Here is a 57,671-nt window from a genome sequence, read left to right as displayed (position 1 = left end):
CTCCTTTCCTGATGAATCCGGGTCAATCGCGTTCGTCAGGGGAACTGACCTCGATGATGCAAGAGGAGACGGAACGACATCTCGAAAGCCTGAAAGCATCGGTTATGGCGCGTTCTCTGGAAAATGCCACGATTCTTGTTCAGGGGACCGAATCGATAGACAAAAGGGTTGAGAGATATCGGGATATGCTCGGCATCGTCAGATAAGCGTTTTTGCCCCGGTTTACGCAAGTAGTCGATATCGCTCGTTTAATGAAAAATAACACGATGGTATGAGTAATGTTATCTGCAGTTGTCTGCTCGGCGACAACGCAAAAGTCAGGTTGCGGTTATCGCAGATGCTGCACAGCGAGATGGAAGAGATATATGGCAAGGACGAGGAAGCGATTTCAGAAGAGATCCGGCATATCTGCGAAGTCGAGCTTCAGGGATGTCGCAGGGAGTTTTTTGACAATCCCCAGGAGTTTCCCCTGGCGGTCGGCCAGCAGGTGATTGTGGCAAGCGATGGGGGGTACGATTATGGCCTCGTTTATTCGACAGGTCTTATCGCAATGAAGAAACTGAAGCTGAAAGGTCTCGATAAACCGGGTGCCGAGCGTCTTGACATCATTCGGCAGGCGGATGAAGCTGACATGCAGGTTATTTCGGAGCTCAAAGGAAGAAAACAGGAAATTCGGGACATCTGTCTTGGAAAGGTCAAAAAACACAATCTCGACATGAAACTGGTGGATGTCGAGTTGCGAATGGATCAGCAGAAGCTTTCTGTTTATTATACTTCGGCCCATCGGGTTGATTTCCGTTCTCTTGTGCGCGATCTTGCCGGCGAGTTCAAAGCCCGAATCCAGATGGTGCAGATTACCACAAGGGAAGAGGCCCGTCGAGCGAACTCGTTCGGGCCCTGCGGTTGCCTGCTCTGCTGCTCCAGCTGGCTGCCTAAAATTCATGCCAACCCTTTTGCCGAAAAGTCGCAGTTTCCCGACAGCAACGGCAACGGCAACGACAGCCATGCCTTCAATATTACGGGAATCTGTAATCGGCCGAAATGCTGTCTTGGCTATTCGAAGCACGATAAGTCCCAGGGCTGCGGCTCTTCTCTTCCGGTTTCGGTTCCCAGGCCCGGCAGCCGGATTGCCACTCCCTCGGGCGAAGCTGTTGTTGAAAGCGTCGATATGCAGAAAAAACTCGTTTTCCTGCGTTATATCAGTACCGACCAGAAAAGGAGAGTTCCTTTCGATAAATTCCGCAACATGGAACCGAAAAAATAAGCCTTACAATCAGTAACCATCATGGCTGGAACCCGGATTCTCTCTGCTTGCAAGTGATTCTCCGGATAGCAGCTTTATGTCCATTGCTTCTTACTCATGACGCAGCATATTGCCAGAACTCTCGTCACTACAGCTCTTCCATACGCGAACGGACCCGTTCATCTCGGTCATCTTGCAGGAGTCTATCTGCCTGCGGACATCTATGTCAGGTACAAAAGGATGAAAGGAGAGGATATCATACACATCGGCGGTTCCGATGAACACGGGGTACCCATTACCATTACTGCCGAAAAGGAGGGGATTTCTCCCCAGGATGTTGTCGATCGCTATCACAGGATGAATAGGGATGCGTTCGAAAAGTGCGGCATTTCCTTCGATTACTATGGCAGAACCTCATCTTCGGCACATCATCAAACCGCCAGGGAGTTTTTCCTTGAAATCGAAAACAAGAAGATTTTCAACAGAAAGACCGAACAGCAGTTTTATGACGCAACTGCCGGCCGTTTTCTTTCAGACCGTTACGTAACCGGAACGTGTCCCATCTGCGGCAATCAGGAGGCGAACGGCGACCAGTGCGAACAGTGCGGTACGCATCTGAGCCCTACGGAGCTTCTGAACCCGAAAAGCAAGCTTTCGGACGCCACTCCCGAGCTGCGCGAAACCATGCACTGGTATTTTCCGCTCGGACGGTTCCAGAATGCCCTTGAAGCCTATGTTGATGCGCATGACCTGCAGAAATTCTCTCCCGGGGACTTCGAAAACAGGCAGTATGGTGTGTGGCGACCTAACGTTGTGAATTATACCCGCACATGGCTCAAACAGGGGCTGAACGACAGGGCCATCACCCGGGACCTAAGTTGGGGAATCGAACTGCCGATCATGGATCCTGAAGCGGAGGGGAAGGTGCTTTACGTCTGGTTCGACGCGGTGCTCGGCTATATCTCCTTTACCCGCGAGTGGGCAGCCATGCGTGGCGACGAGGATCTCTGGCGGTCGTACTGGCAGGATCCGGAATCCAGAGTCGTGCATTTCATCGGCAAGGATAACGTCGTGTTTCATACGCTCATGTTTCCTGCCATTCTCATGGCGTGGAACGAGGGTCGCCAGGAAGGCATATACAATCTGGCCGATAACGTTCCGGCATCGGAGTTCATGAACTTCGAGGGTCGGAAATTCTCGAAATCGCGGAACTATGCGGTCTATCTCGGGGAGTTCCTTGAAAAATTTCCTGCAGATGCCCTGCGTTACAGCATTGCCATGAACTATCCCGAAAACAAGGATACCGATTTCAGCTGGACGGATTTTCAGAACCGGACGAACGGCGAACTTGCCGATACGCTCGGCAATTTCGTCAAGCGTTCGATAGATTTCACGCTCGCACGGTTCGATGGCGTTGTGCCCTGGGATTATAGCAAGGAGTCGCTCAATACTGTTTTCCTCGACGATCAGATTGATGATATCGCGCTGAATTATGAACAGTTCCATTTTCGCGAAGCTGTATCCTGCACAATGGATATTGCCCGTGCCGCCAATCGATTTCTTACACAGAACGAACCATGGAAGGTAATCAAATCCGATCGGGATGCGGCGGCCCGTATTATGTCCACCGCTCTTAATCTCTGCCGTTCTCTTTCGATTCTGTTCTATCCGATTATTCCGGATACCTGTAATCGAATTCATTCAATGCTCGGTTTTGAAGGCCGGATCGGCGATCTCATCAAGCAAGGCGATTCCATCTGGGATCAGGCAAAGATGCCGGGTCTTATCAAAGGCCACAAGCTGAAAGGCAGCTCGGAGATTCTTTTCACAAAAATCGAAGAGGCCGATATCGAGCCGGAACTGAAAAAAATCGAAAAACTGCTTGCCGAAGCCGAAAAACGGGAAGCCGGTGCGGCTGTGGAGCGAACCGTTTTCAAGCCGGTCATCAGTTTCGACGATTTTCAGAAGGTGGATCTTCGTTCGGCTACCGTAATCAGTGCCGAGAAGGTGAAAAAGGCGGCAAAACTGCTGAAGCTGCAGCTAAAGGTCGGTTCGGAGACACGGCAGGTGCTGGCCGGTATCGCAGAGCATTACTCGCCGGAAGAGCTGACCGGCAGGCAGGTCGTCCTTGTCGCCAATCTTGCGGAACGCACCCTGCGCGGAGAGGTTTCGCAGGGAATGATTCTTGCAGTGGAAGGCGCTGAAGGCCGACTGTTCGTGCTTGAGCCGTCTATGGAGGCGATAAATGGAAGTCAGATACAATAAGTGAAAAATATATTTGCAGAAACCGATTTTATCCGTACATTAAGAGCACAAACATCGTGGGGTGGAGCAATTGGTAGCTCGTCGGGCTCATAACCCGAAGGTTGCAGGTTCAAGTCCTGTCCCCACCACAAAAAAAAGCCGCATCAACAGGATGCGGCTTTTTGCGTTGGATGAAAAGATCGAGCAGGGGAGTCGGACAGGTCTTGACAATAAATAAGCCCCGAAATTTCCGGGGCTTTAAAACTCTCCGGATTCTTCCGTTCAGGACATCACACGAAGCCGGTCACAAAGCACCTGTTCGGCAAGCCTGTACAGCGTTCTGTCACTGACGAACACGGACATTCAGGTACCTGAAGTGAAAATATCATCCCCACTCTCCTGACTCCTGCCTCCGGTCTCCCCCAAAGTACGCTACTTGAGCAAGAAAACAACGTCCCCTACTTTCCCCCTTTCCCCGACTCCTAACTCCTGACAATCGGGCTCAGCGGGAGCGCTACGTGTTCCCTGATCATCTCGTCGATGTTGTTCGCCGGAATGAAAAACCTGTTGAGCGGGGTGTTTTCCGTGGCGTTGTGTAGAATGCCCCTTGCCGTGCTTGCCGTCAGAGTCGCAAGATGTCCTGCGAAGTTTTTCGGGAGGATGAAGATGCCTTTTTCCTCATTGGTGAACAGTTTCCATGATTCGGGATCGATGGCATAGATGCAGCCGGTTTCAATAGTGATGAACGGCGTTTCTTCCTGAAGAAAAACGTTTTTGAAAAGCACCTTCAGAAGCTTTTTGTCGTTGTCTATACCGAAGTTCAGTCCCGCATTGATTTTAACCGGTTTGTTATCTTCGACGTTTTCCGGTGAGAGCGAGATCTGTTCGGTGCTGATTCTGACGAGTGCGAAGTTGACTCTGCGGCTGTTATTGTCAGACATGGAGTTTTATATGAAAAAGTTGAAAAAACCTTATTGATCCCCATCCCGCAGTGTTGCCGCAGGAGGCTCACAAGATAGAGAAAAAATAAGAAAAAAACATCGGCGAGCCCTTACGTTCCGATAACGGCTGATTTTCTCGCATCGTCGCATTCAAGTTGCGGAATCTGCGTATAGCGAGCCGATTTCAGTGATTCCCTGATGTTCCCGAGCAGTTGCTGCCGTGTGAGTCTGTTGGCGGAGGATCGGATTATCCGGCAGAGATAGTAGGTGAACGCTCCGTGCCAGCCATTTTCTATAAAAGCGTCTGCGCTTGTCTGATCGTCCCTGCACCCTGCCCAGAGAACATGACGGAGCGTCGCTTTTTTCAGTTGCAGATTGGCGAGGCTTCTGGGTTTGAGCGGCTCGATCTGCAGGAATGCTTCGAGCGAGGGAGGAGGCAGATAACGCGGTTTCCGGTCGATCAGGAGATCGATTGCCCTGATGCCGGTACCGCTGTGGCAGGTGTCGAGAAAGACTTCAAGGGTAACGTGTTCGGGTACCGAAGAAAAAAGAGCATTCAGTTCATCGTCGGTAATGATGTGGTCAGGATGCCATTTGCCGCCATCCTGAGCAAGATCGTAGGGGCAGAACGCCTCGTCGGCCATATCCGGTTCATCTCCTCCGGTATCGGGCACCTGAGTGCCATGGCTTGAAAAGCTGAAAACAAGATAGTCGTATTTTCCGGCAACGGCCCCATCGACCATTGCCTGAAGCCTTGCCATGATTTTCGCTTTTGTTGCTTTTGAGTCAGTCAGCGTAGCCACGCTGTTTCTGCTGAAACCGAAATGGCCCGTCAGGAGGCTTTTCATCTCTTTGGCATCGTTGACGCATCCCTGCAGCGCTGCAGAAGGGTAGTGCCTGAAACGGTTGATGCCGACGCATAAGGCTTTTTTTGCCATGGCTGAAGATGGTTATGGTTTGCGGTAAACCTGTCGGGATGAAGCGTTACGGAGAGCTTCGACAAGTATAAGTAATGTACAAAACAATAGGGATAAGTGAATGGAACCCGTGAGGGCAATGCCGTTGGCGAATGGAGAGGTCCGGTTGCTAAACATGCCGGGTATCGTTATGTTAGGGACAGTGGAGTTGCCATGAACCAATAAGTATGATCATGATGCCGGCCTTGTCGCTTTCCTGTCCATTCGAGACAGATGTTTCTCTCCGTGAGAAAAGTTACTACCGGATCGGAGGCCGCGCGGCCTTTTTCGCGACGCCTGAAACTGTCCGTCAAACGGGAGATCTCCTGTTGTGGAATCATGAACAACGGCTGCCTCTTGCCGTCATGGGCAGCGGCAGCAACATGCTGTTTTCCGATGAACCGTTTCCGGGTATCGTACTGTCTACAGAACGAATGAACAGGATGTTCTGGATTTCTCACGGCGAGCTTTTCTGTGAAGCCGGCGTTGAAAATACTGAAATCGCCCTGGAACTGCTTCGCAGATCCCGGGCAGGAGGGGAGTGGCTCTACAGGCTTCCCGGCAGGATAGGCGGTACGGTTCGTATGAACGCCCGTTGTTTCGGCGGCGAAATATCCATGGTGGTTTCCTCGGTGGTTGTCATGGATGCTGACGGCAGCATCTCGTGGCTTCCGGCAAGTGAGGTGTTTATCGGATACAAAAGCACATCGTTGATGAGGCGGAAAAGTATAGTGCTCGCAACGGTGCTCCGTTTTCCTGAAGAGAAAGCTCCGGAGTCCATAAGGGCGGAGATGGAACACTACGAATCGGAACGCAGGAAACTGCACCATTTCGATTTTCCGAGCTGCGGCTCCACTTTCAGGAATAATTACGATGCCGGTCGGCCAAGCGGACGTATTTTCGAAGAGCTGGGATTCAAAGGGACGAAAAGCGGAGACGCGGAGGTCAGCACCTATCATGCGAATTTCATTTTCAACACCGGGAACGCCTCTTCGTCGGACATTCTTCTCCTTGCCGGCAGGATGCGCCGGGAAGCCTCTCTTTCCGCCGGCGTCGATCTTGAGCTCGAAGTCGAGTGTACCGGACTGTTCGGAGCCTCGGAACTTGCGGAATGCGGCGTCAGCTCCGTTCCGGCGGAACAGGATTGCGGCAAAGCCTGGGCAGGCATGCTTCTGCTTCCGGGGGAGGACGGTTTTGACGCTTCACGGGATGCGCCGCTTCCGAGAACGCTCATACAGGGGCATCTCAGCGGATACAGGGGGGAGGATTTCGCATATTCCGATTGTATTGCCGTATCGGTTGAACAGCTTCAGTCTGTCGATCATGCGGCCCGAAATCCGATGAAGCCGTTTCTTCGCTGGACCACTCTTGCGAAATCCGGCGAACTGCGGCATACGGAATCCCGGATGGCTTCAGGAGAATTTGTCGATGAACTATGGACGCGTCCGGTATCGGAGCTTTTCATTGGTCACGGAGGCGACGGAACCGGGTATCTTGAGTTCGAAATGGATCCCTCCGGCGACTGGGTGGCGATCGAATTCAGCCGGAAAAGAGAGCGTGTTTGTGGTGAAGCAGCACTATCGCCCGATCCCTGGAAAGATCACCTTGAACGCTTCAGCGGCGGGGACGGTTTCGGCATGACTGTTTCTTACCGGCTCGTCGAGCCGTTTCTCCATCGGAATGTGCTTTCGCTGCAGTGTTGTGCGAGTACCGGCAACGGCCGCCTTGGATTGTTTCCATGGTGGCATGCATCTGCAGAAAAGCCGGATTTTCATCAACCTGACCGTTTCTTTCGTATCAGGCTTCTCTGAATATCGGGTACGGTAAGGCGCGGTTAACCCTGATATTTCGTACATTGACAGGGGTATGCGTCGTCTTGGGGAACATCACTATACTCATGCTCATGCACAGGCGAATTTCTCTGCTGTTTTCAACCCTTTTTTTTCTGCTGCTTTTCGGCGGTTGCGATTTGTTTGTCGGAAAAACCGTTGAAGGGAGCCTGGATATGGAAGTGTCGTTTCAAGGTTTTTCGCTGGAGCGGGGACTCGATTTCGATAACCGGAATTTCATCGTTCAGGACAGTATCGCCTATGAACTTGTTTTTCTTCCGGATACCAGACTCAGGAACTTTGCGGCTTCCCGAAACGGAATCAGCATACCTGCGCCCGCCGAACTCGGTACGGTGCGCCTGGAACCAGGCGCCAGATACCGGATACAGGGAAAACTCGTCCCGACAGGGGAGCGTTACAGGAAGATGCCCGTCGAAATGATACATTTACGCTCGATCGAGTACCTTGCGCCGAAACCTTCAGGGGGTGGCCTGCACATCCGTTTGTGAAAAAGCAGCCGTACAGCGAAATCATGAAACGCCTGCCTCCTACAGATCGCTCTGGGGCATTTTCGATACTTCAGCTGCTGTGAAGACCGGGCCTTCCTTGCAGATGTAGACCGATCCCACATTGCACCGTCCGCATTTGCCAACGCCGCATTTCATGCGATTTTCGAGGGTAGTATAAACGTTTTCTTCCCTGAATCCGAGTTTCTGCAGCGAGATCAGCGTGAACTTGATCATGATCGGAGGTCCGCACAGTACGGCGACACAGTTGTGCGGAGATGGAGCGGCTTCTTCGAGCACGGTTGGCACGAACCCGACATGGTGCTGCCAGTCCGGAGATTCGCCGCCCGGATCGACGGTCAGCACAAGATCGATGTCGCTGCGGTTCTGCCATTCTTCAAGTTCATGCTTGTATACCAGATCGGCAACGGTTCTGGCTCCGTAAACGATGGTCACCTTTCCGAATTTCTCCCGCTGGTCGAGGCATGACCAGATCACGCTTCGGGTCGGAGGCAGAGCGATGCCTCCGGCAATGAAAAGCAGATTTTTTCCGTAAAACTCCTCGATGGGAAACCGGTTTCCATAGGGGCCGCGGTAGGTTACAAGGTCCCCTATTTCCGAATTGGCCAGCGACGATGTCACTCTTCCTGACTGCCGGAAGGTACATTCGATGTACTCCTTGCGCGTTTCGGGGCTGGCCACGCAGAACGTGCTCTCGCCCTCTCCGAAAATGCCGTAAAGGCCGAACATGCCGGTACGGTAATGCTGTTTGAACATCTCGTGATCGAGGGGATCGAGGAATTCGAGCCGCAAGGTTTTCACACCGGGAGCCTCGTCGCGCTTGTCGACGATTTTCATGATTGCCGGTTTGTAGATGTTCTGCCTGCCGTTGTTTGATTTTTCTGTCACTTCGCTACTTTTGTTATCTCTTGCAAGGTTTCTGTAATACCCATGTCAACCGGACACTGTCGGCTGCATCTTCCGCATCCGCTGCAGCTGTTCATGCTGAACTTGCCGGGGAAATAGTTGAATTTGTGCATGATGCGCTGACGCCAACGCGACGATTGGGTCGAGCGGGGATTATGCCCCGATGTGTGCATGGTAAAGAGGGCAAACGAGCAGCTGTCCCAGTTTTTCCGTCTGATTCCGCTGTAGGTATCGCCTTCGTCCTGAAAGTCGAAACAGTGACAGGTAGGGCAGAGGAATGTGCAGGTTCCGCAACCGATGCATCGTATCGAAATTTCCTTCCAGAAATGGCTTTCAAAGTTTTCCGGGTCTGCAAGCCACTCGCGGCAGACGTCGAGATCGAACCTTTTCGGGACGTTGGCAATCGGTTCCTTCTCTGCGGCAGAATCGTCGAGCAGGGCCTCGATGCGATCGAATGCTTCACGTCCCCTTTCGCTGAGCAGCTCCACATGCCATCCTTTTCCCCCCGCTACGGGCCGGAGCATGATGTCCGAACCAAGCGTGCTGTCGGGTGCGAGCTTGAGGGAAGTGCACATGCAGAAATCGTCAGATGCCGTACATGCAATCGTCACCATGACGGTTTCATTGCGGCGCTGGAACCAGTAGGCATCTTTATAATCCCAGCCGAAGAGGGGGTCGTCGATTGCCATAGCGGAGGCGTCGCATGGCCTCGAACCGAAAATGATCCTTTTTCGACCGGGAGGGAGATACTCTTCGGTATCGATTGTCTGTTTACCGATACGGTAGCGGAACATCGGTTCGGTCTGGGGAAAAAACAGCTCCTTGACTGTCCTGTCCGGGAGGATGATCTCAAGATCGAGTTCAGATGCTTTTTCGACCGGTGCGAAACGGGTAACGTTGTTGTTTTTCTGAGGGCCGATAACGTCATACCCTGCGGCATGCCACCTGGTAATGCAGTCATCGAGTTTATCGCGTAAAAGAATTTGTATCATACGATGTACTTAGAGGATGAAAGTCTCGGGATCGTCCTTCTTGAAACTTGCCAGCACGGTTTCCTGGTCAGGGCTCATGCCCGAAAAATGGTCATAGGCGTCAAGCACCTCCATGGCCATTCTGCGGTTGATAAGTCGCAGCGGAATATTGACGGGACATGCCCGGTCACATCCTCCGCATTCGACGCAACGACCGGACAGATGAAATGCCCTGACAAGATTCCATTCGAAATTGCCGAGAGTATGGGACGATGTCTGAACCCATTGCGGCTGGTTGTTGTCGACGATGCAGCGCCTGCAGTAGCACATCGGGCAGACCTGACGGCAGGCGTAGCACTTGATGCACTTTTCGAATTCCGCCTGCCAGAAAGTGAACCGTTCCTCCGGAGTCATGTTTTCGATCCTTTCGACGAGCGCCTGCTCCCCGGTTCCCGGCGCCTGTTCTTTCAACGCCGCAAGCATAGCCGGAAAGTCCCTTACGTTGCTGCCTTCCAGGGCACTGACCGATTCCGCCTCCCGATTGAACCCCATAATGACAATCTGGTCGGGATCGAGCTGCGATTCGGACGCAAGAATGTTCACGCTCCTTATTCCTTCGGGGCCAAGGAAGATCCCCACTTTCTTCTTGTCGGCAAGGAGTCCCTCGGAGACCAGATACCCCGAGAGATTGGCTTCGCATGCCGCATCGAGATGCAGCTTCGATGTCTCGTCGGCAGAACGGACGAACAGGGGCCTTCGTCTGTCAGGAGTGGTTCCTGCGCCGTAGCCGATCACCAGTTTCACCTCTCCCGACGACAGCAGTTCCGCGGCTTTTTTTCTGTACTGTTCCTGTATGCTCATTGGTTCCGGTAAAAATTTAAAGTGAAACCGGGGTTTCGGTTTCATGGATCATGGCCTTGTACTGTTCGAAGGGGCCGAGTTTACGAATATCGTCGGTAAGGCTGCTGATAAGTTCGGCGAACTTGACTCCTTCGGCCGCACTGATCCAGGAAAACCGGATCCGGTCGAGCGGTATTCCGGTAAAATTCAGAAGCGCACGGAACACTGTCCAGCGGCGTCGGGCATGGAAGTTTCCGCTGGTGAAATGGCAGTCTCCAGGGTGGCAGCCGCTGACAAGCACGCCGTCGGCGCCTTTCTGCAATGCTTTGAGGATGAACATCGGGCTGATCCTTCCCGTACAGGGAAGCCTCACGATACGTACGTTCGGGGGATATTTCAGCCGACTCGTGCCGGCCAGATCGGCACCGGCATATGTGCAGTAGGTACAGACAAACGCAACGATTTTCGGTTCGAATTGCTCGTTCATGTTTTCGGTTTAATGGTTCGTATGCTGTCAGGGACCCTCAGAGTCCCATAACCTCGGCGAAAATCTGCTTTTCGGTGAATCCCGCAAGGTCGATGCTGTTCGAGCGGCAGAAGGTCACGCAGGTTCCGCATCCCTGGCAAAGCCCGGGATTGACGAACGCTACCCGCTTTATAAGCTCGCCCGACCGGTTGAGAATATCTTTTTTCTCGATAGCCCCGTAAGGGCATGCCACAACGCATCCCCAGCAGCCGGAACAGATCGCCTCATTGTTCATGGCGATAACCGGTTCGCGCTCGAGCCGGTCGCGGCTGAAGAGCCCTATAACCTTGCTGGCGCAGGCCGATGCCTGGGAAACGGAGTCGGGAATGTCTTTCGGAGACTGACAGGCACCGGCAAGATAGATGCCTGCAGTCGCGGTTTCGACAGGCCTCAGTTTGAGGTGAGCTTCGTTGTAGAATCCGTATTCGTCGCATCCGATGCCGATAACCTTGGCGAACTCCTTCGCATCGGGCTGCGGAGTGATTGCCGTGGCAAGCACCACCATATCTGCTGCGATTTCCACAGGTTTGCCGAGCAGGGTATCAACGCCGCGCACCATGAGCTTTCCGTTTTCCTGCCATACCTTGCTGACCCGGCCGCGCAGGTAGGAGGCTTCGTCTTCCTCGATGGCCCGTCGGGTGAATTCGTCGTAACCCTTGCCTGCAGCCCGGATATCCATATAGAAGATGTGGGCTTTGCCTCCATGAACCTTGTGCGCGTAAAGCATGGCATGCTTGGCAGTGTACATGCAGCATATTTTTGAACAGTACCTGACGCCTTTCGACGGGTCCCTCGATCCCGCGCACTGGATGAAGACAACGGTTTCGGGTTCCTTGCCGTCCGATGGCCGCATGATTTTTCCTGCGGTCGGCCCGCTTGCCGAGGCAAGCCGTTCGAACTGCAGTCCGGTGATCACATCCGGATACTTCCCGTATCCATACTCGCCGTACATGGCCGTGTTCTGGATCTGGAATCCGGTTGCCACCACAATTGCGCCGACTTCGATATCGACGAATTCATCCTGCATCTCGAAGTTGATGCAGTCTATCGGACAGGCTTTAGCACAGACCTTGCACTTGCCGTTTTTGAAATATGTACAGTTTTCCTTGTCAATAACCGGAATATTCGGTACTGCCTGGGCAAACGGCGTGTAAATTGCCGGTCGTTTGCCAAGATTGCAGTCGAATTCGTCGCTGATTTTCTTCTGGGGACATTTCTGAATGCAATCGCCGCAGCCCGTACAGGTTTTCATGTCCACGTAACGGGCTTTTTTGCGGATTTTTACTGTAAAATTTCCTATGAACCCGTCAACCTGTTCGATTTCGGAGTAGGTGAGCAGTTCTATTTTAGGATGCTGTGCGGCTTCGACCATCCTTGGCGTCATGATGCACTGGGAACAGTCGAGCGTCGGAAAGGTCTCCGAAAGCTGCGCCATGTGGCCGCCCAGCGAGGGTTCCCGTTCGACAAGTACGACCTCCTGTCCTGCATTTGCAATATCGAGGGCCGCCTGTATGCCGGCAATGCCTCCTCCGATAACGAGAGCTTTTCTGGTAACAGGCACCTCGATCGGCTGAAGTTCGTTGTTGCGCTTCACTTTTTCGATAAGCGAGCGGGTTATGTCGATGGCTTTTTCCGTTGCTTTTTCCTTGTCGCTGTGTACCCAGGAACATTGTTCACGGATGTTGGCGATTTCACACAGGTATGGGTTCAGGCCTGCCTCTGCGCACGCTTTGCGAAAGGTGGCTTCATGCATCCTCGGGGAGCAGGCAGCAACGACGATGCCGGTCAGATTGTTTTCCCTGATGGCTTTCTTGACGTTCTCCTGGCCAGGGTCGGAACAGAAATATTTGTAATCGAGCGAAACCGATACTCCGGGGTGGTCGTCCATAGCCGACAACAGCCGGGCGCAATCGATTCTGGCAGCGATGTTTTCGCCGCAGTGACAGATAAAAACGCCTATTTTTGCCATGCTTGCATTGATTTGATAAGTCGCCGTGCGTTACCGTCGAACTGCCTGGTTGTTCGGACAAGGCAGGATTTCTGTTTTTTCATACACTCAAGAGCGTGTTCGGGTCGAACGGAAGGGCGGAACCCTTCCGTCGTGCTGAAGACTCAGGCATCGGATTCTCCGGCTACAGATTGCTGAGCAGTTCGAGAGCTGGAACGAAGTGCTTGCCTACGGCGACATCGACAGGGTCGGCGCCGCATGCCACGGAAACAAGTTCGGAGATATAGTAGACCGGCATGGGTCTGATATTTTCGTAGCGTTTCCTCATGCCCTCCTGGCGCATATCGAGGTTGGCGTGACAGAGCGGACAGGCCACAACGAATGCCTGGGCGCCGTTAGCCTGAGCGTTCCTTGCGATTTTATGCGCGAGATCCTCTACCATCTCCTGCTGGGCAAGAGTAAGGCCGGCGCCGCAGCATTCTATCTTGAACGCCCACTCTACAGGTTCGCCGCCGAGCGTTTCAACTATGGCCTCCATCTTGAGCGGGTTTTCGGAGTCGTCGAAGCACATGGCCTCCGTGGGGCGGACCAGAAGGCATCCGTAGTAACATGCCAGGTTAAGATCCTTAAGCGGCCTTTTGATGCGTCTTGCGAGCTCTTCGCTGCCGTAGCCTTCGAGAAGCTGCGTTATCCCTATGAATACCGCATTTCCGGTCGGTTCGATGCCTGTGGCGGTTTTTACCTCCTCACGAAACTCACTGGATTCGAGAATCGTTCTGCGGGTCATCACCTGCCGGTTCTGGCACGCCGCGCAGGGAGCAAGCACGAAATCCATTCCCGCAGCGTCTGCAAGAGCCTGGTTGCGCGCAGGAAGCAACTGAGCGAGACGGTGGCTCGTGGCATGCGCCGAGGTTGCTCCGCAACAGTTCCAGTCGGGAACCTCTTCGAGTCGGATATCAAGCAGCTCGCACATTTTCCGTACCGAAATATCGTACTCCATTGCCGTACCGCCGAGCGAACATCCCGGATAATAACCGATGGTCATCCCGGGCCTGATGGTCGGGGCATTTTCAGGTGCGTAGTTCTTTTTTATCGGCTTTCTTTCGGCAACCGGAGCGTGAAGCTCCTTTTCGGCGAGAGCAAAGAGCTTTTCGATCTGATCCTTTCCGACAACCCCTTCCTTGCCGCTGAGCGAAGCGATCGGGTTGATTTTGCCTTCACGGATCATTTTGATGCCTGAAGAGGCATCCTGCAGAAAGGTGCGCGTCCGCAGCTTGTAGCTGTTCACAAGCGAGAGCTCCTGCAGGCGCCCATGCTTGCGGATGTTGTTCAGGAGCGATGTATGGAATGCCGTAACGAGTTTTTTCGAGCGATCTTCCGAGACGATTCCGGTCTTGATGGCAAGCTCCCGTAGCGCGTCCATGGTTGCCGAGATATCCATGTTCTGCGGACATCTCGCCGTGCAGGTATGGCAACCGATGCAGTACCACAGAGCATTGCTTCGCATGGCTTCTTCAAGATAGCCCGCCTGGACCAGACGCATTATTTTCGTTGGCGTGTTGTCCATGAACCCGCCGGCGGGACATCCGGCGGTGCATTTGCCGCACTGGTAACAGCAGTTGTAGTCGTTGCCCGTGATGCGTACCAGCTGCTGCTTGTATGCATCACTCGAGGAGAGGTTGTGTTTTGACACCGGGTTACTAATTAAAGCGAGTTAAGGAGCGGAGATTCAAAACGACACAAACATGTAATGATACGGGATATAATTCTTTTATCCAAATAACCTGTTGAATATTTCCTTTTACGAAACTGTTCACATACTGGCGGTCAGCAGCGGTTGCTGCAGTCTCGGAAACCTGCTATCTTGCACATTGAACAACGCAACCGCCGCTTTTATCGTTTATTTCATTATGGTCATCTTATGTCTGTTCCTCACGGCGCCTTTTATTGTCTCCACTCTGCATCTCAGCTTGAAAAATAAAGAGAGAACGGCATGGATATAAGCCTCTTTTTGTTTATGATAATGCAGAACGCCCTGTTTTCAGGGCGTTAATCATATTACGAATCCGATTATGTTTGATGAAATTCAGTTTGACAAGATCAAGAGGCTTCCCAAATACGTTTTTGCTGCCGTCAACGAATTGAAAATGGCCGAACGGAGAGCCGGGGAGGACGTTATCGATTTTTCCATGGGCAATCCGGATGGCCCAACTCCACAGCATATCGTCGACAAGCTGGTCGAAAGCATCAACAAGCCCAGGACGCATGGATATTCCGTATCGAAAGGCATATACAAACTCCGCGGCGCGGTAGGAAGCTGGTACCGAAGCAAGTACAATGTCGATCTCGACCTCGATCGCGAGGTGGTGGCTACCATGGGATCGAAGGAGGGGTATGTCCATCTGGTACAGGCCATCACAAATCCCGGCGATCTGGCCATGGTGCCCGACCCATGTTACCCGATTCATTCACAGGCATTCATTCTTGCCGGCGGCAACGTGCATCGTCTTAAACTGGAAATGCATGACGATTACCGTCTTGACGAAGAGGCGTTTTTCAACAACATCGAAACGGCCCTCAGGGAATCTTCGCCGAAACCGAAATACCTTGTGGTGAATTTTCCCAACAACCCTACCACTGCAACGGTCGATCTGCCTTTCTACGAACGGCTCGTGGAACTTGCACGCAAAGAGCGGTTTTATATCATCAGCGACATAGCCTATGCGGAAATCACGTTCGACGGCTATGTAACGCCATCGATACTCCAGGTGCCCGGAGCCAAAGATGTCGCGGTTGAAAGCTATACGCTTTCGAAAACCTACAACATGGCAGGCTGGAGGGTGGGTTTCATGGTAGGTAACGCAAAACTGATAGGTGCTCTTGAAAAAATCAAGAGCTGGCTCGATTACGGTACCTTTACGCCTATTCAGGTTGCATCGACCATAGCTCTTACCGAAGATCAGAGTTGCGTGCGGGAGATCACCGAGGTTTATCGACGCCGTCGCGACGTCATGATCCGCAGTTTCGAAAACGCCGGATGGCCGATTCTGCCGCCACGGGCCAGTATGTTCGTATGGGGTCATATACCCGAACATCTCCGGCACCTCGGCAGTCTCGAGTTCAGCAAGAAACTGCTGACAGAAGGGAAGGTGGCCGTAAGTCCGGGAATCGGGTTCGGCGCCTACGGAGACGAATATGTGCGAATCGCCATGATCGAAAACGAGGAACGAATCCGGCAGGCAGCCCGCAACATCAGAAAGTTCCTGAAGACCAACGAACCCTGAACGCCCCTCACCCTGTTATTCCGGTTTCAATTTAGAAAGTAGTAGAAAGTAGGGGACGTTCTTTTCCAGCTCAACTTGCGTGCTTTGGGCAGGAAGGAGAAGGGGATTGAAGAGGAAGAGTTGCCCACGGATTTGCACGGATTGACACGGATGATTGGGTTAAGCGCTATGGGTTGTGCTTACTTGCTATCGAGCTATCTCGCCATGAAGAGAAAGAGCGCGGTTCCCGCTGATTGGGAGCGGATTTTCACGGACGGGAGAGAGGAGGCGGAAGGGGAAAGGGGGGACGTTCTTTTCCAGCTCAACTTGCGTGCTTTGGGCAGGAAGGAGACGGGGATTGAAGAGGAAGAGTTGCCCACGGATTTGCACGGATGGCGCCTGCGTTGCTCAGCTTGTGCTGATCAAATCAGACGCTGTTTTTTTGAGAGGGTAGTGCGGTTCCCGCAGATTGAGGATTGGAAGCCTCAACTCACTCTTCGCGTTCGAAAATCTCGTGTATGGCCTTCGGTATGGCATCGAGAATGCCGCTGGCGGATACAAGGCTCGATACATCGTCGGCAAGATCGCCTGCCCGTCCGTGAAACCATGAGGCCGCTGCCGCGGCATCGAAAATCGCTGCACCTTTTGCAGCCAGTGCAGCAATCATTCCGGCAAGAATATCTCCGGATCCCGCGGTCGAAAGCGCTTCGGTGCCTGAATCGTTAAGCAGCAGGTGCCCTTCATGATCGGCAAGCACGGTTGGATTGCCTTTAAGCAGTATGTTCACACCGTATTGAGCAGCGAAATCTCTCGCCATATTGATGGGATCTTCAGCGATCGTTTCCGCCGGGATTCCTGTAAGACGGCTCAATTCGCCGTAATGCGGAGTCAGAACGGCATTGGAAAGTGTCCGGTTTTCCAGGAGCATACCGGTTTTGGCAATTGCATAAAGGGCATCGGCATCGATTATGATTTTTTTTGCGCTCATTTCGGGTTTGCCGAGAAGTTCCCGAATGAATTCACTCGTGCCGCTCTCTCTTCCGAGACCGCACCCTATGAGCACAGCGTCCGCCCAGCGGATTTTTTCAAGCACGCTGTCCATATCCTGATTCACGACAATCGCTTCGGGAACGGCAGTGTGCATAACGCTCATCGAGGCCTCAGGAAGGCATGCGCAGACATAGCCTGCGCCGGTATGCACGGCGGCCTTTGTCGAGAGCAGGGCGGCGCCGATCATGGACGAACGCGGGGATCGGGAACCTGCAATCACAAGAACCTTTCCGTTCGTGTGTTTTGCCCCTGAGATTTCCCTGAGGCAATAGTGTTCTGCGGCATACTCCCGGTCGATAAGACGGCAGACAGGCTCATCGAGCAGGAATTCCGGTATCGATATCTCGACGGTTCTGACATCGCCGGAGAGGCGGGGGCCGTCGTTAAGGAAAAAACCGGTCTTCATGAATGCCATCGTTACGGTCAAGTCGGCGGTTACCGCGGGATTGGCCGCAATGCCGGAGGTCGCATCGAGACCGGAAGGAACGTCCACGGCTGCAATGGGTGCTCCGCTTTGCTCCCGGAGGGCGTTCAGCAATGCTATACCATCCCTGACAGGATCTGCAAGAGTTGTATGCCGGCCGTCTGTTTTCAGGCCGGTACCGAGTATCGCGTCTATCAGTGCGTCGTAGCGCGACTCCATGACGAACGGGAGAGCTTCAGCAACGCTGCGGTAAATTCTCAGGGTATCGGTATGCTCCAGGTACGCTTCAAGAATAGAGAGCGCTCCGCTGTTGGTCGAGGAAAGCGCAGATGACGGGTAAAGCAATACAAGATCGACTGATGCACCGCGATTGAGCAGATGACGGGCAGCGACGAATCCGTCTCCGCCGTTGTTTCCTTTACCGCATACAACAAGGTAGCAGTTATCTTTATCGAAGCCGATCCCTGGCAGATCGTTTGTTATACAATCCGCGACCCTCATTCCGGCAAGCTCCATAAGGCGGCTCTCGCCGATGGAGAGACCGGTGACAGCCGCTTTGTCGGCATTCGACATTTCCGCTGCCGTAACTACTGGAAGCATTTATTCCTCTTTTGTCATTGATGGGATGGCTTGATAGCTTGATAACATTATCTGATCCCCCTCAGTACTCAGCACTGAGTACTCATCCCTTCATCAAGATGCAGGGCATGTTCGAGGGCATGATAATAGGCGTCGGCCAGTTCCTCCGTTGTGAACGAGACTGCGGTTCTGCCGTTGATTGCAATGGTTGCCCGTCTGTCAACTACCTTGCCGATAACTCGTACGGGCACATTTAACCCGACCGCTTCGGCTATGACCTCCCGGGCGGAATCCGGAGCGATACTCACAAGCACGCGACCCTGCGCTTCCGAAAAGAGCTGTTGCTGGATATGGAATGGGTTGCTGGCAGTATCTTCGATGTCGATATCGAAGCCGAGCAAGTTTCCTTTCTCCATCACGGATTTTTCGACGATCGCCGTAAAAAGCCCGCCATCGGAGATATCATGAGCCGATTGCAGCAATTTTTTCGATGCCAGCCCGACAAGCAGTTCATGAAGGTTTTTTTCGTGAACGAGGTCAATGTCAGGGGCATCCTGTCCGGGAGTGCCGTACTGCATGACCAGGTATTCCGATCCATCAAGGGAGAGTTCCGGATCGCCAAGCAGGAGAATGGCGTCGCCGGAATTGCGGAAAGTCGATCCGACGCGATAGTCTATATCGTCAAGCAGGCCGATCATGCCTATAGTCGGAGTCGGGTAAATCGCCGTGCGTTCCCCGCCAAGGAACGTTTCATTGTAAAAGCTGACATTTCCTCCGGTAACAGGGGTGTTGAATACCCTGCAGGCTTCGCCCATACCCTCTACCGATGTTTTGAACTGAAAGTAAACTTCCGGTTTGTATGGATTGCCGAAATTCAGGCAGTTCGTTATAGCCAGCGGGCGGGCTCCGGAACAGGCGATGTTTCGGGCGCATTCGGCAACGGCGATTTTTCCGCCCTTGAGAGGGTTCAGGTAGACATAGCGGGAGTTGCAGTCGGTTTTCATGGCTATGCCTTTTTTCGATCCCTTGATGCGGATGACCGCCGCATCGCACGAGCCGACATCCGTGACGGTATTGGTCTGCACCATCGAGTCGTACTGCCGGTAGACCCATTGCTTGCTGGCGATGCTTGGCCGGGAAAGCAGGGCGATGCCGAGAGCTGAAAGATCGAGATTGTCATCAGCAACGAGCGATGCTGCAGGATTGGCAGGTTTCTTTTCGACAGCTTCGCGCGTATAGACCGGTGCTCCTCCGCCGAGCACAAGTGATTCGGCAGGTATTTCCGCGACAACGCTTCCGTGATGTCTGACTCTGAGCATGTTGTCGGAAGTGACTTTTCCGATCACGACCGCCTGAACATCCCATTTACGGTAGACATCGATAATCCGGTCCTCGAATCCGTTTTCGGCGACCACAAGCATGCGTTCCTGGGATTCGGAGAGCATGATTTCATAAGCGCTCATGCCGCTTTCACGTATGGGCACCAGATCGAGGTCGATTTCTATGCCTCCGGAACCGGTTTTTTCAATGCCTCTTGCACTCATTTCAGAGGTCGAACTGGTAAGGCCGGCGGCCCCCATGTCCTGCAGGCCAACCACATATCCGGTTGCAATCGCTTCAAGAGTGGCTTCGAGCAGAAGCTTTTCGGCGAAGGGATCGCCGACCTGCACGCTCGGGCGCTTGTCTTCAGAGGCTTCGCTGAGGTCCTCCGAAGCGAAGGTCGCGCCATGAATGCCGTCCCGTCCGGTAGCGGAGCCTGCGATCAGCACGGGGTTTCCTTCGCCTTTTGCTGTAGCGCTTACGGTTTTGTCGTGTTCGACGAGGCCAACCGACATGGCGTTAATCAGAGGATTTCCGGTGTAGCAATCCTCAAAATAAATCTCGCCGCCAACGGTGGGAACGCCGAACGAATTGCCGTAGTCGCCGATTCCCCTTACCACGCCGTCAACAAGATAGCGAACCCTTGGATCTTTCGGGGAGCCGAACCGCAGAGAATTCAGTGAAGCTATCGGGCGGGCTCCCATGGTGAAAATATCGCGATGAATGCCTCCTACGCCGGTTGCGGCACCCTGATAAGGTTCGACAGCCGACGGGTGGTTATGCGATTCTATCTTGAATGCTATGGCAAGATTGTCACCGATATCGACAAGTCCGGCATTTTCCTCGCCTGCGCCGGTAAGCAGCGCCTCACCTTCTCTCGGAAGGGTTTTCAGGACGGCGATCGAGTTCTTGTAACTGCAATGCTCCGACCACATGACCGAAAAAATGCCGAGCTCCGTAAACGTCGGGGTTCTTCCGAGAATGGAAAGAATTTTCCCGTACTCTTCGGCATTGAGGCCATGTTCTTCGGCCATGAGCAGCGTCACTTCTGGTTCGGTTTGTTTCATAACGAACGGTAAACGTTTCGATGGCGTCAGGGCTGCTGCCCGTGACAGTTTTTGTATTTTTTTCCGCTGCCGCAGGGGCAGAGGTCGTTGCGGCCGGTTTTCGGCTCCGCCTTTACCGGCTGCTGCTGTGTTTCCCCCTGTTCGGCATCGCTTTCGCCGGCATGTTTGTAGACGCTTTCGGCTTCCTGGTGGCGGGCTACGAGTTTTTCCTGCCGCAGAGCCTCCTTTTTCTGCCGGGCTTCAATCTCCCTGGCCTCATCGGGATTCACCGGAAACAGCTTGAATGCAAGCGAAAGGGTTTCAAGTTCGATTTCTTGCAGCAATCCGACAAAAAGACGGTACGCCTCCTGTTTGTATTCCAGAAGAGGATCCTTCTGGCCGTAAGCCCGAAGATTGATGCCCTCCCTGAGAGAGTCGATCTCCCTGAGATGTTCGCGCCATTTTTTATCGATAACGCTCAGCACGGCATATTTTTCGATTTGCGCCATGATCTCTTCCGGAATATCCTCTTCCTTGCGCCGGTAAAAGCCCAGAGCGGTCTCATAGAGCCTGTCGGCTATTCCTTTGGCTCCTTCACGGTCGAACAGGTCGCTTTCCGGACGGAACTCGACCGACAGTTCCCGGAGCAACCGTTCTTCAAGTTCTTCAGCATCGAATGCTTTATCGTATTTGCGTACCACCATGTCACAGTAATCCCGAAGCAGATCGAAGATGTCGCTCGAAAGGCGATCTTTCTGCAGGCCGTTTTTCCTTCTTGTATAGATGACGTCGCGCTGCTGGTTCAGCACATCATCGTATTCGAGCAGCCGTTTCCGGATAGCGAAGTTCTGTTCCTCAACCTTTTTCTGTGCGCGTTCGATGGATTTGGTGATCATGGAGTGCTCGATCACGTCGCCCTCCTCATGACCGAGTCGGTCCATTACCGAAATCACCCGGTTGGAGCCGAACAGGCGCATGAGCTCATCTTCGAGCGAAACGAAAAATACCGATTCGCCCGGATCGCCCTGGCGACCGGCACGTCCTCGCAGCTGACGGTCGATTCGGCGTGATTCGTGCCGTTCGGAACCGAGAATGAAGAGCCCTCCAAGTTCCCGCACTCCATGCCCGAGCTTGATGTCTGTACCGCGTCCGGCCATGTTCGTCGCAATGGTAACCGCGCTTTTCTGGCCCGCAGCTGCCACGATTTCGGCTTCACGGGCATTCTGTTTTGCGTTAAGCACGCTGTGCGCGATGCGTTTGGCGCGAAGCATTCTCGACAGTGTTTCCGAAACCTCCACGCTGGCCGTACCGACGAGCACGGGTTGGCCCTTTTTCTGCAGCTCCTCGACTTTTGAGACTATGGCGTTGTATTTTTCCCTGCGGGTCTTGTAGACAAGATCGTCCATATCCCTGCGTACCACCGGTTTATTGGTGGGGATAACCACAACATCGAGTTTGTATATTTCGTAGAACTCGGATGCCTCGGTTTCGGCCGTACCGGTCATGCCGGCCAGCTTTTTGTAAAGGCGGAAGAAGTTCTGGATGGTGATGGTGGCCATGGTCTGCGTTTCGCCTTCGATCTTGACGTTTTCCTTGGCCTCTATCGCCTGATGCAGTCCGTCGCTGTAACGACGGCCCGGCAGGATTCGTCCGGTGAACTCATCGACAATCATCACTTTGCCTTCCTGCACCACATATTCGTCGTCTCGTTCGAAAAGCGAATAAGCTTTAAGAAGCTGACTGATATTATGCAGACGCTCCGAACGGTCGGCGAAAAGCCGGTAGACGGCATCCTTCTGCTTGACTTTATCGGCAGGGGAGAGCGAAGTATCGCTCTCGATGGACGCGATTTCAGAACCGACGTCAGGAAGAAGGAAAAGATCCCGGTCCTGATGGCTCAGCTTGCTCAGAAAATCCCGTCCTTTGTCGGTGAGGTCGATAGTGCCGGCTTTTTCGTCAACGGCGAAGTACAATTCGTCGTCAACTTCATGCATGCGGCTTGCATTATCCTTCAGAAACTCGTTTTCCGTACTCTGCACCAGTTTAGCCATTCCCTGCTGAGAGAGCATCTTGATGAACCGGCTGTTTTTAGGCTGGCCGCGCTTGACGCGCAGCAGGGCCAGGCCGGCGTCGAAATCACCCGGTTTTGTCCTGAGAGCGGATTCCGCCTGCGAAAGGCAGGAGGCGACAAGCTGCTGCTGCGTCCGCACAAGATGTTCGATCCATGGTTTGATTTCCTGGAACTTGCTGTTGTCGGCGTTGGGCACCGGTCCGGAAATGATAAGCGGCGTTCTTGCCTCGTCGATGAGTACGCTGTCAACTTCATCGACGATTGCGAAATAAAAATCGCGATGCACCATTTCATCCATGGTGCCGGCCATATTGTCGCGAAGGTAGTCGAATCCGAATTCGTTATTCGTGCCGTAAGTGATATCGCAAAGGTACTGCTGCTTTCTTTCGAAAGGATGCATGGAATTGAGGATGACGCCGACGCTCAGGCCGTGAAATTCGAAAACCGGCGACATCCACTCCTTGTCGCGCTGTGCCAGGTAGTCGTTCACCGTTACCACATGAACACCGCGTCCTGTAAGTGCATTCAGGAAAACGGGCAGAGTCGATACAAGGGTTTTTCCTTCGCCGGTCGCCATTTCGGATATTTTGCCCGAATGCAGCACCATGCCGCCGATCAATTGCACGTCGTAGGGCACCATGTCCCAGATCATTTCGTGACCCATGACGATATACGTATAGCCTTTAAGGCGTCGGCAGGTATCTTTGACCAGCGCGAACGTTTCCGGAAGAATCTCGTCGAGCACCGAAGCCGTCGTCTTTTCATACTCCTGTGAGAGGCTTTCGAGCTCGTCGTTGATACTGTCGGCCTTATCGAGATCGATATCGGGATCTCCGAGAGCGGAGTATAATTCTCTTTTCTTTTCCTCGAACGGCTGGAGCGCGCCGCGAACCTTGTTGCGGATTTCCACACCCTTCGCTTTCAGCTGATCATCCGACAGGGACTCGAAAGAGCGCTGCAGTTCATTGATGCTCTGGACGATCGGCTGGAGTTTTTTAATATCTTTATCGTGTTTTGAACCGAATATTTTTTCAAAAATTTTCAGCATTCTTTTCTTGGCTTTCCGCTTGTGTTCCGGACAGGTTATAAAACGTGTTAGATAATTGTTTTCTAAGGTATTGAATTACCTTCTGAGAAAAAAGTTGTCGCATAAGAAAAATAGGTTGCCGGTCTTGCTCCTGTTACGTGTGAAGCTGTCTCACTGACCGGACCCCGACATGCCGGCTCCTATGCCGTATTGAGTCCCTTCACCCTCCTTCTCCAGCAGTGGAAGAGCAGATGTCCGGCGTATCCAGCCAGTTCGGGGTTGATGACAGAGCGGATTTCCCGCTGCAGTTCCATATAATTTTTTACGGTCAACGGCATCGCAGCCCTTTTGAGGCCGAACCAATCGTGCAGGTACTGACGGACATGCGTGTCGATTGGAAACGCATCGAACCGGCCAAGCCCGAAAAGGGCAATGCAGTCGGCGATTTTAGGGCCGATTCCGTCATATCGGCATAATTCATCCCGAATGCTGTCCAGAGACCGATCCGGAGAAGCGAGTTTCCGGAAATCCAGTTCGCCGGAAGCTACTGCCCCCGCCATCTTTCGGATGTTAACGGCTCTCCTGCAGTTGTTGTTCGTGCATATCCGGAGATCTTCGGAATGAGCGGAAGCAATCCTTTCAGGCGAAGGAAAAGCATAGTTCGTGTGCCGGATTCCTTCGAAGGTAAACGAAACAGGATCGCCGAAAACCCTGCAGATCTCCCCGATCTGACGCCGGATAATCGGCATGCCGATTCCCTGTGCGCACATAAATGTTACTGCTGTTTCAAAAGGGTCCTGACGGAGGACTTTCAGTCCGTAGAAATCCTGTATTGAAAGCGCTATATCCCTGTGCAGAAAACGGAATACAGGCTCCATAACAACCTGTTCATTTATATCAAGACTCAGGTAATATTCTGCCCATTTGCCCAGCTCTAATCCCCCTAATTCATATGTATCGGAATAGACAGATACGCACAACGTATTCATTGGTTTTATGATTACCGGAGATCCGTGTATTACCGATATATAATAAGGATCACGACCACGATACATGACCCATCTGAATGTTTGTCCGCTGAATAAAGTATCATGCACTGATACCGGTTTATCAGTTATTATAGTGGCGATATAACGATCTCCATCCTTCTTGTTATGCATATAGTGTAATTTGATCCAGGAGCCATAGAAAAAGTTGAGATAATGGTGTATATGTAATTTTAATAAAATAAAATAAGTGTTTTACTTAAAAAGCTTGAAGTCTTTTTTATGGGGTGATAAAGATAAAATCTATTATGCTGAATGTGAGTATTGATTATATGGAAATATAAAAATAATAAGCAGTAAAAAAATTATTAAAGATAAGATTTTGGTGTGTTTATGGTGTTTATAACATAAAATTAATCCTGTAATATCTGGCTTTATATGTGTGAATATCTTCTTTGTGGTTTATGTTGTAATGGATTTCATTCTCCGTGAAAAAAAACGATTCCGGTGCTTGTTCTGCTTGATAAAATGCGGTATGAATAAGAGTGTGAAAGCGGATTATGTGCCGATTTTACGCCAAGGAATTGTATGGTTATGGCGTATTTATCGGGCGGAAGGATATCGATAACGTTAAGGCATAGATAACGAACGTCAAGGGTATATCCCTGGCGGATTCGCTGAAAAAAGATTGCCTGGCAATTGGTTTACATCCGGATCTGCTTCATGTTTCGCTTTGCTGAAAGCGTACCCTGGCACCGGTTTATGTTCGTCTGGTTATCTCCGGGAAAGAGATGGTCGGATGTGCGTTATAAAAGCAGATCGAAATAATGATCAAGTGAGTCCTGTGGAGCTTCATCCTGCCGGATAAGTTCGAATGTGCGGTTTCTTGCAGCAGGAACAATAAGCGCGAGAACCGCAATCTCCGCAACGTCGCTTCTGTCTATCAAACCGGTTATCCGGTCGCCGGTATCGAGCAGCAGCCTGTGTTGCATGGGCGGTCCGTCAAGCAGTCCGCCCGGCCTTATGATGGTATAAGTATGACCTTCGTCCTTAAACAGTTTTCGGATGCCGTTTTCGCCTTCGAGTTTCATATCGAGTACCCGACCGTATTTGTTCAGGGGATGGTCAGGTTTGGTGACGGCAAGCGAACTGATAAGGATAAACTGTTTTGCTCCGCTCTGCTTCGCCATAGAGGCAAGCCTGATTATCGCGTCGCGATCAATAGCCGATGGAGGCGGCGCTTCAGGATCGGTAACCGCGCCTCCTATGGCGCAGATGACGGCATCAATACCTTCAACGGCACGGCGGATATCGTCGGGGTTTTCAGCTGAACCGGCAACAATTCGTCCTTCCACGTCATTACCGAACAGGCTGCGGGCCTTTTCGGCAGAACGTACGAACAGCCGGTATGATATGCCGCGCCGCTGGAGGTTTATGACGATCTGCTGACCGGTGCGTCCGGTCGCACCGGCCACAAGCACAGTCCCGGAATACTTCGGTATCATGGCTGATTTCAGGTTCGGAAATTCATGCAAAAAGCGAAAACTTCACGTTAAGAATCATGGTAAGGTCGACGAGGGCATGCAGCGCGAAAACTGAAGGCAGGTCGCGATACCAGAAAAAGCTCAGGGCCCAGCTGCCGGCAATCAGGAGTTGTGTCGGCATGAAAAGCGGCTTGAACGGGCTGGCCTGGTTGACGTGTTCAGGCAGCATGTCGAGCCAGAAAAGCGCATGGATGAACCCGCTGTAAACCATGAAAAACAGCATACCCGAAGCAAAGAGCAGCCAGGGGTTTCTGGTGACCATCGCGGCGAGTTTTTCACCCATCACAAAGAAAAAGTAAAACATGAAGGTCTCGGCGATGCCGTTGCCGAAGGTAAAGACCAGTACCGAGGCGATATCGAGTTGTCTGCCCCCGTCGTAGGTTGAATTGGTATAGATATAGGCGTTGAGCATGACGATCACCAGGGATGCGGCAAGCAGTATCTTGCGCCGCAGATCGAAATTCATGTTGTAACTGAAGGTCTCCTTTCTGAAGAAGAGAAGCCCGATGACGACTGCGATGAACCAGTAGGTGAAGATTTTGGCGGGTACTGTCAATTCCATAATAAACAATCGGTTTTAAGGTGTTATTGGTTGAAGGCGAAAGGAATCGACGGAAATCCTGTCGGCATCGGCCACTTCGCCGGCGTGATAGGAACTTCGGACAAAAGGCCCCGAGAGCACATGCCTGAACCCGAGTGAGACCGCCTCGCTCCGGTATGCCTCGAACTCATCCGGCACCACATAACGCGCGACCGGCAGATAGGCTTCGCCCGGCTGCAGGTACTGGCCGATCGTAACGATATCGCAGCCGGTATCAGCAAGATCGGCAAGCGAATGGCGGACCTCTTCGAAGGTCTCTCCCATGCCGACCATCATGCCCGATTTGGTGCAGAGCCGGAAATCGCGTTTAGCCCGCTCAAGCAATCCGAGAGAACGTCGGTAATCGGCCTGCGGGCGGACTTTTGCATAGAGCGACGGCACGGTTTCGATATTATGGTTCAGCACTTCGGGACGTTCCGTGAATACTCTGTCGGCATGTTCTTCAACGCCGTCGAAATCGGGAATGAGGCACTCGATGCTGACGCCGGGATTGGCGTTCCTGATGGCCGAAATGACGGCTACCCAGTGCGCGGATCCTCCATCGGGCAGGTCGTCGCGGTTGACGCTTGTCAGAACCGCATGTCGGAGCCGCATTGTTTTTACTGCAAGCGCAATAGAATCGGGTTCATGCGGATCCGGCATCAGAGGCCCTTCGGTTTTGTTGACCGCGCAGAATCGGCAGTTTCTCGTGCAGACGCTGCCGAGCAGCATGAACGTAGCCGTACCTTTCGACCAGCACTCCTGCAGGTTCGGGCACTTTGCCGAACGGCAGACCGTATTGAGCCTGAGGTCGTCAAGAAGCTTGCGGGTTCCGGCAAACTGTTCGCCGGCCAGAAGTCGCTGTTTAAGCCATTCCGGTTTTCTCTGTTGGATCGGGCGCTTCATGATCTGGCGTCAAAGGTATACAGGTAATCAGCAAATATAGGAAAATGCTTTTGCAAATATGCGATACGCATGCAAGGGTATGCGATTGTATTTTATATTTTCCTTCTCTCCGCATCTCTCCGATCGAGAGATGCGACAATCCGGGTTTTTCTTTTTATTAACCAGTTTCACACATGCATGCAATCCCAGAACAGCCCTGACAAACTGGGGCCAATCGAACTCGCCCCCTCAATAAAGCCCTCAAACGTCTATGCGTTTTTCTTCGCCGCGTTTTTCTCCATCGGCATGATCACCTTTCTTTCGATCGGACAGACCTACATTCTCAACGTCCATCTTGGCATACCCGTCTCCGAACAGGGGGCCATCAGCGGAGACCTGGTATTATGGACGGAAATCATAACGCTGCTGCTCTTTATCCCCGCAGGCATCCTCATGGACCGTATCGGGCGAAAGCCGGTCTATATTGCCGGGTTTGTGCTCATTGCCCTGACCTATGTGCTCTATCCGTTCTCCCGTTCGGTCAACGACATGATGCTCATCAGGATCGTCTATGCCCTTGCAATCGTCACTATTGCCGGAGCGCTCTCGACGGTGCTGGTCGATTATCCGGCAGAAAGATCCCGGGGCAAGATGGTCGCAGTAATCGGCCTGCTCAACGGTCTTGGTATCGTTATCACCAACCAGTTTTTCGGCTCCATGCCCGAACAGCTCGTCATGAAGGGTTTCGCCAAGGTCGACGCGGGGTTTATTACCCATTTCGTGATTGCGGCAGTCGCTCTGGTTTCTGCCGGCGTCTGCGCATTCGGGCTCAAGAGCGGACTGCCTGTGCGCTATGAGGAACGTCCGTCGCTCCGCGAGCTGTTCACCAGCGGTTTTACGGCGGCCAGGAACCCCAGGATCCTGCTTTCATACTCTGCAGCCTTCATCGCGCGCGGAGACCAGTCAATAAACGGCACATTTCTCAGCCTGTGGGGCATCATGGCCGGTTTGGCGGTCGGGATGGATTCGGGCGAAGCGTTCAGGAAGGGCACGCTGATTTTCATCATTACCCAGGTTGCAGCCCTGCTCTGGGCGCCGGTGATCGGCTCCGTCATGGACCGCATGAACCGGGTCACGGCGCTCGCGTTATGCATGGCCCTGGCCATGATCGGCAACCTTTCGGTTATTGTGCTGGACAGCCCGTTTTCCGCAGAGGGCACTATTCCCGCTCTCACCTATGTGGTACTTATCCTGCTCGGAATAGGCCAGATCAGCGTTTTTCTCAGCGCCCAGTCGCTTATCGGGCAGGAAGCGCCCCGTGCGACGCGTGGCTCGGTGATCGGGGCCTTCAATATCAGCGGCGCCATCGGTATTCTGATCATCGCGGCCGTGTCCGGACGCATGTTCGATTCCATCAGCCCCAAGGCCCCGTTTGTGATTGTCGGCAGCATAAATGCATTGCTTACGATATACAGTATTCTGGTTCGACTTCATCTTTCGAAAGGCAAAGACAAGTCTGCCGGAGGGCATGCGCACGTGAACGGGTGAGGCGAGCTGCATAAAGACCATGAAGATCCTTTCATTACGCTTTAAGAACCTCAACTCGCTTACCGGCGAATGGCGTGTGGATTTTACCGCTCCCGAGTATGTCTCCGACGGCATTTTCGCCATTACCGGTCCGACCGGTTCCGGCAAGACAACCCTGCTCGACGCGGTTTCCCTGGCCCTGTACGGGCAGACGCCAAGGCTCGGCAGGATAACGAAAAGCGCGAACGAAATCATGTCGCGTCAGAGCGGCGAATGTTTTTCGGAGGTGGTATTTGAGACCGGAGCCGGCCGATACCGCTGCCACTGGTCGCAGCACAGGGCTCACAGGAGTCCCTCCGGAGAGCTGCAGAACCAGAAACACGAAATTTCAGAAGCCGAAACCGGCAGAATCATCGAATCGAAGCTGCAGGATACCCTTGCCGCGGTCGAAAAGCTGACGGGGATGGATTTCGGGCAGTTCACGCGCTCTATGCTGCTGGCGCAGGGAAGCTTTGCGGCTTTTCTGCAGGCTCCGCCCGACGAACGTGCTCCCGTGCTCGAGCAGATTACCGGCACGGCGATTTATTCGGAAATATCCATAAAAGCGCATGAACGCAATCGCCTTGAGCAGGAGAAGCTTGAAGCTCTGCGGTCTGCATGCGCAGGCATTCGTTTGCCGGGAGAGGATGAGCTTGCGCGCCTTCATGAGGAGCTGCGTCAGAAAGAGATGGAAGAGAGCGCTATATTCCGACGGCAGAGCGACGCCGAAAACGCCCTTCGCTGGAAAGAACAGATTGCCGCCATGCAGATCGAACTGGCGGGCATGGAAGAGGATTTCGGAGATCTCGCAAGCCGCGAGAACCATTTTCGACCCGATCGGGATCGGCTGGAGCTTGCCCGCCGCGCAGCGTTGTTCGAGCCGGCATATGCGGCGCTTCTGCAGCTGCAGGAACTGCAGGAGCGGGAACTCGCCGAAAAAACCCTCTGCCGTGCAGCTCTGGAGCAGGCAAAAACCATGCTCGAGGAGAGCTCGCGGCAATTTTTTCATGCGGAGCAGCATCTGCTGACGACGAGAAGCGAGGAAAAAGCGCTCGCCGGGATCGTTTGCAAGGTGAGGGATATCGATCGCGAATTGACGGCAAAGCGCGATTATTGTCATGAACTTGGCGCTGCCATACAGGATCTCCGCGACAGGCTCAAGGAACTTGACGCCGCAATTGCCCGTCATGAGAAAGCCTCGGAGCAGGAGCGTGAGGCCCGGGAGAGCTCAGAAGTATATCTTGCCGCCAATGCGCCAGACGGCGACCTGACAGCTTCGCTCAGCGGCATCGGGGCGGGCATACGGCAGCTCGACGAACAGCTTGCGGTCGAACGCAATGCTCGGCAGCAGCTCGAAGAAGCCAAAAAAAAACTCGGAGAGGCCGAAACCTCGTTTCGGAACCTGCAGCCGGAAACCGAACGGCTGATCGCCGCTCTCGATGTTGTCCGTTGCGAGCGACGCAAGCTTGCCGATGATCTCGATGCCATCGGCGGAGGAACCGATATTCCGCTTCTGCGTCGGGACGTCGAGGGACTGCAGGAAAGGATACGGGATATTGAAACGCTTTCGGAGCGGCTTGCGGCAATCGAACATACCTCGCAGCAACGCGCCTCGATCCAGGAGCAGGCAAGTGATGCTGCCGCTGCGAACTCGTATGCCCGCGAAGAGCTCGATAAGCTCCTACTGGTTCAACGCAATGAGGAGCGGATTATCGAAGGTCTCGAACGGGAAGCCGAACTGCAGCTGAAAATCCGTTCGCTCGAAGAGGAGCGCTCTATGCTGCAGGACGGAAACCCCTGCCCGCTCTGCGGATCTTCTCACCACCCTTTTGCTTCCGGAGTGCCGCCGGATGCCGGCGATGCAGACAGGCTCCGCAATGCGAGAACGACGCTTCAGCAAACCCTTAAGCAGATCAATGCGCTGCATGTCGAGATAGCAGGCAGGGAACGCGACCTGGCACACCACGAACAGGATATCCGAAATCTGCAGACCGCTCTCGATGAAGCATGGCTGGCATGCCGCAAAATCGCTCCGGGACTCGGAATCGAGGGAGAACCGGTTCAGGAAGAGGTTGCCGGTCTGCTTTCCTCGGCGCGAACCGCATTCCAGAAGCGCCGCGACACCCTTGCCGGGGCCGAGCGGCTGCATGAGCAGAAGGGCATTGCCGAAGAGCAGGAACGCCGGTTGCAGCTGCAGCTCAACGAGGCCGCCCGCAGGCTGGATGCGGCCGATTATGCCCTGAAAAACGAGAGGAGCGCGCTCGCACATGCGGAGCAATCCGTTCTTATCGCATCGGAGAAAACGACCGCCCTGACGACGTCGCTGCAGCAGCAGGTTTCGGTCTACGGTTTCAAGCCGGGATCGATAATTTCTTATAGCGAAATGCTGCGGCAGCTCAATACCCGTCGGGATATGTGGCGGCAGACCGAAGAGCGTAAGCTCGCCGCATCGCGCGCTCTCGAGGTGCTGGCCGGTACGATACGGGTTCAGCGGGAGCAGCGGAACGCCATAACCGCCGAGCTTGCCGATCGTGAGCGTCAGTACGCGACTGGTAAGGAGACATACCTCGCCCTCCGGGTCCTGAGACGGGAGCTCTTCGGAGAAAAGAAGCCGGACGACGAGGAACGGCGCTGTTCAGCCGCATGCATGCAGGCCGAAGCGCTTCTCGAAGAGGCTCGTTCCCTGAAGGATGCTACCCTGCATGAGACAAGCGATCTCTCTGCCCGCCTTGCCATGCTTGCCGACTCTTCGGATCGACGGATGCTGGAGATCGAAACCTTACTCGAGCATCTGCTTCGGGAGCTGGCTTCGAAAGGGTTTTCGCGATTTGACCGGTTCGTTGCCGCCAGGCTCGGCAGGGAAGAACTGCAAACGCTTGAGAAGCAGGCCGATGCGCTCGCCGCACGCCGTATCGAGCTTGAGACCCTGCAGACCGAACGCCGAGGCAAACTGCAGCGGGAAGAGGCGCGCGCGCTTACCCTGCAATCGCAGGAGTCGCTGCACGATGATCTCGACAGGCTTTCCGCCGGGATCGCCGCCCTGCGTCCGGCAATCGCTTCGCTGAAATTGCGCCTGCAGGAGCATGACCGGGCGGCTGAGCTGTTCCGCGAAAAAACGGAAGAGCTTGTCTCCCGCCAGGCCGAATACGCGCGATGGTCGGCACTCGATTCACTTATCGGGTCGGCAGACGGCAGGAAATTCCGCAACTTTGCCCAGGGACTCACCTTCGAAATCATGATCGGCCACGCCAACCGCCAGCTTGCCGCCATGACCGACCGCTACCTGCTCGTACGGTCGCGGGAGCACCCTCTCGGCCTGAACGTCATCGATACCTGGCAGGCAGGAGAAGTGCGTTCCACAAAAAACCTTTCCGGCGGAGAAAGCTTTATCGTGAGCCTTGCGCTTGCGCTCGGCCTGTCGCAGATGTCGAGCCGCAACGTCAGGATCGATTCGCTCTTTCTCGACGAAGGATTCGGCACGCTCGACGAAGAAGCGCTCGATACCGCCCTGCAGACACTCTCCGCCTTGCAGCAGAAGGGTAAAATCATCGGCATCATCTCGCATGTTCCGGCTATCCGCGAGCGCATAGCCGCCCGCATTCGCGTTCACCCGGTATCCGACGGCCGAAGCCGCCTTTCCGGACCGGGCGTCTATGAGGGCAAACCGCCGGAGTGAAATTTGTTGACAAATTCCGTTGTTTGTTTATGTGACGATCGCAGCAGAAGCAAATAGCTCAACATGCTATAGCAGGCAATACGGCTGATTCAGGAAAACAAACCGCAAGTAATGTTTATAATCGGCGTCTGTAATAACAGGGGGGAAAGGATGCGTCACAATCAATTATATCAGGAGATCGATGATGAAAAATGTTTTGTACCTGTCAATGCTGTTCGGCATCGCTTCCGGTCTTGCGTCTTCGGATGCAACGGCAAAAATCCCTGACGGCAGGGAGGTATTCGATCGCAACTGCAGCGTCTGCCACTCCATCAATCCTCCTCCGAAATCGGCTCCTCCGGTTATTCCTCTTGCCAACAGGTACCGCCAGAAATTCCAGACAAAAGCCGAAGGCGTAGCTTACATGGCCGCCTTTCTGAAGAAACCCGACAAAGACAAAGCCATCGATGCGAATGCCGTATCGCGTTTCGGGCTCATGCCGGCCATTCCGCTCACGGATGCCGAACTCAAGGCCGTAGCCTCCTGGTTCTGGGATCAGTATAACCCTTCGATCGGCGGCGGCAGGGGACTTGGCGGCGGGAAAAGAGGGATCATGAACCAGTAAACCGGAGATCGTTATGAAAATCAGGTTCAGTTGGCGCATATTCATCAGTTTCGGGCTTCTTCTTTCGTTTCTGATGCTGCTGGTTTCAGGGGTGATTCTCTATATCTCCCCGCCGGGACGGGTAGCGAACTGGACCGACTGGCGCATGCTCGGCCTTACAAAAACAGGTTGGAACAATCAGCATGTTATTTTCGGCTTCGCTTTTGCCGTTCTTTCGATATTCCACCTCTTTTTCATTAACTGGAAAGCGTTTCTGTCCTACCTGAAAACGAAAACCGCCCAGGGGCTCAAAAGTCCCGCGGAACTGTTCTCAAGCCTGCTGCTTGCGCTGTTGTTCGGGTTCGGCACCTTTTATGCAATCCAGCCCTTCCAGGCGATTATCGATTTCGGCAACGACGTCTCGGCATCTTGGGAACAGAGGGAATCGCAGCCTCCGGTACCCCATGCCGAAACCATGTCGCTCGTCGAACTTGCCCGACAGCCTGGTCTCGGAGGAGATGCCGACACCCTGAAAGCCAGACTTGAAAAAGCCGGATTCACCGTCGGTTCGATTGAGGAGACCCTTGGAGATATCGCCGTCGCAAACGGGACGACAGCCGAAAAACTCTACCAGCATATCGCTCCGGCACAGCAGGGGAAAACCCGGCTGCCCGCCGAGGGGTTCGGGCGTAAAACCCTGCAGGAAATAGCCGACAGCGCATCGGTATCGCCGACCTCGCTGCAGCTTGCCCTCCGCCAGAAAGGAGTCGAAGCCGAAGCCTCCATGACCATGAAGACCATTGCCGAAAAGAATGGTATCGAGATGAAACAGTTGCGCGAAATGCTCGAAACCATGATCGGCAGATGACGCATGAGGCGTCATGCAGGCCGTCCCGCGCTTCTCGACGAATCAGGCGGGGGACGGCCGGGCAATAACCTGTTTTTTGAATTGCGCTGTTGTCATTGACGAAACATCCCCGTACCTTGTCATAAGCATTTTCAGAACCCTCATTATAAAACGTTTATGACCGATCACTCAGTTGCCCTGCAGGTCTCCATCCGGATATGCAGGGCGAAGCGCATGCCGCTTTTCGTTGCCATGCTGCTGTTGTTATTGAGCCCTTGCGAGCGGCTGCAAGCCGAAGAGTATCAGAACGTCACGGTACGAAAGGTGCTCGTTACCGGAAAAACAAGCGATGGAAAAAAAGTGCGTTATCTGCGGACGGACGATGCGGAAGTCACCGTGCTTGTAGTCGATGTACCCCCCGGCGGATCGACCGGTTGGCACAGCCACCCGGTGCCGGTTTACGCATACATGCTCGAAGGGGAGCTTGCCGTGGAGATGGAAGACGGAAAAACCAATCTGTTCCGTAAAGGCGACGCCATCGTCGAAATGGTAGACAGAGCGCACAACGGCTACAATCCCGGCCAGGAAACCGCAAAACTCGTAGTATTCTATACCGGTGCGGTCGGAGTGCCAAACGTCATAAAAGAACCGGAAACCCAGGTAAACCGAAACTAACGGAGGGCGGACATTCCTGTTCGCCTTTCATGCCGGTACGTCGTTCACCCCCGTAAAACAGCGGCGGTGCGCCTCAGCAAACCCAATGGCGGGTAAGAAAACCCGCCCCCCTTTGAAGAATAAAACCTTCGGGGTTATGTATTAATACGCAGAAGTTTAAATAAATAGCTCGATAAAGAGATACAACCGCATGATGCAACCAATACGCCCGATCCTCATTGCCGCCGCTTTGGCCATAACGACGCCTGCTCTGCCCGCGCATGATGCCGAAGCCGCAAAACCCGTTCAGAACACAGCCATAAAAGCCCCGCTTGCGCCGGAATTTTCGGCAAAAAGCGTTCAGGGTTCTTCAATATCGAGCCGGACGCTTGCCGGCAAAGGCTATATCGTCAACTTTTTCGGCTCATGGTGTCCCTACTGCCGCAAAGAGATTCCCGACATGGTTGCCCTGCAGCAGAAGTATGAAAAACAGGGATTTACCTTCGTCGGCATGGCCTTTCAGGATAACGAAAAAACCATGCCGGATTTCATATGGCAGAACAATATCAACTTTCCCGTCGTCATGGCTGATGCGGTCATCCGCAACAGCTTCGGTCAAAAAGTCCCGGGAGGCGTGAGATCCGTCCCCACCCTCTTCGCCATAAACCGCGACGGCCGCCTCATCGAAGTTATCACCGGAGCCCGGACGAAAGAGGAGTTCGAAAGCATCATCCTTGAAACCCTGAAAAAACCAGCCCGGTAGCGTATGCCTGTCGGCAACATTAACTCTGTCAGTATAGCAACACTATGTTACATCGTACGTTATCGATAACCGGACTGCTGCTTCTGAGCCTGATCTCTTTTACCTCCAACGCAGTTGCCACGACATTTTCCGATCCTGCCCGGGCATTCAGGCTGAAAGCCGAACTGACCCCGTCGCGTTCCGTCGTGCTCGACTGGGAGATAGCCGAAGGATATAAACTCTATCGCGACTATCTGAAGGTAACTCTCCGGAACGGAGAGGCCGAACTGCGCATACCCGAGCTGCCGGCAGGGGAGCCGGTTACCGATCCATCGACAAAAGAACGGATGGAGGTCTACCACGATAAGCTGCGCATCGAGGTGCCTGTCGTCAAGGCAGCCGGCGCATTCACCATGCAGGTCGTCTATCAGGGATGCTCCGACGACGGACTTTGTTACCCCCCGTTTACCCGTACCCTCACCATCGACCCCTCAAAACCCGGAATGCTCGATGTCGTCGAGGACCCTCAAACAAGCGGTTTCGGCGGTTTTTCCGTAACGGAGGAACCTGCAAAGGAGGCCGTTCCGGCGGTCCAGGAAAAAAAAGCCGTCAATGACCTCTCCCTTTCGCAATCCCTGCTCGAAAGCCGAAGCCTCCTGAAAATCAGCTTCGTCTTTCTCCTTTTCGGCCTGCTTCTCGCCTTTACTCCCTGCATTTTGCCGATGATTCCCATTCTCTCGTCGATCATCGTGGGCGACGGCTGTTACGGACGGGGACGCAGCTTCATGCTTTCCGTAGCCTACAGCCTCGGTATGGCGCTGGTCTACACCCTGCTTGGCATTGCCGCCGGACTTGCCGGCGAAGGGCTTGCCGGAGCGTTGCAGCAGCCATGGGTGCTCGTACTTTTTTCGATTCTGCTTGTGGTGCTCGCACTTTCGATGTTCGACGTCTATCAGCTGCAGATACCCGGTTTCATGCAGAGCGGGATAGCCAAAACCTGCGGCAGGCTCAAAGGCGGGCAGATTGCCGGCGTCTTTCTTATGGGAGCACTCTCCGCGCTCATCGTCGGCCCATGCGTGGCCGCTCCGCTTGCCGGCACCCTGGTCTATATCAGCCAGACCCGCGACGTCGTCATCGGCGGGCTCGCGCTCTTCTCCATGGCCATGGGCATGAGCGTTCCGCTTCTCCTCGTCGGACTGTCCGCCGGCACACTGCTGCCGAAAGCCGGAGCCTGGATGAACGGCGTGAAATACCTCTTCGGGCTCATGCTCATTGCCGTCGCCGTCTGGATGGTATCTCCGGTGCTGCCCGGCCCGATGGTATTGCTTCTCTGGGGCGCGTTCGCCATACTCTGCGGGGTGTTTCTGCGCGTGTTCGACTCACTTCCCGAAAAACCCTCCATCGCCATGAAGTTCGGCAAGGCGCTCGGCCTCACCATGCTCATCATCGGCATCCTCCAGCTTGCCGGAGCCGCCGCCGGAGGCACCAATCCGCTTGAACCGCTCTCTCCGTTCCGCGCCCGTTCAGCCGCCTCGCAATCCGGCGAAACAGAACCGGCAAAGTTCGCCATAATTCATACGGAAGCCGAACTCGACGCCGCGCTCGCATCGGCAGATAAGCCTGTCATGCTCGACTTCTACGCCGACTGGTGCGTCTCCTGCAAGGAACTTGAACACTTCACCTTCAGCGATCCCGCAGTGCGGAAGCAGCTCGACCGCATGACGCTGCTCAAAGTCGACGTAACAGCCAACACCCCCGACGACAAAGCCCTCATGAAGCGGTTCAGCATCTTCGGTCCACCAGCCCTCATCTTCTTCGATCAATCCGGCAGCGAGATTCCCGGCAGCAGGGTAGTCGGGTTCGTCGAAGCTGACTCCTTTTACGACCATCTTGAGCGTTTTATTGTGCCGTAAATTCCGGAAATTGATTTTTATAATTGAATAAGTTGCATCCGGATCGATACACTCAAAATTTCAATAATATTCCCTTATGCATAGCACCCAGCCCCTCACTGGAAAATCCGGCGAAACCCTTTCGCTGAGCGTTGATGACATCGTAATGAGCTGTCGCTTTTTCGGGGAAGGTTATCCGCTTGTTTTGATCATGGGGTACGGCAGTACCATGAACCTCTGGGAACCCGGCCTTCTCGAGCTTTTCGCTTCGCGTTTCAGGGTGATTGTTTTCGATAATCGAGGCATGGGCGATACCGGAGCAGGAACGGAGAGCTATTCGATAGCCCGGATGGCTGACGATACGGCCGGCCTCATGCGCGCCCTGAACATCCGGCAGGCACATGTGCTTGGCTGGTCGATGGGTTCGCTTATCGCGCAGGAGCTGGTTTTTCGTCACCCCTCCCTGGTCGGCAAGCTCGTGCTCTATGCCGCCCATTGCGATGCGGAGATGTTTCCACCCTCTCCAGAAGTGCTCGCGATGCTTACCGACGCTTCAGGTACGCCCGAAGAGCGCGGTATGCGTTATATCGGCGTGCTCTTTCCCGAGCGCTGGATGCAAAACAACGGTCAGCGTCTGAAGGAGATCTTTTATCGGCCAATGGGCCGCGTTCCTGAAGAGATTACCGCAAGACAGTCGGAGGCGATCGGTTCATGGAGCGGAACGACGGAACGGCTGCCTCTGCTTGATAAGCAGACGCTGCTCATAACAGGATCGGAAGACCGGCTCGTGATACCTCGAAACGCAAGCTATATGGCCGAAAATATTCCTTTTTCGCAGTTATGCGCAGTGGAAAACGCGGGACACGGGCTTATGTTTCAGTACCCGGAGCTCTTCTTCGAAAAGGTGACGGCTTTTCTCGAATAGCCGGCAAACGACAGCGTCGCTGAAACAAACGTGATGCCTTGCGGGAACCTTGTTGAACCGTCTTATAAGCCGTTAATGGAAAAACGCCTGAAGGAAATCCGGCGCCGGGCCATGCTGCTCCTGATTGCAGGAATAGCGGCGGTTGCGCTCCATGCCGTCATGAAACCCCGGAACCTTCCGAAGCTTCTTTCGCATGCCCGTCCGGCTGAGGATTACGACGAGGCCCTCCGGCGGATCGACGCCATCCGGGAAAAAGAGGCGGCAGCGGAGCTGCATCCGCTCTGCACGCTTCAGTTTATGACGCATGGACAAAAAACGGAGCGTGCCGTTATCTTCGTGCACGGTTATACGAGCTGTCCGCAGCAGTTCCATGAGTTGGGCAGGCGCTTTCACGAGCTTGGCGATAACGTGCTGATAGCGCCGCTGCCGCATCACGGCAAGTCGGATCGGATGAGTGCCGATCAGGCCCGACTGAAAGCCGGCGAACTGGCTGCCTGGGCCGATGAAATGGTCGATACTGCCCGCGGACTTGGGGATCGGGTTGTGATGATCGGCTTCTCCGCCGGAGGCGTTACCACCGCATGGGCCGCGCAGCATCGCAGCGATATCGACCTTGTCGTGATTATCTCTCCCGCGTTCGGCTTCAGGGAAATTCCGGTTCCGCTGACCGCCGCGGTCATGAACGTCTGTTCCGTGCTCCCGGATTCCTGGAGCTGGTGGGACGAAGATCTGAAAGAGAAGGTTCCGCCACCCTACACCTATCCCCGCTACTCAAGGCGTGCGCTTGCCGAAATCCTTCGTCTCGGCTTTGTGGTCGGGCAGGCAGCGGAGCAGCATGCTCCCGCCTCGAAAAAGATTGTCATGGTCTTTAACCCCAACGACACCTCCGTCAGCAACGAACGCACCCTGCAGATCGTCGAACAGTGGAAAGCGCATCAGGCAAACCTCGATTCATTTACGTTCGACGCATCCCTGAAGCTCGGCCACGACATCATCGACCCGAACCAGCCGAACCAGCAGATCGATATCGTTTACCCGAAGCTTGTCGAGCTATGCGGCAGGTGAATTACAGATAATAAAAAGTAGTGAACGTTCTTTTCCTGCTAAACAAAACCCTGAAATTGCGCATAACATTCATATTATTTCAGCTTAAAATAAGGCAATCGCTCATAAATCCGAACTATGCAACGATGGCGTTGAAAGACGAAAAGAGGGCAAGATGTGACGAGTGACGGTAGGGAGGAAAAGAAAAGAATGAATGCGGGGCGGGCCGCGAAGCGACGTCAGGTTCTCGTCGAGCGATAGGCGTCGAGGGCGCGTTGCCGCGATAGTTTGAGATCGACCAGCGGCAGCGGATAGGTTTTTCCCATCGTTATGCCGCTTTCCCGCAGAACGCTGCCGGGAGCTTCCCACGGGGCGAAGAGGTGGCGATCGGGCAGGGCTGCCAGTTCCGGCAGCCAGCGGCGGAGATAAACCCCGTCAGGATCGAACTTCTGCGCCTGCGTTACCGGATTGAAGATGCGGAAGTAAGGGGCGGCATCGGCGCCGCATCCGGCGACCCACTGCCAGCTTGCGCTGTTGATGGCCAGATCGGCATCTGCAAGGCAGTCCCAAAACCACGATTCGCCTTCATGCCAGTGCACAAGCAGGTTCTTGACGAGAAACGATCCCGTCACCATGCGTACCCGGTTATGCATATAGCCGGACTGCCGGAGCTCCCTCATGCCTGCGTCCACTATCGGGTATCCGGTCATGCCGTGCTGCCATCGAAGCAGCGCTTCATGGTTTTCGATCCACGGAAATCGGTTGAATGACGCATCAAGGTTAACGGCAGGAAGTTCAGGGTTGTAGTAGAGCAGGCTGTAGGAGAACTCCCGCCAGGCAAGTTCGGAGAGGAAGTGGTCGAGGTCCTCCTGCCCGCTTCCGTTCTCCTGAGCGGCATACCAGGCCGTGTTGGGCGATATTTCGCCAAAGTGCAGCGAGGGCGAAAGCCTCGATACGTTCGGACGGGCAGGGTAGTCGCGTCCTTCGCGATAACCCGGCAATCCATGTTTCAGGAAGAGTTCAAACCTTTCCGCAGCACCCTTCTCGCCGATATGCCAGTGCGGTTCAAGCGGTATGTCCCGGCGAATGCAGGGCAAGAGGCCAAGCTCGTCGAGCGACAGGCTCTCCTGCGGCAGATCGGCACAGGAGAGTCGTTCCGGAACAGGCAGCGGGTACCTGGGCGGCGCCGCGTTCAGGCACCCTTTACGGAAATAGGGCGTGAACACCCTGTAGGGCAGTCCGTCCGCTTTGTATACCTCCCAGGGTTCCCGGAGCATTGAACCGTTGAAGCTGTCAACGACTGTCCCTTCCTCCCGAAGCCGTTCCTTCAGCCGGCCGTCCCGTCTGATTCTCCACGGCTCGTAACAGCGGTTCCAGTGAACAGCTGTTACGCCGCATGAACGGACGAGCCGGGGAATGATTTCAAGGGGATCTCCCTTGAACAGCGCGAGCTTGCCATGGAGCGCATGGTTGAGCGCAGCGAGGCTGTGGTGCAGCCACCAGCGGCTCGCGCCGCCCATTCGGGCCCTGCCCGCATTGACGTCGTCGAGGATATAGACCGGCAGCACGCGGCCTTTTGCCGCTGCCTGGCGGAGCGACGGGTTGTCGGCAAGGCGCAGATCCTGGCGGAACCAGTGGATAACGAGTGGATCGCTCATGTTCAGGTTATATCGGGTTTACCGAATCCTCCTCCTCCGGGAGTTCTGACAAGGATGGTCTCACCGGGGTTGACGATCCGGTCGATTCTGCCTTCCAAAGCCTGATGCGTACCATCGGCATCGATGAGTATGTTTTCGCCGGGGGCTCCGCTTCTGCCCCCCTGCAGGCCGAAGGGGGCGGTTTTGCGTCGTTCGGAAATCACGGTAAGGTGCATGGGCTCGCTGAATCGGAGCGCCCGTTCGACGCCCTCTCCTCCCTGCCATTTTCCGGAACCTCCTGAACCCTTGCGCAGTGCGAACCGGGTCACCTTCACGCCGGGAAAGCGGTGTTCGAGAATTTCCGGATCGGTGACGCGGGTGTTGGTCATATGCACCTGCAAGCCGGAAGCGCCGTCGTGACCTTCCACGGCTCCGTAGCCGCCGGGAATGGTTTCGTAGTACTGGCTTCCGCTGCCGTCGGGCCTGCCGAAGAGCAGGTTGTTCATGGTGCCCTGCGAAGCTGCGGCCACGCCGAGCGCTCCGAGCAGCACGTCAACGATGCGCTGCGAGGTTTCCACGTTGCCTACCGCCACAGCCGCGTCTGGCGGCGGATTGAGCAGGCAGCCATCGGGAATGACGATGCTGATCCGTTCGAGGCAGCCGGAATTGAGCGGAATATCCTCGTCGACAAGGCATCGCAGCACGTAGAGCACGGCCGCACGCACGACCGCTTCCGGAGCATTGCCGTTGCCGGGATCGGCCGGACCCGTACCGGTAAAGTCGATGACGGCTGAGGGTTCAATCCCTTCGGGGGCATCGATGCGGATCGAAACGGCGATCGGCGTTCCGTTATCCATTCTGTCGGCAAAGCGGAATTCCTTGAAGCCGTCTTTTCCGGCAAGTTTATTGAGCACGCGGTTCATGGCCTGCCGGGCGTTGAGTTGGATGAAATCCATGTAACGCTCGACAGTTTCCATGCCGCAGCTTCCGACGATTTCCCGCAGTTCGACCATCCCTTTACGGTTAGCGGCCACCTGGGCCAGCAGGTCGGAGTGTCGTTCAAGGATGTTACGGGCGGGCCAGGTGCCGGACGAGAGCAGCGCCGTGAGTTCCGCTTTCATGAAGAGGCCGTTTCGTACGATCGGGAATGCATCGATAATAACGCCCTCCTCGCCGATCGAGCGGCTCGAAGGCGGCATGGAGCCGGGGGTGGTGCCGCCGATATCGGCATGGTGGCCGCGGTTTGCAAGATAGAACGCCGGCTTTTCACCCCCGACAAAGAGCGGAGCTACGACCGTCATGTCAGGCAGGTGCGATCCTCCGCGGTGCGGATTGTTGGCAAGGTACATATCTCCATCCCTCATCCCTTCCGGAATGCTTGCGATCAGGTGGCGGACGGTTGCCTCCATGGCTCCGAGATGCACCGGGATGTGCGGTGCGTTCGATACAAGCCGCCCGTTGCGGTCGAAGAGCGCGCATGAAAAATCGTGGCGCTCCTTCATGTTGACCGAGTGCGCGGTGGTGGCAAGGGTCTGGCCCATCTGCTCGGCCACGTTCATGAAGAGGTTGTTGAATACTTCGAGCAGCATCGGATCGGCGGTTTTTTCGTGCCGATACCTGACGGCAGCATTCGTCTGTTCCGATCCCGACCCGAGGTTCCGCAGCAGGATATGGCCATGGCTTTCGATCGAGGCGTCAAAACCCCGCTGCACGAAAAGCGTGAGCTGCTCGCCGCTTACCATTGCCGGTCCGTCAATCGTGTCGCCAGGCTCCATCGATCTGCGATCGTACACCGGAATCGTTTCGAAGCCCGACAGAGTCCAGACCTCGCGATGCATAGCCGCGTTCCGGCTGTCGAGCTTTCTGCGGCACGCGGGTCGCGCCTGATCGGGCGGGCGGGAGGAGATCCGGCGCAGCTCAACCCGCATGTTGACGACTTCGATGGCGATATCATCGGCTCTGAACCCGTAACGGGCAAGATGTTCGGCGTGGAACCGTTCGGTTAAGGTCGCTGCGGATTCGAAGCGGAGATGTTCTCCGTTCCGGGAAACCGCGGCTTCGACGGATATCCACGCGTCGGTTCCCATACTCCGCAGATCGAGAAAAACGGTCAGGATCGTTTGCGTTTCGCCCTCTTTTTCCGGTGCGGCATCCGGCATATCCCCGACTATCGATTCGGCTTGCGGCAGAAGGACCTCGCCGGGAAGGCCCGGAGAGAGCGGCAGCATGACGGCTGCGGTGCGTCGTTCGAGACGGTCTGCCGAAGCGATGCCCCATGCCGAGAGCACACCGGCGTGAGCTGGAACCACTGCGGTCGTTATGCCGAGCATTCCGGCTATGTCGCAGGCGTGCTGCGCGGCGGCTCCGCCGAAGCAGACCAGCGCGTGAGTACGGATGTCGTAACCTCGGGCGACCGAAATGTTCTTCATTGCCCGGCACATGGTTTCGTTGGCGACTCTCAGGAATCCCGCGGCAAGCTCCTCTTTGGCAGAGGCAGTGCCTGAGCGCAGGTTCACCTCTTCGGCAAGCGCTTCGAATGCCGTTGCGGCGGCACGGGTATCGGGCGGCATGTTGCGCGAACGGCCGAAGGTGCGGGGCATGAATTCCGGAACGATGCGGCCGAGCAGCAGGTTTGCGTCGGTTATTGCCAGAGGGCCCCCGAGCCCGTAACAGGCCGGGCCGGGAGATGCGCCTGCGGAGCCCGGCCCGACGCGCAGCCGCTCGCCGTCGAAAGAGAGGATCGAGCCGCCCCCGGCCGCGACGGTTTCGACGTCGAGCATGTCGGCATGAAAGAGCAAACCCGCCGCCCCGGCTTCGCTGAGGTACCGCGAGCGCCCGTCGCAGCGCGAAACGTCGGTGGAGGTGCCGCCCATGTCGAAACCGATCGCTTCGCCGAGGTTCAGAGTCCGTGCGATTTCGGCAACGCCCGCCACGCCTCCGGCCGGACCGGAAAGAATGGTGTCCTTGGCTTTGAGAGCGGCCGGAGCGCACAACCCTCCGGAACTCTGCATGAACTCGATCGGCGCATTGCCGGCAAGCCCGGCTATCGTACCTGCATAGCCAAAGAGCACCGGAGCGAGCGATGATTCGAGCAGGACGGTTCCGGTGCGCTTGTAAAGACCGATAAGCGGCATTGTTTCGTGCGAGGCGGTGACATGCACGAATCCTGCCTCTTCGCGGGCGATGCGGGCAAGCCGGCGCTCGTGTTCAGGGTTTTTCCATGAGTTTTTGAGGGCTATGGCCAGGTGTTCGATTCCCTCGCCACGAATCAGGCAGAGAGCCTCTGCGGCCTGTTGCGGGTCGAGAGTGCGGATCACGCTGCCGTCTGCGGCGATCTCTTCATCGATGCCGATTACCAGCCTGCAGAGCGGAGGCGGCTTTTCGACCGAGAGGCTGAAAAGCCGATTACGCGTGCCGTTGCCGATGGCGTGCAGATCCTCGAGTCCTGCCGTTGCGCAAAGCGCGACCTCGGCGCCCTTGTGCTCAAGCAGGGCATTGGTTGCGACGGTGGTGCCGATGCGTATGGAACGGATCCGTTCGGCCGGCAGCGGCCGGTTTTCGGGTATATCGAGCAATTGGCGGATGCCCGCAATGCCGGCGTCGGCGTAACGGTCGGATACCGAGAGCAGTTTGAGAGTGTGCAGACCGCCCTCAGGGTCAATGCCGACGATATCGGTGAAGGTGCCGCCGCGGTCAACGGCGAATTCCCATTGCCCTGTTGCGCGACAGTGTGCCACGGAACTCATTCCCCTCCCGTCGTCGGATCGCAGACGCGGCCCATGAAAAGCAGCCTGCCCGAGCCGTTCTCCCTTATGGCGAACAGGAACGGGTGGTCGGCCCTGAAGACCGGAACAGGCACTGGCATCATGCTTTTCAGCTGCATGACCACGGCCGTCGCCGCTGCGGCTTCGGTTCCCTCCTCGCCGACATCCACAAAAGCCTTGTGGACGACTGCGCCGATATAAAGCCGGTCACGGTTCGTGACCATACCGCTGAAATCGGCGAGATTCCGGTCGAACGCATCGGTCATGCCAAGCTCCTGCAGGGTTTTGTCGAGCCGGAACGACGACGTGGTCCGTAATTTGGGAATGCTGGCATCAACCCTTCTTTCCGGCAGGTCGGATGTCCACAGGGCGAAGCGTTCGGGCGTGAGCGATTTTTCGAGGGTCTCCAGCCCGAAGCGCTCTTTCGGCAGCACCACCACCATCGAAAGGTCGTGCCCGGTATAGGGGAGTTCGAGCACCTGCAGCGAGTCGCGGTCGGCATAGCCGAATGTTCCGATCCGCGTCATCAGCGGAGTTTTGGCCGTCGTGCCGGGGCGGATATGGAACGGCGACTCGATCGTCCTGTTTTTGTCGAACGGGTGCTCCCAGTCGCCCTTGAAATAGACGGCGTTCACCAGCGCGAGTCTGGTGAGCGGGTCGAGAATGCCCGGCTTGAGCAGTTCCTGAATACGGTTTTTCGTATCCTTTTCGACGCGGCGGTTGATGGCGAGTCGCGCTTTTTCGGTTTCACCGATGTAATCGACCGGCGTTACCGATGTTCCGTAGTAGCGTTTGAGCAGCGCAAGCCACGAAGGCGCAAGAGGATAGTCCTTCTGCGGCCAGATCGAGTTCGATGAGGCTATCGTCACCCTGCCTTTTTTCTCTATTGCCCGGAGCTGTTTTTCGAATGCCGAAAGACCGGTATGGTGCTCAGTCATGTCGTCCGGCCTGACGTGCAGCACATCGGCCATCTGCCGCTGCGTGCGGTTTCCTGCGCCCGACATGGTCATGGAAAGCGCGGTTTCGATGCTGTAGGGAGAGAAAAAGAGATTGCTGTCGGTAACGGCAAGCTGGCGGTAGAGATCGACGGCAAACGCGCCGTTTTCATGCAGAGAAGCCTTGCGGGTTTCCGCATCCGCTCCGGATGCGTTGGAACGCGTCGCTGCGAGCATGACGCAGAGCAGGGAGAGCAGAATAATAATCGTGTTGTTCATGGGTATCGGGCGTTTCTTCGGTTTGTTCATCGCTGCTGCAACATCTATCGATAAGTGAAAATAATCATTTTCTTCCGCTCCCTGTACAGAGAAAGGAAACCGGAAAAAATGCTGTATTTTATTCAATCCGGGCAATTTCTTTTTTTCAAAGCAGCCGACCGCTCTTAACAATGATAACCAAGCTGTTTCGTTACCTCAGCATCAGCCGCGACACCGAGTCGTTCAGGGATATTCACAACGCCGTGGAAAGCGATATCGAGTTCAAGGGGGCCCGCCTCTGGATTCTTATCTTCGCCATCGTTCTCGCTTCGGTGGGACTCAACACCAACTCTACGGCAGTCATCATCGGCGCTATGCTCATATCGCCGCTTATGGGTCCGATAAACGGCATAGGCTACAGCATCGCCACCTACGATTTTGTGCTTCTGCGCCGCTCGATCAAGCATCTCTCGTTTGCCATAGCCGCAAGCCTCGTCACTTCGACGCTCTATTTCGCGGTAAGCCCGGTTTCAAGCGCTTACTCCGAACTGCTGGCCCGTACCAGCCCCACCATTTACGATGTACTCATTGCCCTCTTCGGCGGTCTTGCCGGTACGATGTCGCTGACGACGAAACTCAAGGGCAACGTCGTGCCCGGCGTCGCCATCGCCACGGCGCTCATGCCTCCGCTCTGTACTGCGGGATACGGCATCGGAACCGGCCAGTTTTCATTCTTTTTCGGCGCGTTCTATCTCTTCACCATCAATACCGTCTTCATCGGCCTCTCGACGGTCATCGTCTCCCAGTTCCTGAAATTTCCGATACGCAGCGATATCGCCGAAGCGCAGAAGAAGCGGATCAACCGGTGGATTACCGCCGTTATGCTCGTCACCCTTATACCGAGCATCTATTTCGGATATATTCTCGTCGAAAAAGAGCGGTTTACGGAGAATGCCGACCGGTTTGTGAGCGCGGTGCAGTTCTTCCGGGGCGACTATCTGCTGCGAAATGAAATCGATGCCGATAAACGAAAAATAACCCTCATCTACGCAGGGCGTTCGCTCACTCCGGAAAGCAAGGTAGAACTACAGAAAAGAGCCGCATCATTCGGACTCGACGATGTGACGCTTTCGTTTGAACAGGGCATTTCGTTTGCCGATATTACCGGAGAAATCACCGAAAAGGAGAAAATGCGTTCGCAGCTCAGAAGCCTTTCCATCACCCTCGACGATAGCCGGCGTATCCGCGACAGCCTGCTGCAGAGAGCCTATACCGGTCAACCCCTGCTCAGGGAGATACGGGCGGTGTTTCCGTCGGTCAGTTCATGCCTGTTTGCCGAACCCTACCGATTCAGCGTCGAAGACGGCGAAGAACCCCGGAAACTTGCCTATGTGGTCATTTCATCGTCCGATGGTCTTGCAGAAAGCGAACGGGAAAAAGTAAAGGCATGGCTCCGGGCCAGGCTGCAGAACGACACCCTGCGCGTAGTATTTGAACAGGGAGGAAATCTCTTCCGGTAAGCGGTCAAGAGGGTCGAAAAACAGAAACTGTATCAATTATGGGATATGTAGAACAGAATCTCATGCAGGGCGAAAAGCTCTATGCGAAAGCCAGGCTTCACTGGACCGTTTTCGTCAAGGCGATCGCTTTTTCGGCGATTGCCCTTTCGCTGATGGTTTATTCGTATCGGGCCACGCTTGAGGGCAATCAGGAGTTGTCGTCGGCAGCCTGGTATACCGGAGTCGTTATTCTGGTGGCCGGGTTATGGTTTACGGGTGAGGCGTTCGTCAAGCGCCAGTCCACCGAGCTGGCCGTTACGTCCAAGCGGGTGATAGCGAAATTCGGATTCATCCGGCGCAGCACCATCGAACTCAACCACAGTAAGGTGGAAAGCTTCCAGGTGGAGCAGGGCATACTTGGCCGTATGCTCGGCTACGGCACCCTCAGCATCAACGGCACGGGCGGCGGAATTACGCCGATACCGGGCATCGGCGATCCGCTCGGCTTCCGCCGCAAGGCCATGGAGGCGATCGATTCGTTCCAGGCAAATTCCTGACATCCCCCCATGGCGCTGCACCTTCATACCGGAAACCGGATGGAAACGCTTGTCGATGCGCTGGCGGAGGTTCTGCGTCGCAACCCGCCATCCGTTTTCGAACCCGAGAAAATAGTGGTGCAGAGCAGGGGAATGCAGCGGTGGATTTCCATGGAGCTTGCGCGGCGGTTCGGAGTCTGGGCCGGTGCGGAGTATCCCTTTCCGAACAGGCTGCTGCAGCAGCTTTTCGAGGAGATGGAACTGACGCAGCCAGATTCGGAGAAGTTTTCAAAAGAGACGATGTGCTGGACACTCATGCGCCTCCTGCCCGAGATGCTCGATCGTGAATTATTTTCGCCACTTCGCTCCTACCTGCAGAACGACCGTGACGGGCTCAAGCTCTTCCAGCTCTCGGGCCGCATCGCCGATACCTTCGACCAGTATACCCTTTTCCGTACCGACCTTCTCGCCGCATGGGAAGAGGGGCGGGACGACGGGGCCCGCGACTGGCAGCCGGAGTTGTGGCGGGCGCTGGTTGCGGAGAGTTCCGGCAAGCATCGTGGCCGTCTGAAAACGGAATTCTGCCTCAAGGTTCGGCATGCGCCGCTTCCGGCCGCCTTTCCGAAGCGGATTTCGCTTTTCGGCATCTCCAGCATGCCGCCCTACCATATCGGGATGATCGAAGCCCTGGCGACGAGGATACCGGTCAACATCTTCCTGCTGAGCCCGACGCAGGAGTACTGGTCGGATATCGTTTCCCGCAGAAAGCTCTTCCGGATGAGCGAGGGCGAACGGGAACTGAGCACCGAGGGCAATCCGCTGCTTGCCTCGCTCGGCAGAAGCGGAAGGGAGTTCGCCGATCTCCTGCTCGAAGCCGGCGGCATCGAAACCGAGCACGACCTCTACATCGAACCCGCCGACGACACCCTGCTGCACGCCCTGCAGTCCGACATGCTCAACCTCAGCGGCACGGGGGAGGAGGGGGAGCGCCGTTCCTCGCCGGATCCCGCCGACCGTTCGGTGCAGGTGCACTCCTGCCACAATCCGCTACGCGAGGTCGAGGTGCTGCACGACAACCTGCTCGATATTCTCGAACGCCTGCCCGGTCTGGAACCGCGTGATATCGTCGTGATGACGCCCGAGATCGAGATCTATGCCCCTTACATCGCCACGGTTTTCGGCGCTTCCGGCGAGGGCGTGCCGCGCCTGCCGCATTCGATAGCCGACCGCCGCATGCTCGACGAAGGAGGCATAGCCCCGGCCCTGCTGAAGCTGCTCGACATCTGTGGCAGCCGTCTCCCTGCTCCGGAGATATTCGATCTGCTCTCTTCGCCGCCGGTGAGCCGCCGCTTCAGGCTCGACGATGAGGAACTCGATACGATTCGCGTCTGGGTCGCGGATACGCGCATCCGCTGGGGTATGGACGAGCGTTCGCGAAGCGGCCTCGGCCTGCCCACCTTCCGCGAAAACTCATGGAGGGCGGGGCTCGATCGGCTGCTGCTCGGCTACGCCATGCCGGACGAGGGGATGCTCTTTGACGGGGTGCTGCCCTTCGACGTCGAGGGCGACGCGGAAACCCTCGGCAAGCTCGCCGATTTCATCGACGCCGTCGAAGCGCTTTCGGCAAGGTTCGGCCGACCACGTACGCTCGAAGGCTGGCGTGATCACTTCATCTGGATGCTCGACACCTTTATCGAAGCCGACGAGGATTCCGAAAGGGAGGTTGCAGAGATCACCGCCGAAATCGACAGGATCGCGGAGCTGTCGGGGCTGTCGGGCTTCGGGGGCGAGACGGCGGCCCCGGTGATGATCGCCTGGCTGCGCGGCCGTCTCGAAAAGTTCGAGATGGGGCTCGGCTTCATGACCGGCGGCATCACCTTCTGCGCCATGCTGCCGATGCGCAGCATTCCGTTCCGCGTGGTTGCCATGATCGGCATGAACGACGGGGCTTTCCCCCGCCAGCAGCGCCTGCCGGGTTTCGACATGATGTCGAGGGAACCGCGCAGGGGTGACCGCTCCGTCCGCGGCGACGACCGTTACCTCTTTCTCGAATCGATCCTCTCCGCACGCGACGTCCTCTACCTGAGCTATGTCGGCCAGAGCATCAGGGACAACACGCCACAGCCGCCATCCGTGCTGGTGAGCGAACTGCTCGATGCCATAGAGCGGGGTTTCGCATTTCAGGAAGGGGAGGACGCGATATCGCGCATGGTTGTCCGGCACAGGCTCCAGGGGTTCAGTCCCGCATACTTCACCGAAGGGTCGCCGCTTTTCAGCTACTCGGCCGATAACTTCCGGGCGCTTGAACGTCGCGATGGGCGTAATCTACGTAATGGGCGCAATGCAGGAAATGGGAGCAGTGGGCGAAATCCGGTCGAAGCCCGTCCCTTTATGGACGATCCGCTTCCTGAGGCTGACGGCGTGGAGCGCAGGGTGACGATCGACGATCTGGTGAAGTTTTTCGCCAACCCCTCGGCATTCTTTCTCGACCGGCAGCTTGGACTCAAACCCTCTGCAGCGCTTCGACCGCTCGAAGAGCGCGAGCCCTTCGGCGCCGAGGGCCTCGACGCATACCTGATGCGCCAGGAACTGCTTGCAGCGGTGCTCGAAGGGGAAAAAGAAGAGGCTCTCCTGCCCCTGTTCCGGTCAAGAGGGCTCTTGCCGCCGGCCCGACACGGCGAGTTGCTCTTCGGAGAGCTGCTTGCCGAGGTGAGGGAGTTCGCCGACAGGCTTCCGGAGCTTAAGGGGAGCGCGACGCCAGCCATGCTTGAAGCCGATCTCGACATCGGGGGATTCCGGCTGACCGGCAGGCTCGACCATCTTCTGCCCTCCGGGCAGCTGCTCTACCGCTGCGCGAAGATGCGGGAGAAGGATCGCATCGGTTCATGGATTCTGCACCTCGTGCTCGGTGCGTGCAGTCCGGGTCATATGCAGGAGACCCGTCTCGTCATGCTCGACCGTGCCGTCAGGTACACTCCCGTGGCCGACGCCTCAGGCAGGCTCGAAACCATGCTTTCGCTTTACCGGCAGGGGCTCCTGGAGCCGTTGCCCTTCTTCCCCCGCGCCTCTACGGCCTGGGCCGGCAAGGCGGAAAAGACGGAGCGCGAGCGTATCGAAGCCGCCCTGGCCGCATGGCGTGAAGGGTACGGCGGACGGGAAGGCGAGGGTGCCGACCCGGCCTTCCGCCGCTGTTTCGGCACGGAGCCGCCCCTCGGCGAGCGCTTTGCAGCCATTGCCGAAGAGGTGTTATTACCGATGCTTGAACACGGAGGGAAGGGATGACGATACGCATTCTCGATCACTCCACGGTGCCGCTTTCGGGCATGAACCTCATCGAGGCGAGCGCCGGAACCGGCAAAACCTGGGCGATCACTTCGCTCTACCTTCGCCTGCTGCTTGAAAAGGAGCTGCGGCCCGAACAGATTCTTGTGGTTACCTATACCGAAGCCGCCACCAGGGAGCTGCATGCGCGCATTCGCCGCCGCATCCGACAGGCGCTCGATGCCATGCGCGGAGATCCGACGGACGACGCATTCCTTGTCGGTCTGTGCGAGCGCGCCGCACAGGCAGGGGCGGAGGAGCGGGCCGCCCTGCTGCTTGAAGCCGCCCTTGCCGAGTTCGACACGGCCGCAATCTTCACCATTCACGGTTTCTGCAATCGCGCCCTGCAGGATCACGCCTTCGAAAGCGGAGCGCTCTACGACACCGAGCTTGTCACCGACCAGTCGGCGCTTGCGCGGGAGGTGATCGACGATTTCTGGCGTGAACGCTTTTTCGGCAGTGCCGACCGCCTGCTCGGCTACGCGCTGCTCAAGGGGTGGTCTCCGGACGCCTTCATGGTCTTCCTGAAATCCCTGCAGCTTTCGGGTCGTGACGAGGTGATCCCGGTCTATGGCGAGGCGGAAATCGCCCGGATAGAGCATGAAGCAGAGGCGGCTTTGGACGAGGTACGCCGCATCTGGAGCGAAGAAAAGGCGCCGGTTTCGACGCTCCTTCGCACAGGCAAGGGGCTCAGCCGTTCCGAAAAAGCCTACCGGGCGGACAGGGTGGAGCAGCTGCTCACCGACATGGAGGCTTTCGTGGCCGCCGGAAACCCCTTCGGCCTTTTCGACGGCTTCGACAAGCTCACCGCTTCAGGCATCGCAAGCGGTACCAAATCCTCCGGCACCGCTCCCTCGCATCCGCTCTTCGACACCTGCGAACGTCTGCAGGCGGCCGCTGACGAGCGGCTGCTCGCCCTGAAATCGGAGGTGGTGGCGTTTTACCGCAAGCGGCTGCCGGAGCGCAAGCGTGAAAGCAACATCCGCTTTTTCGACGACCTGCTTGCCGACCTTTATCAGGCGCTTCAAGGTGGCCATGAAGCCACCGCGATTATACAAGGCGGATATGAGATCGCGGCCACCCCAGGTGGCCTTGAATCCGCCGCGATTATAGAAATCGGCCTTGAGGCCGCCGCACTTGCCGAAGCGCTTCGGAACCGTTACCGCGCGGCCCTGATCGACGAATTCCAGGACACCGATCCGGTGCAGTACGACATTTTCCGGCGCATCTACGCTGGTTCCGAGGCGCCGCTCTTCCTCATCGGCGATCCCAAGCAGGCGATCTACAGTTTCCGTGGGGCCGACATCTTCGCCTATCTGCAGGCCGCCGGCGACGTCGGCCGGGAGCGCAGCTTCACGCTCAACACCAATTGGCGTTCGGTGCCGAAACTGCTTGACGGTTTCAACCTGCTGTTCGACAGCGCGCGTCACCCCTTCGTGTTCGACAACATTCCCTCGCCGCCGCTCGTGGCGGGAAACGCGGTGCTCCGGGATGCCGAATCTCCGGTGCCGCCGCTTGAAATCTGCCTTCTCCGATCCGGTGACGGTGACGGCAGTCTGAAGAGCGGAGAGTCCGAACGGTTCGCTGCCGGAGCCTGCGCATCCATGGTTACGGAAACCATCAACGGAGGCTCCGATGCGGGCGACATTGCCGTGATCGTGCGCACCCACCGGCAGGCCCGCATGATGCAGGCCGCACTCCGGGAGTGCGGTATCGTCTCCGTCATGCGCAGCGACGAAAGCGTCTTCGCCTCCGTCGAGGCCGAGGATGTGCGCATTCTCGTTACGGCGCTCGCCGAACCGGGCCGCGAGTCGCTCGTGCGTGCCGCCCTCACGACGCCGCTTTTCGGACTGAACGGCAGCGACATCGCTCGCCTCAACGACGACGAAAACGCCTGGGTGGAGCGGTTGCAGCAGTTCCGCGAGTATCACCGTTTCTGGCAGGAGCGCGGCTTCATGGTCATGGTGCGCGAACTGATGCGCCGCGAAGCCGTGCGCGAGCGCCTGCTGGCCCTTTCCGGATCGTCCGGCGAGCGCGCCCTGACCAACGTGCTGCACTGCTTCGAGCTGCTGCACCGCGAGGCGCACAGCCGGGGGCTCGGCATGGAGGGGCTGGTTACCTGGTTCGGCGAACGGGTTGCGGCCAGGGAGCCCGGCGAGGAGTACCAGATACGGCTCGAAAGCGACGAGCCGGCCGTCCGGATCGTCACCGCCCATGTGAGCAAGGGGCTGCAGTACCCGATTGTATTCTGTCCCTTCCAGTTCGGCGGCGGGAACGGAAGCGGGGATGTGGTGCTGTTTCATGACGACGACGGACGGATGAAGCGGGATTTCGGGTCGCGGGCGATAGAGCATCACCGGGCGCTTGCCTCGCGCGAATCCCTCGCCGAAAACCTGCGCCTCTTCTACGTCGCCCTGACGAGGGCCGAACGGCGCTGCATTTTCTTCACCGCCCGAATCGTCGATGGACGCCAGTCCGGCCGTACCCCGATGCTCTCGCCCTCCTCCTGTCTGCTCTACGTTTCGGACGAGGCCAGGCAGAGTCCCCGGCTGGTCGGAGATGCGCAGCATGAGCTTGCCGCGCTCGATGCCGGGGCGATGGCGGAAAGGCTTCAGAATATCTCGGACGAATCGGGCGGGGCGATCCGGCTCAGGCGTTTCTCCCTCGACGACAATCTCACGGTGCCTCTCATTCGAACCGCAGTGGCCGATTCTCCTTCGTTCGTGCTTCGGGAGTTCACTGCGAGCGTCGAAACCGACTGGCGGATCGCGAGCTTCACCACCCTCAGCCGCCACCGCCACATGGCCTTCGAGCTGCCCGACCGCGACGAAAGCGCTCCGGAGCAGCAGGCGGCCGCCGCTCCGGCTGTGCTGCCCGACACAGATCGCTCCATCTTCGCCTTCCCGAAAGGAGCCGGAGCGGGCATTCTCATGCACTCAATCTTCGAAACGCTCGATTTCGCTCAAGCTATCGACGATACCTCGGAGAGCTACATAGAAGAGGCTTCCGGCAGGGCGCTCGACCGCTACGGATACGACCGCCACTGGCAGCCCTGCCTGACCGGGATGGTGCGGCAGGTTCTCTCGACGCCGCTCGCCTCGCCGGAGGGGAGCTTCACTCTCAGCGGGCTCCGGCAGGGGAGCTGGAGCACCGAGCTGGAGTTTTTCTTCCCGCTCCGGCACGTCACCTCGCCCCGGCTTTCGGAACTGCTCATGAGGCACGGCGTCATTCCGAACGGTGCCGATACGTCCGCCGCCCTGCAGGCGCTCGATTTCGCTCCGGTCAAGGGGATGCTGATGGGATTCATGGACATGGTGTTCGAGGCGAAAGGGCGCTACTACCTGCTCGACTGGAAATCGAACCACCTCGGCAACGTCGTCGAAGCGTACCATCGGGACCTTCTCGGCAAGGCGATGCAGGATAACCTCTACCGGTTGCAGTACCTGCTCTACACGGTGGCGCTCGACCGCTTTCTCTCGCTGCGCGTGCCGGGCTACAGCTACGAAACGCACTTCGGGGGTGCGATCTACGTTTTCCTGCGCGGAGTCAGCGTCGAACGGGGCGAGGAGTACGGCTTCTACCGCGACCTGCCGTCAGAAGCGCTGATCCGCGATCTCCAGGAGCTGCTGATCGAAACGGAAACAGGGGAGGATGACACATGAGGACAATAAAAGATGACGAACACACATCTTATCCCTGGGAACGCAGAGCCCCAGCTCTGCATTGGAGCCAAAGGCTCCACACCAGGCCAACAACTTTTTCGAGCTGCCGATGATTGACTTCATCGAACGACCCATCGATCGTCAAGCCTCAGCCTTCCTCTGCCGGGGTGCAAGGGACGAATCGGGAGTGGTGGTGCGCTCGGTAGTTTCGCTGCTCAGTCAGGCGGTGGGGCAGGGGCACGTCTGCCTCGACCTCGAAGAGATTGCCGGGCAACCAGTGCGGATTCCGGGCCGGGACGAGCCGCTGCGCCTGCCGGGTATCGCAAACCTGCTCGCAGCGCTCCGTTCGCTGCCAACAGTCGGCAGGCCGGGGGCGCATCGCCCGCTGATCCTCGACGAAGCCGGACGGCTCTACCTTTATCGTTACTTCCGCTATCAGGAGACGCTCGCCGGGGCCATTCTCGCCCGTGCGGCAACGGAGACCGGCAGCCCCGACGAAGCTGCGCTTTCCGAAAGTCTCGACAGTTACTTCGGTCCAGACGAATCGGGAGAGGATCGCCAGCGGCAGGCCGCCCTCACGGCGCTCCGGAGAGGCTTCTCGGTCATCTCCGGCGGTCCCGGCACGGGAAAGACCACTACCGTGGTGCGCATTCTCGGACTTCTGCTGGAACAGCCCGGCGGAGAGCGGATGCGCATCGCCATGGCCGCTCCAACTGGCAAGGCCGCCGCACGCCTTGCCTCCTCTATCGCCTCGCTCCGGGAGTCGTTGCCCTGCTCCGAAGAGGTGAAGCTCCACCTTCCCGGCCAGGTCACCACCATCCACCGGCTGCTCGGCACCATCCCCAATTCGACCGGTTTCCGCCATAACGCAGGGAATCCGCTCCCGTACGACACCGTCATCGTCGATGAAGCCTCGATGGTCGATCTGCCGCTCATGACCGCCCTCGTCACGGCGCTCATGCCGCAGGCCAGCCTCATCCTCATCGGCGACCGCGACCAGCTCGCCTCGGTCGAGGCCGGAGCCGTACTCGGCGACATCTGCCGTGCCGCAGAATCGCCCGGCTCCTTAGTCACGGGCTGTGTCACCGTGCTCGACCGCAACTACCGTTTCGGCGACGGTTCCGGTATCGCAGCCCTCAGCCGCTCAATCAACAACGGCGACGCCGGCGAAGCCCTCCGCCTTCTTGGCGACCCGGCCGAGGGCACCATCTCGCTCGAAGCCACGCCGACTCGCGAAACCATCAGGAAGCGCCTCGCAAGCCCGGTACTCGAAGGCTTCCGCCCATACCTCGAAGCCGAAACGCCCGAAGAAGCCCTGCGCCTCTTCGAGCGCTTCCGCATCCTCACCGCACTCCGCGAAGGCCCCTGGGGAGCCGCCGGCATGAACCACGCCGTCGAAACCCTGCTCCACGAAGCGGGACTCCTCAAGGCCGACACCCCGTTCTACCGGGGCAGACCCGTTCTCGTCACCGAAAACGACTACATCCACAAACTCTTCAACGGTGACACCGGCATCATTCTGCCAGACCCGGAAACCGGCAACCAGAAAGCATATTTCGCCGCCCCCGACGGCACCGTCCGCTCCATCCCCCCTGAGTTCCTTCCGGCGCACGTAACAGCCTTCGCCATGACCGTGCATAAAAGCCAGGGCTCCGAGTTCGACAGGGTTCTCATGGTGCTGCCACCGGAGGATACGCTTCTCCTGACGAGAGAGCTGATCTATACAGGCATTACGAGAGCAAGAGAGGCTGTTACGCTCTGGAGCGATGAAGCTGTTTTTTCGGCAGCGGTAAAGCGCAGGACGGAGCGGAGAAGTGGGTTGAGAGAATGGCTGGTAAACAAACAGTAATCAAATCAGGATAGCTGAGTCGGCTACATGCATATCCATGCGGAACGAGGCGAAAAATTTGCTTCAGAATTATCCGTTATCAGGATGGCGGAGGATTAAATCTGTTTGAATTGAGTGAGATTTGGCGTATAATCAAGAGGGTGAAAGCGAGATACGACCGATAATTATTATCATTGAGGAGATATGCTCGACACAGATGATTTCGATAGCAGCCAGCGAGAGAAAATGAACAAGCAAGATCAAACATTTACCTGGCAGCTTTTGCAAAATATCCTATGGTTGGCTTTTGTTCCCAACATTGCCATTGCTGCTTTATTATTTGCGGCTGTTATTTGTGAGAACCAAAGCTTCTGCATGGCCATTATTGGTTTTGCATTATTTCTCCTGTTATTGCCAATGTCATTATATTATCTTCTTCCAGCCATAATATCTGGTGGGCTTGGCTTTGCTGGAGGCGTTGGCCTCGCTCCAGAAAAGCCCATAGCCTATCTGATTTCAATAGCTTGCTGGAGTCTTATCGCTTTTGTTCTAACATTGGTAATAAAAATGATAAACGAAATAAAGCGAACTACGTA

The 57,671-nt window shown here is 55.9% G+C and carries 39 protein-coding genes and 1 tRNA gene (1 of these 40 running past the window's edge); 22 read left to right on the top strand and 18 right to left on the bottom strand.

Translation table 11 applies throughout. From position 1 onward, the window contains the following. The 4 genes from K4305_RS11540 to K4305_RS11525 form a co-directional block, all read left to right on the top strand. Positions 1-206, top strand: the end of a protein-coding gene (locus tag K4305_RS11540; RefSeq protein WP_331562615.1) for a lysophospholipid acyltransferase family protein. Its footprint begins 556 nt before the window's first position; 206 of the gene's 762 nt are visible here — the last part of the coding sequence; its start codon lies beyond the left edge, outside the window; it ends in the stop codon at positions 204-206. Between the two features lie 65 nt (positions 207-271). After that, entirely contained in the window at positions 272-1,264 is a 993-nt protein-coding gene (locus K4305_RS11535; protein ID WP_331562614.1) for a PSP1 domain-containing protein, read from the top strand. A 96-nt stretch (positions 1,265-1,360) separates the two neighbouring features. Then, positions 1,361-3,508, top strand: coding sequence for a methionine--tRNA ligase (gene metG, locus K4305_RS11530; protein ID WP_331562612.1), 2,148 nt, complete (start codon positions 1,361-1,363; stop codon positions 3,506-3,508). A gap of 55 nt (positions 3,509-3,563) precedes the next feature. Next, positions 3,564-3,636: transfer RNA gene (locus tag K4305_RS11525), tRNA-Met, on the top strand. Between the two features lie 333 nt (positions 3,637-3,969). On the opposite strand, the gene K4305_RS11520 is transcribed toward K4305_RS11525, so the two are convergent. Both K4305_RS11520 and K4305_RS11515 read right to left on the bottom strand, forming a co-directional pair. Beyond that, positions 3,970-4,428: a hypothetical protein gene (locus tag K4305_RS11520; RefSeq protein WP_331562610.1), complete on the bottom strand. Its 459-nt coding sequence runs from the start codon at positions 4,426-4,428 to the stop codon at positions 3,970-3,972. Between the two features lie 110 nt (positions 4,429-4,538). Continuing rightward, positions 4,539-5,366, bottom strand: coding sequence for a caspase family protein (locus K4305_RS11515; protein WP_331562609.1), 828 nt, complete (start codon positions 5,364-5,366; stop codon positions 4,539-4,541). A 206-nt stretch (positions 5,367-5,572) separates the two neighbouring features. Between K4305_RS11515 and murB the strand changes: the two genes are divergently transcribed. Then, entirely contained in the window at positions 5,573-7,195 is a 1,623-nt protein-coding gene (murB, locus tag K4305_RS11510) for a UDP-N-acetylmuramate dehydrogenase (protein WP_331562608.1), read from the top strand. A gap of 86 nt (positions 7,196-7,281) precedes the next feature. Beyond that, positions 7,282-7,722: a hypothetical protein gene (locus K4305_RS11505; RefSeq protein WP_331562607.1), complete on the top strand. Its 441-nt coding sequence runs from the start codon at positions 7,282-7,284 to the stop codon at positions 7,720-7,722. A gap of 39 nt (positions 7,723-7,761) precedes the next feature. Here K4305_RS11505 and K4305_RS11500 read toward each other — a convergent pair whose 3' ends face one another. The 6 genes from K4305_RS11500 to K4305_RS11475 all read right to left on the bottom strand — a co-directional run bounded on the left by K4305_RS11500 (position 7,762) and on the right by K4305_RS11475 (position 14,624). Continuing rightward, complete coding sequence (locus tag K4305_RS11500; protein ID WP_331562733.1) at positions 7,762-8,577, bottom strand: FAD/NAD(P)-binding protein; 816 nt, start codon at positions 8,575-8,577, stop codon at positions 7,762-7,764. A gap of 47 nt (positions 8,578-8,624) precedes the next feature. Then, positions 8,625-9,638 (bottom strand): 4Fe-4S dicluster domain-containing protein, encoded by a 1,014-nt coding sequence (locus K4305_RS11495; protein WP_331562606.1) that lies wholly within the window; start codon positions 9,636-9,638, stop codon positions 8,625-8,627. A 9-nt stretch (positions 9,639-9,647) separates the two neighbouring features. After that, entirely contained in the window at positions 9,648-10,478 is an 831-nt protein-coding gene (locus tag K4305_RS11490; protein WP_331562605.1) for a 4Fe-4S dicluster domain-containing protein, read from the bottom strand. A gap of 16 nt (positions 10,479-10,494) precedes the next feature. Continuing rightward, positions 10,495-10,944: a hydrogenase iron-sulfur subunit gene (locus K4305_RS11485; RefSeq protein WP_331562604.1), complete on the bottom strand. Its 450-nt coding sequence runs from the start codon at positions 10,942-10,944 to the stop codon at positions 10,495-10,497. A gap of 37 nt (positions 10,945-10,981) precedes the next feature. Next, complete coding sequence (locus K4305_RS11480) at positions 10,982-12,952, bottom strand: CoB--CoM heterodisulfide reductase iron-sulfur subunit A family protein (RefSeq protein ID WP_331562602.1); 1,971 nt, start codon at positions 12,950-12,952, stop codon at positions 10,982-10,984. A gap of 163 nt (positions 12,953-13,115) precedes the next feature. Further along, positions 13,116-14,624 (bottom strand): heterodisulfide reductase-related iron-sulfur binding cluster, encoded by a 1,509-nt coding sequence (locus tag K4305_RS11475; RefSeq protein WP_331562601.1) that lies wholly within the window; start codon positions 14,622-14,624, stop codon positions 13,116-13,118. 379 nt (positions 14,625-15,003) lie between these two features. Here K4305_RS11475 and K4305_RS11470 point away from each other — a divergent pair, with 379 nt between their 5' ends. Next, the gene (locus K4305_RS11470) at positions 15,004-16,215 is read left to right on the top strand and encodes an LL-diaminopimelate aminotransferase (RefSeq protein WP_331562599.1); all 1,212 of its coding nucleotides are present in this window, start codon (positions 15,004-15,006) and stop codon (positions 16,213-16,215) included. A 469-nt stretch (positions 16,216-16,684) separates the two neighbouring features. On the opposite strand, the gene K4305_RS11465 is transcribed toward K4305_RS11470, so the two are convergent. The 7 genes from K4305_RS11465 to lipA form a co-directional block, all read right to left on the bottom strand. Then, the gene (locus K4305_RS11465; protein WP_331562598.1) at positions 16,685-18,268 is read right to left on the bottom strand and encodes an NAD(P)H-hydrate dehydratase; all 1,584 of its coding nucleotides are present in this window, start codon (positions 18,266-18,268) and stop codon (positions 16,685-16,687) included. Between the two features lie 68 nt (positions 18,269-18,336). Further along, positions 18,337-20,634 (bottom strand): phosphoribosylformylglycinamidine synthase subunit PurL, encoded by a 2,298-nt coding sequence (purL, locus tag K4305_RS11460; RefSeq protein ID WP_331562597.1) that lies wholly within the window; start codon positions 20,632-20,634, stop codon positions 18,337-18,339. Positions 20,635-20,660: 26 nt separating this feature from the next. After that, complete coding sequence (gene secA / locus K4305_RS11455; protein ID WP_331562596.1) at positions 20,661-23,732, bottom strand: preprotein translocase subunit SecA; 3,072 nt, start codon at positions 23,730-23,732, stop codon at positions 20,661-20,663. Between the two features lie 179 nt (positions 23,733-23,911). Beyond that, positions 23,912-24,871 carry a DNA-3-methyladenine glycosylase family protein gene (locus tag K4305_RS11450; protein WP_331562595.1) on the bottom strand — a complete coding sequence of 320 codons (960 nt, stop codon included), beginning with the start codon at positions 24,869-24,871 and terminating at the stop codon, positions 23,912-23,914. A 632-nt stretch (positions 24,872-25,503) separates the two neighbouring features. Further along, positions 25,504-26,202, bottom strand: coding sequence for an SDR family oxidoreductase (locus K4305_RS11445; protein ID WP_331562594.1), 699 nt, complete (start codon positions 26,200-26,202; stop codon positions 25,504-25,506). Between the two features lie 22 nt (positions 26,203-26,224). Further along, positions 26,225-26,803, bottom strand: a complete 579-nt coding sequence (locus K4305_RS11440) for a hypothetical protein (protein ID WP_331562593.1) — start codon at positions 26,801-26,803, stop codon at positions 26,225-26,227. A gap of 15 nt (positions 26,804-26,818) precedes the next feature. Further along, complete coding sequence (lipA, locus tag K4305_RS11435; RefSeq protein ID WP_331562592.1) at positions 26,819-27,727, bottom strand: lipoyl synthase; 909 nt, start codon at positions 27,725-27,727, stop codon at positions 26,819-26,821. A 177-nt stretch (positions 27,728-27,904) separates the two neighbouring features. Here lipA and K4305_RS11430 point away from each other — a divergent pair, with 177 nt between their 5' ends. From K4305_RS11430 to K4305_RS11390, 9 genes are all read left to right on the top strand, one after another. Then, entirely contained in the window at positions 27,905-29,254 is a 1,350-nt protein-coding gene (locus tag K4305_RS11430; RefSeq protein WP_331562591.1) for an MFS transporter, read from the top strand. A 19-nt stretch (positions 29,255-29,273) separates the two neighbouring features. Continuing rightward, positions 29,274-32,948, top strand: a complete 3,675-nt coding sequence (locus K4305_RS11425) for an AAA family ATPase (protein ID WP_331562590.1) — start codon at positions 29,274-29,276, stop codon at positions 32,946-32,948. A 184-nt stretch (positions 32,949-33,132) separates the two neighbouring features. Next, entirely contained in the window at positions 33,133-33,552 is a 420-nt protein-coding gene (locus K4305_RS11420; RefSeq protein WP_331562732.1) for a c-type cytochrome, read from the top strand. Positions 33,553-33,565: 13 nt separating this feature from the next. Further along, the gene (locus tag K4305_RS11415; RefSeq protein ID WP_331562589.1) at positions 33,566-34,399 is read left to right on the top strand and encodes a DUF4405 domain-containing protein; all 834 of its coding nucleotides are present in this window, start codon (positions 33,566-33,568) and stop codon (positions 34,397-34,399) included. A 156-nt stretch (positions 34,400-34,555) separates the two neighbouring features. Then, entirely contained in the window at positions 34,556-35,053 is a 498-nt protein-coding gene (locus K4305_RS11410) for a cupin domain-containing protein (RefSeq protein WP_331562588.1), read from the top strand. A gap of 190 nt (positions 35,054-35,243) precedes the next feature. Continuing rightward, positions 35,244-35,795 (top strand): TlpA family protein disulfide reductase, encoded by a 552-nt coding sequence (locus K4305_RS11405; RefSeq protein ID WP_331562586.1) that lies wholly within the window; start codon positions 35,244-35,246, stop codon positions 35,793-35,795. Positions 35,796-35,839: 44 nt separating this feature from the next. Beyond that, positions 35,840-37,687, top strand: a complete 1,848-nt coding sequence (gene dsbD / locus K4305_RS11400) for a protein-disulfide reductase DsbD (protein WP_331562585.1) — start codon at positions 35,840-35,842, stop codon at positions 37,685-37,687. Between the two features lie 76 nt (positions 37,688-37,763). Beyond that, positions 37,764-38,591, top strand: coding sequence for an alpha/beta fold hydrolase (locus K4305_RS11395; RefSeq protein WP_331562584.1), 828 nt, complete (start codon positions 37,764-37,766; stop codon positions 38,589-38,591). Positions 38,592-38,666: 75 nt separating this feature from the next. Next, positions 38,667-39,656, top strand: coding sequence for an alpha/beta hydrolase (locus K4305_RS11390; protein ID WP_331562583.1), 990 nt, complete (start codon positions 38,667-38,669; stop codon positions 39,654-39,656). A gap of 218 nt (positions 39,657-39,874) precedes the next feature. Here the strand turns inward: K4305_RS11390 and K4305_RS11385 are convergent, their stop codons facing one another. The 3 genes from K4305_RS11385 to K4305_RS11375 are packed head-to-tail and all read right to left on the bottom strand — an operon-like array spanning position 39,875 to position 46,250. Further along, positions 39,875-41,293 (bottom strand): cryptochrome/photolyase family protein, encoded by a 1,419-nt coding sequence (locus K4305_RS11385; protein WP_331562582.1) that lies wholly within the window; start codon positions 41,291-41,293, stop codon positions 39,875-39,877. A 2-nt stretch (positions 41,294-41,295) separates the two neighbouring features. Beyond that, positions 41,296-45,018, bottom strand: a complete 3,723-nt coding sequence (locus tag K4305_RS11380) for a hydantoinase B/oxoprolinase family protein (protein WP_331562581.1) — start codon at positions 45,016-45,018, stop codon at positions 41,296-41,298. Beyond that, a complete protein-coding gene (locus tag K4305_RS11375; RefSeq protein ID WP_331562580.1) occupies positions 45,015-46,250 on the bottom strand; it encodes a serpin family protein in 1,236 nt (411 codons plus the stop codon). The genes K4305_RS11380 and K4305_RS11375 overlap by 4 nt, the downstream gene beginning before the upstream one ends. A gap of 170 nt (positions 46,251-46,420) precedes the next feature. Between K4305_RS11375 and K4305_RS11370 the strand changes: the two genes are divergently transcribed. The 6 genes from K4305_RS11370 to K4305_RS11345 form a co-directional block, all read left to right on the top strand. Then, entirely contained in the window at positions 46,421-47,749 is a 1,329-nt protein-coding gene (locus K4305_RS11370) for a TIGR00341 family protein (protein WP_331562579.1), read from the top strand. 38 nt (positions 47,750-47,787) lie between these two features. After that, positions 47,788-48,285 (top strand): PH domain-containing protein, encoded by a 498-nt coding sequence (locus K4305_RS11365; RefSeq protein ID WP_331562578.1) that lies wholly within the window; start codon positions 47,788-47,790, stop codon positions 48,283-48,285. Between the two features lie 9 nt (positions 48,286-48,294). Then, positions 48,295-51,546: an exodeoxyribonuclease V subunit gamma gene (gene recC, locus K4305_RS11360; RefSeq protein WP_331562577.1), complete on the top strand. Its 3,252-nt coding sequence runs from the start codon at positions 48,295-48,297 to the stop codon at positions 51,544-51,546. After that, positions 51,543-55,247 (top strand): UvrD-helicase domain-containing protein, encoded by a 3,705-nt coding sequence (locus K4305_RS11355; protein WP_331562575.1) that lies wholly within the window; start codon positions 51,543-51,545, stop codon positions 55,245-55,247. Before recC ends, K4305_RS11355 begins: the two co-directional genes overlap by 4 nt. Positions 55,248-55,356: 109 nt before the next feature. Next, the gene (recD, locus tag K4305_RS11350; protein ID WP_331562573.1) at positions 55,357-57,096 is read left to right on the top strand and encodes an exodeoxyribonuclease V subunit alpha; all 1,740 of its coding nucleotides are present in this window, start codon (positions 55,357-55,359) and stop codon (positions 57,094-57,096) included. A gap of 183 nt (positions 57,097-57,279) precedes the next feature. Continuing rightward, a partial coding sequence (locus K4305_RS11345; RefSeq protein ID WP_331562572.1) for a hypothetical protein occupies positions 57,280-57,671 on the top strand: 392 nt, incomplete at its 3' end.

The sequence above is a fragment of the Chlorobium sp. genome (assembly GCF_036528655.1).
GTDB lineage: Bacteria > Bacteroidota > Chlorobiia > Chlorobiales > Chlorobiaceae > Chlorobium.
The sequence above is the reverse complement of the archived record's forward strand: the minus strand, read 5'-3'. Positions and strand labels throughout refer to the sequence as shown.

Excerpts from the sequence above, each read along its gene's own strand:
- K4305_RS11410 (WP_331562588.1), top strand. The coding sequence starts at position 34,556 with ATGACCGATCACTCAGTTGCCCTGCAGGTCTCCATCCGGATATGCAGG.
- K4305_RS11365 (WP_331562578.1), top strand. The coding sequence starts at position 47,788 with ATGGGATATGTAGAACAGAATCTCATGCAGGGCGAAAAGCTCTATGCG.
- K4305_RS11505 (WP_331562607.1), top strand. The coding sequence starts at position 7,282 with ATGCTCATGCACAGGCGAATTTCTCTGCTGTTTTCAACCCTTTTTTTT.
- K4305_RS11535 (WP_331562614.1), top strand. The coding sequence starts at position 272 with ATGAGTAATGTTATCTGCAGTTGTCTGCTCGGCGACAACGCAAAAGTC.
- K4305_RS11375 (WP_331562580.1), bottom strand. The coding sequence starts at position 46,250 with ATGAACAACACGATTATTATTCTGCTCTCCCTGCTCTGCGTCATGCTC.
- recD (WP_331562573.1), top strand. The coding sequence starts at position 55,357 with ATGATTGACTTCATCGAACGACCCATCGATCGTCAAGCCTCAGCCTTC.
- K4305_RS11485 (WP_331562604.1), bottom strand. The coding sequence starts at position 10,944 with ATGAACGAGCAATTCGAACCGAAAATCGTTGCGTTTGTCTGTACCTAC.
- K4305_RS11515 (WP_331562609.1), bottom strand. The coding sequence starts at position 5,366 with ATGGCAAAAAAAGCCTTATGCGTCGGCATCAACCGTTTCAGGCACTAC.
- purL (WP_331562597.1), bottom strand. The coding sequence starts at position 20,634 with ATGAAACAAACCGAACCAGAAGTGACGCTGCTCATGGCCGAAGAACAT.
- K4305_RS11480 (WP_331562602.1), bottom strand. The coding sequence starts at position 12,952 with ATGGCAAAAATAGGCGTTTTTATCTGTCACTGCGGCGAAAACATCGCT.
- K4305_RS11370 (WP_331562579.1), top strand. The coding sequence starts at position 46,421 with ATGATAACCAAGCTGTTTCGTTACCTCAGCATCAGCCGCGACACCGAG.
- K4305_RS11440 (WP_331562593.1), bottom strand. The coding sequence starts at position 26,803 with ATGGAATTGACAGTACCCGCCAAAATCTTCACCTACTGGTTCATCGCA.
- K4305_RS11405 (WP_331562586.1), top strand. The coding sequence starts at position 35,244 with ATGATGCAACCAATACGCCCGATCCTCATTGCCGCCGCTTTGGCCATA.
- K4305_RS11425 (WP_331562590.1), top strand. The coding sequence starts at position 29,274 with ATGAAGATCCTTTCATTACGCTTTAAGAACCTCAACTCGCTTACCGGC.
- K4305_RS11445 (WP_331562594.1), bottom strand. The coding sequence starts at position 26,202 with ATGATACCGAAGTATTCCGGGACTGTGCTTGTGGCCGGTGCGACCGGA.
- K4305_RS11355 (WP_331562575.1), top strand. The coding sequence starts at position 51,543 with ATGACGATACGCATTCTCGATCACTCCACGGTGCCGCTTTCGGGCATG.
- K4305_RS11395 (WP_331562584.1), top strand. The coding sequence starts at position 37,764 with ATGCATAGCACCCAGCCCCTCACTGGAAAATCCGGCGAAACCCTTTCG.
- secA (WP_331562596.1), bottom strand. The coding sequence starts at position 23,732 with ATGCTGAAAATTTTTGAAAAAATATTCGGTTCAAAACACGATAAAGAT.
- K4305_RS11520 (WP_331562610.1), bottom strand. The coding sequence starts at position 4,428 with ATGTCTGACAATAACAGCCGCAGAGTCAACTTCGCACTCGTCAGAATC.
- murB (WP_331562608.1), top strand. The coding sequence starts at position 5,573 with ATGATCATGATGCCGGCCTTGTCGCTTTCCTGTCCATTCGAGACAGAT.
- dsbD (WP_331562585.1), top strand. The coding sequence starts at position 35,840 with ATGTTACATCGTACGTTATCGATAACCGGACTGCTGCTTCTGAGCCTG.
- K4305_RS11465 (WP_331562598.1), bottom strand. The coding sequence starts at position 18,268 with ATGCTTCCAGTAGTTACGGCAGCGGAAATGTCGAATGCCGACAAAGCG.
- K4305_RS11420 (WP_331562732.1), top strand. The coding sequence starts at position 33,133 with ATGAAAAATGTTTTGTACCTGTCAATGCTGTTCGGCATCGCTTCCGGT.
- K4305_RS11380 (WP_331562581.1), bottom strand. The coding sequence starts at position 45,018 with ATGAGTTCCGTGGCACACTGTCGCGCAACAGGGCAATGGGAATTCGCC.
- K4305_RS11385 (WP_331562582.1), bottom strand. The coding sequence starts at position 41,293 with ATGAGCGATCCACTCGTTATCCACTGGTTCCGCCAGGATCTGCGCCTT.
- K4305_RS11430 (WP_331562591.1), top strand. The coding sequence starts at position 27,905 with ATGCAATCCCAGAACAGCCCTGACAAACTGGGGCCAATCGAACTCGCC.
- K4305_RS11390 (WP_331562583.1), top strand. The coding sequence starts at position 38,667 with ATGGAAAAACGCCTGAAGGAAATCCGGCGCCGGGCCATGCTGCTCCTG.
- K4305_RS11415 (WP_331562589.1), top strand. The coding sequence starts at position 33,566 with ATGAAAATCAGGTTCAGTTGGCGCATATTCATCAGTTTCGGGCTTCTT.
- K4305_RS11470 (WP_331562599.1), top strand. The coding sequence starts at position 15,004 with ATGTTTGATGAAATTCAGTTTGACAAGATCAAGAGGCTTCCCAAATAC.
- lipA (WP_331562592.1), bottom strand. The coding sequence starts at position 27,727 with ATGAAGCGCCCGATCCAACAGAGAAAACCGGAATGGCTTAAACAGCGA.
- recC (WP_331562577.1), top strand. The coding sequence starts at position 48,295 with ATGGCGCTGCACCTTCATACCGGAAACCGGATGGAAACGCTTGTCGAT.
- K4305_RS11450 (WP_331562595.1), bottom strand. The coding sequence starts at position 24,871 with ATGCATAACAAGAAGGATGGAGATCGTTATATCGCCACTATAATAACT.
- metG (WP_331562612.1), top strand. The coding sequence starts at position 1,361 with ATGACGCAGCATATTGCCAGAACTCTCGTCACTACAGCTCTTCCATAC.
- K4305_RS11495 (WP_331562606.1), bottom strand. The coding sequence starts at position 9,638 with ATGATACAAATTCTTTTACGCGATAAACTCGATGACTGCATTACCAGG.
- K4305_RS11490 (WP_331562605.1), bottom strand. The coding sequence starts at position 10,478 with ATGAGCATACAGGAACAGTACAGAAAAAAAGCCGCGGAACTGCTGTCG.
- K4305_RS11500 (WP_331562733.1), bottom strand. The coding sequence starts at position 8,577 with ATGAAAATCGTCGACAAGCGCGACGAGGCTCCCGGTGTGAAAACCTTG.